Source organism: Mesorhizobium sp. M7A.F.Ca.ET.027.02.1.1 (assembly GCF_004022985.1).
Classification (GTDB): domain Bacteria; phylum Pseudomonadota; class Alphaproteobacteria; order Rhizobiales; family Rhizobiaceae; genus Mesorhizobium.
The window spans coordinates 1-41,025 of record NZ_RZOL01000011.1 but is presented as its reverse complement, the minus strand read 5'-3'; the positions used below and the strand labels follow the sequence as shown (position 1 = coordinate 41,025).

The following is a 41,025-nucleotide window of genomic DNA, read 5'->3' as shown; positions in this document are numbered from 1 at the left end:
CCGGTCATGGCGGCCTCGCTATCGCCGAAAAAGGCCATGCGCTTGGCCGTGGCGAGATGCCGTTCCACTATCGTGTCGAGGTGCGCAGCCGCGCCTTGCGCGGCAAGACGCGCTCCGGGCAGGATTTCGGGCAATCGGATGTGGACACCGGGCTGCTGGCCGCGCTGAAGACCTTGCGACTGCGGCTCGCCAAGGAGCGTCAGGTGCCGGCCTATGTGGTGTTTTCCGATCGCACCCTGATCGACATGGCCGAGCGCCGCCCGCACGACCTCGACGCCTTCGCTGAAGTGAATGGGGTTGGGGCGGCAAAGCTGAAGGAGTTCGGCCAGGTTTTTCTGAGTGCGATTGCCGAGCATCAATCCGATGGCTCGGCCTGAGGTCAGATCAGCGACTGGTCACGCGCTCTGAAGCATAGGGATCTTCGGAGAAGGCATCCGTTCCGAGAGCTTCTGTTCCGTCGCCGCCCATTCCTACATCGCCCATGCCGCCCTTGGAGTCCGATCAGTTCAATGTTCTCTGGCCGGCGAGTCGTCAGATCACCCCCAAACTGAGGGCCTTCGTCGACTTCATGGCTGAGCATCTGCAACCGCAATAGGTGCCGCCTACCCGAGTCGGATCCACCCGATTGACTGGCGAACCTCGGAAAGGCCCGGATCGCGGAAGGGGGCGGGCCGCGCTATCGACCCAGGTCCGACGCCGGGATGTCCGCTTGCAGGCACCTGTCCACCGCAAGCGTGGCAGGCGACCCGCCCGGGCGTCAGTCGCGCGATATGGACAGTCCCGTGAGAAGCGGAGCGTAGGCGGCGAGGCTGCGGGATATGAACTCCGTGAAGAGCCGCACGCGCTTCGTCTTGCGTGTCTCCCCCTGGGTGAGAAGCCAGAGCGTTCCGTACATGTGCAGGTCGGTGCCTGGCACCCTCACCAGCAGGGGGTCGGCATCTCCGACGAAGCACGGCAGTGTCGTGATCCCGAGACCTTGCCGTACGGCAACGATCTGCGCCTCGGCGTCCGTGGTCCTGAACGGCACCCCCGTGGTGCGAACCTCACCCGCGCTGGCCCATTCCGGAATCCCATGAGCGCTTATGACGATCCACCGGATGGGATCAGCTGCGCCCGCACGCCACGCGGCGAGGCGATCGCGGGACATGTAGACGCCGCCGAACACCTCCGGTCCCTTCAGGCCGTGAAGATTGAGCGGCAGGGTTTTGCGGTCGTAGACGACGCGGATCGCGACATCGGCGTCTCGGTTGGTCAGATTTGCCAGCTCGCCGGACGACAGGATTTCCATCTCGATGTCGCGATGCAGGTGCGCGAAATCGGCGAAGTCCGGCATGAGCAGGTGTGTCGCGAGGGGCGGTGCCAGCGTCACCCGCAGAAGCCCGCGCACGCCCTGGTCGCGCCCGAAGACTCGCGTCTCCAGCTGGTGCGACGACGCTTCCATCTGGTTCGCAAGCTCGAGGACCTCCTCGCCCGCAGCCGTCAGACGGTAGCCCGAGGGCAGCTTTTCGAACATCTGCGCCCCGAGGCGTTCCTCGAGCTGGGCGATGCGTCGCAGTACGGTCGAGTGATTCACCCCGAGCTGCGCGCCGGCAGCCCGCACCGAGCCTCCGCGTGCGACGGCTAGAAAGTAGCGAACGTCATCCCAGTCGATCATGGTGCAATCCGGCACCGCGCGGTGCGCCTTCCAAAGCCTGTATCTAGCACATCCTACTGCAGTAGGGGGCGGGACATCACGGCTTATGTCGACAGGGGCGGCGCAATTCCGAATGGCGGACACGGATGGTCGCGGCTGGCGTCAGCCCTGAAAGCGGATCGATTTTGCACCACCGATGTGCGCGCTTCCGCACTCACCACCTGACCCCGACAGGCCCATCTAGAGGTTCTCGGGGCATCCCCGAACCACCAAAGACAGAACCTGGAAGGATAAATCATGGGCAAGCTAGACGGTAAGGTTGCGGTTATAACGGGCGGCGCCACCGGCATCGGCCGCGCCGCAGCGAAGCGCTTCATCGAGGAGGGCGCCTTCGTCTTCATCTTCGGCCGCCGGCAGGAAGCGCTAGACGCCGCGGTGGCCGAACTCGGGCCCAATGCCCGCGCGGTGAAGGGCTCGGTCTCGGATGAGGCCGACCTCGATCGGCTCTACGCGGCGGTGAAGGCCGAGCGCGGAACCCTCGACATCATCTTCGCCAACGCCGGGGTGGGAAGCCTGCTTCCGCTCGGCAAGCTCACCGCCGAGCACATTGACGAAACCTTCAACACCAATGTGAAGGGTACGATCTTCACGGTCCAGAAGGCGCTGCCGCTGATGGGCGAGGGCGGTTCGATTATCCTGACCGGATCGAGCGCCGGCACCACGGGCGCGCCCGCATTCAGCGCCTATAGCGCGAGCAAGGCGGCCGTGCGCAACCTCGCGCGGACCTGGGCGGAAGACTTGAAAGGCACCGGCATCCGGGTAAACGTGCTGTCGCCCGGGCCGACGGCGACCGAACTCGCGAAGGCAGCGATAGGCGAGGAGGGCTTGAAGATCTTCGCCTCGATGAATCCGCTTCAGCGGATGGCCGATCCAGCGGAGATCGGGGCGGCGGCTGCGTTTCTCGCGTCGCCCGACAGCAGCTTCATGACCGCCAGCGAGGTCGCCGTCGACGGGGGCTTGGCGCAAATCTGACCCGCTCGCCCCGCCGTTCATTCCATTCGATATCCCGAGCCCGCAGGGCCTGGTAAACTGAAGGAGAATATACATGAGCTATGCAATTATCGGCTTCGGCAAGATCGGCCAGGCTCTTGCCAAGGCGTTTGCCCGCACCGGCATCGAAGTGTCCGTGGCAACCACGCGCGACCCGGAAAGCTTTGCATCAGCCGCGGCCGCGATCGGACCCACGATCATCCCGAAAACGCTGGCGGACGCGGTCAAGGCGGACATCATCTTTTTGGCTGTCCGCTTTGAATCGCACCCAGATGTCGCGAAGGCGCTGTCAAGCTGGGAAGGCAAGACGATCATCGACGCGACGAACGTGTTTCCAGTCCCCGAAGAACTGGACGGTCTGCCGTCCTCCGCCTTCGTCGCAAAGGCGTTCACCGGCGCCAAGCTCGTCAAAGGCTTCAATCACCTGATTGCGGCCACCCTGGCTGCCGATCCGATCGTCGAGGGCGGCCACCGGGTCGTCTTTCTTTCGAGCGACGACGAGGACGCGATCGCTCCCGTGGCGGCCTTGGCCAAACAACTCGGGTTCGCACCGGTCAAGCTGGGGAAGCTCAACGAGGGCGGCGCACTGGTGCACGCACGCGGCCGCACTTGGGGCCAGCTGATCTTCCAGGATCTGTTCAAGAGGGAGCAATAACGGATTTACCGTGCGCCGTCAGAGTGGCCGGTGTTCGACGCCGGCCACATCGTCAGCATCGAGCCGAGCGCGCAAATCGACGCGCTTGAAAGCGGCTACATCTGCCTGGGATCCTTCGGCCGGCAGGTGCCTGCCGCCCATGAATCGTAGTTGCAATAGCTGATGTCCCAGCCGGCATCGCGTCTTTTGGAAGTTACCTCACGACCGCCCGCGCGGATGGGTCCGAAGCCACCCCAACTGCCATCCGAGCCCTTGTAATTTCCCATGACGCGATAATTGCAGTTGTTTACGACGAAGTTGCCGTCCATCGACACGCATGCCGATGCGGCAGTGGAAAGACCGAAGAAGGCCGTGCCGGCGACTGTGATGGCGAGAGAGGCTTTGCGCATAGTGGTCTCCTAACTGGCTGGGCGAACCAACCATTACGAGATCTCGGGCCGGGCCTCTTCCCCCATTTGGGCTAAACCGGCTGGCAAATTCACAGCGGCATGGCTGCGCTTGCGGACAGAAAGCCATGTGCGGAGATGCCGAATGGACCTGCCCATCGCCGAAGCTTTACGGCTCTCCGCGAAGGCCAGAGTGTCCCGGCTCGGGCGGCTCTGTCATGTTGGCTGGGCGATATGCGGCAGGCGGCTAGCGGCCCGGGAGATGTCAGGTTCTGGACTAAATGGCGGAGAGGGAGGGATTCGGTTTCACGCCTATCCTGCTGAAAATGCTAATCTTTTCGCGCTTTTTGTTACGCAGTTTGTTACACTGCTACAACTGCGATTTACAATCGCTCTTTTGAGCTCGCCTGCCCAATCCATCTTATCTGTCGAAACCGACGCAATGGCGCGGCGGTGGATTGGGTCACTCTGTCATAGTATCCGCGCTTCATTAAGTTGACGATGCCGTTTAGACTCGGAGCTGATCCTTTCCGGTCGATCACCAGGATTTGGCGCGCGACCCGGCACCGGCGGTTCGTCTTTGTACGTTTGTGTCATCCAGGCCGGATCAACTCGGCCATCAGGCTTCTCACGACTTATGCATGCGTTTCCCACTTTTATTAGCATTCGGTGCGAACCCGCACCCTGCACCAAACCTGCGACGCCTAAGCTATCGTCCTCGACTTGAGCGTTCCCTGCTTCTCGTGGAAGACGCTAAATTCGCTCGTGCGTTATTGCCGGCCAGCAAAGGCTGCGGGTCGGCGGTGAGGGTGTCGAGGAGCGGCGGCCGTTCCCTTTCACTCAATAGTGCCGCCGGCGCCTGGATGGTTTCCACGACGCCGCCCCCGCAATCGTAGCCGTTGTGATGATCATCGTGCATGCGCTGAGCTGTTGGGGACATGCTGATGGCGGTGCCGGAAGCACCGGAGACATGTGATATCTCGGCAGCGGGCAGAGCGGCTTCTCTGTCGCTGCACAGGAAAGCGTAGAGTTCCTTCACGCAAATGCGGGCGTCCTTCTTGTCTTTTTGAAAGGGCGGGACGAGGGGCAACCTGATATCGGCCTTTTGGTAGAACGGACTGCGCTCTTCGTACAGCTGGTCAACCTTCTGCTCGATGTCGGCGCCTTGCAGCAGCGGCCGGCTGGTGTCCCTCTCGAGGCGCCTGCGGAGCTCTTTCAGCTCGGGTGTCGAGCCAGATCGACCTCGCCTTATTAAGAATCAGGGCTTGATTGGACTCCTTGCCAAAGCAGCCGCCGCCGGTTGCGATGACGATGGGGCCTCTCTCCAGCTGCTTGGCGAGCTCTTTGGTCTCCAGGTCCCTGAAGTGCGCCTCGCCACGGCCAGGGTCGGCGAACATCTCCATCAGATTGCCGTGATCGGCGACGATATGCTTATCGATGTCGACAAACTCCACCCCCAACTCCTTGGCAAGCTGGGCGCCGATGGTCGACTTGCCGCTCGCCGGCATGCCGACGAGCACGACCGGCCGCGTACCGAGGGCCGCGAGGATCTCGCCGGCTTGCGGCGAGCGAGCGACCGCAATCTGTTGTCTTGCGACGATGGGCGACCTGGAGGTCCCTGCCGCCCTCGACCTGCTTTCTCCTGACGAGTCCCAGTGTAATATCTCCCAGGCACCACGGGGAATGGGGACTAGCTGTGAGCTCTGCGCGCGGTGCGCGAGCTCGGCCCGATAACTGGCCGGCGTAGGGAACTCGACCTCGAAGCGATAGTTCTGCGCGGTTCTGAACGCCGTGTGAACGCCGCGTAACCGCGGCCTGTCCATCCTGATGACCCAGTTGGTGGTCTCGACCTCGCTGCAGTCCCGCTCCTCGAAGGCCAGTGCCGCCTTCCTGAAGGCGCGCGTAAAAGCCTCGTCCGGGATCTCGAAGACATGGCGCACGGCATTGGTGACCAGTTGGGCCTCCGGCGCCGTGCTCACGCTCTGGCCGGTCAACTCGTCGGCTATCCAGACCTGCCCGCCCGACCGTTGGTCAAGATGCGGCACCTTCACCTCGATGCCGTCCTGCCGCAAAAGCTCGGCAACCGCATGCACAATTTTTGGTAATCGCGCTTTCTTGCGCTTCGGCGGGGGCGGCTTCGAGCCTGGCCCGCTCAAGGGCCTGTTCGCTGCTCAGCGTTATCGTGCTGGCGCGGTCGTCTTCGGCCGAGATTGCTAAGGCGCTGAGCAGAATGCGCTTTTCGACGGCGAGTCTGATCGAGGCCTCCATGACCGATGCCGCCAGCGTGGGGTTGTCCTTCAGATCCGCCAGGCTGCCATCGACGTCGAACCGGCCCTGGTGGAGCTTTGCCGCCTGCGCCTTGACATATGGCGCCGACTTGAAGCCCGGCCTCTGCTCCAAGAGCCGCTGCAATTCGGTGGTTTTTTGCATGAACACCCGCGCACCGGTATCGGACTTGTAGGCGTCAGTGCCGACCTTGATGCCGACGCTCAACAGATTGATGGCGCTTTCATGCAGCTTGACTTCCGACTGCTCATGAGCCGGCTCGCTATTGAGCTGCAGGTTCCAGTCCTGGAGCTCGGCCACTAACAACGCGGCCAGTTCGCAGGCCACCGGATGCCTGGCGGCCTTGCTGTCTTCCCTCGCCCTGGCGATGAGCTCATGGAGGGCCTGGCCATCCGGCCGATCTTCCTGCAACAGTGCGCGGATGTCGGCCTTGAGCTCATTATGAATGCCCTCGTAGGTGCCGAAGATGGCACGCTCGGCAAACCAGCGTTGCGCCTCCAGCGGCTGCGCCAGCACGTTGCGCTGCAGGCAGCTGTAGGTCTCCAGCACCAGCCCGGTGGCCGACAGGATCTGCTTGGACCGGGTGAACTGGTAGCCGCTTTTCTCAATGGCCGGCGTGTGCGACTTCGGCGGCTTCATCGAGGCGATGCCGCGCGCCTGCAGCTGCGCGTCGAACTGGCGCACATGCTCGTAAAGGCGAGGCTGGTCGCCAATGATGACGACGGTGTCGCCATCAAAATCGCCGTCGAGCATTTTTTGTTCGACGCTTGGAACCGCAACCAAAGAGCCGGGCGCGAACACCTCCGTCGCCTGCAGGATGCCGACGCACTCGAGCGCGGTGTCGGCCTTGACCCGGTCCTTTTCCTCCAGCCAGTACGAATGGCACTTTACGTCCTCGGCAGACATCACGACCCCGCGCTCGGCGAAGTCCGCCGGCCACATTTCGTCGGGCACAACGATCAAGATGCCTTTGGCAAAGAAGGTCGGATCGTCGGCGGCAAGCCCAGCCCCCGACCTGTGCGCGAAGTTGAAGCTATATTGGAAGGCCACGCACCGATCCAGGAACGCCGCGGTCCGGTCGCCATCGCGCGCCGACCTGACCCGGTCGGCGGCGAACGGGCGCAGGTTGGGCTTGTCATAGGGGGAGCGTCCGACAAGCACGCCAGCGTCACGGGTCAAGGTCTTGCTCTTGCCCGTCGGCACATGCAGGCATTCGTCGCTGGACGGCACGGCGATAGCGCTCGAACCCTCGATATGCCCGCCCGTGACCGTCCGGAACAGCTCCTCGGCGGTGAGGCTTTGATGGGTTTCGAGCCAAGCCTGAGCCTTCTCGCGGGTCTCCTGTGCTACCTCGACGCTACGCGGATAATGTTGCAGCGCCGAGGGCGGTACCGCCGATTGCCTTTTATCGGCATAGGCAGGCATCCGCTCGGGAGCGTCGTGGCGAGCCCGGGCAATGGACGGCATGCGCTCGGCCAGTGAGGCCCTAATGAAGCCGCAGCCGTCATGCGGCCGCAAGGCGATCTCGCCGTCTCGCCCCTCGAACCGGAAGGGATGCACTGCGCCTGCGGGATGGTCGGGCAGAAGGGACAGCTTGAAGCACCCTTCCAGCGCATAATCATGGGGGCCAATGTCGGGGATGCCCGGCGGCGCGGCAAATCCGCGGCGCTGGGTATAGTAATAGGCTTCCTTGAACGGCGCCCAGGCCCGCGACAGCTGCTCAAAGGCCGTACCCGGAGCCGTCTCGGCATAGGGGATCGCCAAAAGCTTGCCGCTTGGGGCCTCTGCGGCCGTGAAAGGCAGGTGAGAGGCAAGCTGGTTCAGGCTCTTTTGCGGCGGCTTCAGTTTGCTGCCGCCGAACAGGTCCATGCGGTAGGGCACGCCCTCCACGGTGAACGTGCGTGTCAGCATGGCTCCAGTCGGAGTTCCCTTTAGCTGCACCGCCACCACCTTCACCGCGCCCGAGGTCAAGCGGTGGAAAATGGAATAGCGCAACTCGGCTTCGCTGGCCAGCGGCCGGCCTTGCATGTCGACCACCGGCAGCCGCATCAGTCCGGCATCGCCTTGCGGCGGTCTCGGCTCGTGGTCCATGGCCTGAAGGACCCGATGGACATCGAAGCTGGAGGCTGCATGCTGGGCCTGGATCATCGATGCGTTCTGCGCCATGAAGGTGTCGAGCGCTTCGAGCGGCTCCTTCGCCTCGATCTCGGCGATCACGCTCGAGTTCGCGCACCGCCTCGGCGCGCGCCGCGGCGCTCCTTCCTCGGCTGATGAACACTGCCGATCATAGATTCGACTGCCAGCCTCAAAGCCCCATCGTCGTGCATAATATGGGCTGGCCTCGCTACATTCGAAGGGGATCGAAGGCCGATCCCACGGTGCGGTGAAAGAAGCTGCAAGCGGCTTCCAAGACTAGGTGCGAGCACCTCGATCTCATTGTAGGCCCGTCATCGGATCATATGGAAATCGGTGAGCTTCATCCGCCGGCCTTTTACAACGTGGTTTGGTCGATCCTCTAGGGGATTACGCAGTCTTAAGCCAGCATTAATACCTTAGACGCGACACTAGGAATACTTTTACTATTCGCTAAAGCTCGATGCTATTTGACGAGGACTGGTCTTGCGTTTGCAGTTTTCTAGATGAGAGGGCTAAAGGACATTAGCGTCGGGACCAAGCTCTCGTTGGGCTTTGGGCTGGCGCTGCTGTGCGTCGTGGCCGTGGGAGTATTTGGGGTCGCGCAACTGCGATCACTCAACAAGGTCACGAGCGAGATCACCAGCGTTTGGTTGCCCCAGGTCCAGATCGTCGGCGAGATGAAGCGCAACCTCGCGGAACACCAGCTCTATGCGACGTTGCGCGTGCGCACTGCCGAGGCTGCGCAGATAGCCGGCATTGAGAAGGAGATGGCGAGGGAAAGCGACGAAATACTGCAAGGTCGGCGCGCCTATCGCCGGAGTGCCGGATCGCTGGCCGAGCAGCAGCTGTTCGACCAGTTCGTCAACCTATGGACGGCCTACGAAGATTCCCTGACATCGATTTTCCCGCTCCTCGAAACAGGAGGGCGAACAATGGCTGTCAAGGAGTTCGAGACGGTATCGCTCCCGACCGTTGCCGCCGCCACGCAGCGATTGGACGACCTGCTGGCCCTCACCAACGAGCGCAGCACGGCCGCGGCGGTGATGGCGGACAGGACCTACACCGTTGCGCAAAGATTGACTTGGCTGGCAGTTCTTTTTGCCGCCGGGTGTCTTGGTGGGCTTGTCGCCTGGATACGCCACAATGTCAGCAAGCCGATCCTCGCCGTGACCGAGGCGATGCGTTGCTTGGCGCAGGGCGAGCGCCGTTCGAGTCTCATTGCGCTGAAAAGGGATCGGCAGGACGAGGTTGGAGTGCTGTTCTCGGCCTTTGCCGGCTACCGGGCCAGCCTGGAGCGCAGCGATGCCTTGGCCCGAGAAGCCGAGCTGGAGCGGCAGCAATTGGCCGCGGCCGCCGCCAATATGCCCGTAGGGCTTTGCATGTTCGATGCGGAGAGGCGGCTGGTTCTGTGCAACCAAAGCTACGCCGATCTCTACCATGTGCCGGAGCCCCTGACTCGTCCCGGCACGCCGTGGATCGATTTGATGCGGTTCCGGATCGCGGCGGGCCTCTATGCCGGCCATGACCCGGAAAAGTATGTGCAGCAGCTGACGGAGACCATCGATCGCGCAGAGCGGACGGTGAGCCTGGTGGAACTCAGGGACGGACGCACCATCGACCTCATCCATCAGCCACTGCCGGGCGGCGGGTGGCTTGCCACTCACCATGACGTGACCGACTTGCGGCGGAGCGAAGCCAAGATTTCATACATGGCGCGCCACGACGGACTTACCGAGCTTCCAAATCGCATATTGTTCCGCGAACGCGCCGAGGAGGCTTTGGTCGAGATGCGGCGTGATGGTAGCAAGATTGCTTTCCACTGCCTCGATCTCGATCATTTCAAGATGGTCAACGACACGCTGGGGCACCCGGTTGGCGACGCCTTGCTGAAGGAGGTCGCCGCCAGACTGAAACAGGTGGCCCGTGAAGGCGACACCGTGGCAAGGCTCGGCGGCGATGAGTTCGTGATCATTCAAACCGCGGTTGATCAGCCGGTCGAGGCGACAGCTCTTGCCCAACGGGTCATTGATGGGCTGAGCGCACCTTATGTCGTCGATGGCCACGGGGTTATGATCAGCGCCAGCATCGGCATCTCGATCGCGCCGGACGATGGCATTGACGCCGACCAACTTCTCAAGACCGGCGACATGGCGCTCTACCGGGCGAAGGCGGAAGGCCGCGGAACCTACAGGTTCTTCGAACCGGAAATGGATGCGCGCATGCAGGCGCGGCGGTTTCTCGAACTCGACCTGCGCGAAGCGGTGGTGCGGCAGCAGTTCGAAATCTACTACCAACCGCTCCTCAATCTCGACCGCGGCGAGGTCAGCTGCTTCGAGGCGCTGCTGCGCTGGCATCACCCGACGCGCGGCATCGTATCCCCGGGAGAATTCATCCCGCTGGCCGAGGACATCGGCCTCATCGTCCCGATCGGTGAATGGGTTATCAAGCAAGCCTGTCTCGACGCGGCAAGCTGGCCCGGTAGCATCAAGGTCGCCGTCAATCTGTGCCCGGCGCAATTTCGCAACGCGCGCTTGCTCTCCACCATCGTCGAGGCATTGGATATCTCGGGACTGCCCCAGCCGGCTTGAGCTTGAGATCACCGAGACAGTGCTGCTGGCCAACAGCCAGGCGACTCTCTCGATGCTGCAACATATCCACATGCTCGGCGTTCATATCGCGATGGACGACTTCGGAACCGGATATTCGAGCTTGAGCTATCTGCGCTCGTTCCCATTCGACAAGATCAAGATCGATCAATCCTTCATCACGGACGCCGGAGATATCGACAGTTCCGTCGCCATCATTCGAGCGGTCACGAGCCTCGGCAACAGCCTCGGGATGCAGACCACCGCCGAGGGCGTCGAGACCGTGGAGCAGCTGGAACGGGTCCGAAGAGAAGGCTGCACCGAGGCGCAGGGCTTCCTGCTCAGCCGCCCGCTGCCCGCGCGGGACATCCCCGCGATGCTGGAGCGGACCCGCGCCGTGGTGGCGGGCGAGATCATTGAGACCGAACCCGAAACGTCAGGCGAGCGAGACACGGACAAGCCGGGCAGGCGTCGCAGTAGGGCGTCTGTCCCCGCCTAACCGGGATGCAAGCGAAAAACAGTGCCAACGAACATGAGTTTGCCGGCCTAGTTCAGGCCGCCACTCGGATCATGTCGATAGCGGGTGTGTAGGTCGGCGCGGCTCGAAATTAGGTGTGCTGAGCGCCGGTCAAAGTGGGATTAGCTTGTCATATCGATTATGGGATCCAGGTTGAACCCGACTTGCAGGACTCTGCTCGTAACCGAGCAGATCAACCTCACATTCGGTCGCTGCTCTTCACGGCTGCACCAACATCCCGCCTACGGCCGCTGGGCTCGGGCGACGAGACCATTCTGAGTGAGCGGCGTTTTATATACCCGTTCGGTCGTCAGTACCTTGCGTTCACGACAGATACGCCGGCGATCCTCCTGCTCCGGTGTTGGCTCTTTGACCATTGCACATATGCGCGGTTCGCCTCGCTTGAAGGCAAGGAGAGACGAGCGTTTCACCATCGATCTTATCGGTTTTGGCTCGGCGACTGCGACGAGACACTGCGATAGAAGCGGGATCAACGACGTAGCTCTCGATCCCCGCCTTGCTCAGAACCCGATGGATCCAGGAGCCATCGAGCCCGGCTTCCTGGATAGCGACGACGGGGAAGTCTGGCCCCATGCGTGCTCTTGCCTTCTCTCGCACGCTATCGAAGCGACGGAACAAGGCGGATAAATCACCACTGGGGACACTGTGTTTCGACAACTTCTCGCCGCCACCTGGCGACAACGACGAGATCAGCCAGGTTGAACGGCTGAGCTCCAGCGATACGAAGATTGCGCCCAGACCAGTCCGGATAGCAGTCAGAGTTTCGGATCGGTCGGCCACTACATGCATGGTGTTCCTCCGCGGGGTGTTTGTTAGCAGCGTCACTCTGCCAGAGCACGCGCCGCTATCCATCCGTCGCCATGGGATCTGGTGATTGTTCATGTCGCCGATTCCCGCGAAGGAACGCCACCATGACCAAGATTGAAAGTAAGACCGCCAGCGCTGCCGTCAAAGACATTCTGCTTTCAGACCCGGACGGACTTCACGAAATGATCCGTGCGGTGATGCAGGAGGTGCTCGAGGCCGAGATGGACGACGGTGGAGGAGACCATCGAGCGCACGCTGACCTTCTTTTGCCTGCCGCGCCAGCATCACAAGCATCTCAAGAGCACCAACATGCTTGAACGGCTCAATGAGGAAATCCGCCGGCGCACCTATGTCGTGCGCATCTTCCCCAACGCCGAAAGCTGCCTGCGCCTCGTCAGGGCGCCGGCTGTCGAAACCAACGAAAACTGGATGGAGGCCCTACATCAACATTGACGACCTGCGCGAGCACAAGAAGCTCGCTCTACGCCAAGCCGCATGACCAGCATCGTGGCCGCCCCATTTTGCAGAACTTGACGCACACAACCGCCACTTCGAGTTTACCGACCGCACCGAGTCATCCACGCAAAGACCTGCGCAGCGTCAGCTTCAGAGCTTGGTCCCACCGGCTGAACGCCAAAAAAGCGGATCTTGGCCATCGGAAGCGCCCTCAACCGACTGAGAGGTTTCGGCTTATGCGATGCGACTGGCAGTCCTGCGCTCCGGGGACAAGGCCGTGGCGGCAGAAGATCCCCTGGACATCAGGCGATGTCCGGAAGGCAGCATCGTAGTAACGGTTTTTACGCCGCTCGCGGCACGCGCGAGGTGAACGTCGCCCGGGTGACCGACACGCTGGTGCCGTCAATATCGCTGATAATCTCCACCCTGGCCTCCAGTTGTTTCACCAGTGCTTCGACGATGGCTGTTCCAAGTCCGGTAGCCGGTACGTCGTTGGCGATCTTGCCGACGCCATTGTCCGAAACCGTCAGTTTCCAGTCACTGCCCGCGGTCTCGTAGCTCACCTGGATGCGAGCGCCGGTTCTCTTCTTGGGGAAAGCATATTTGATGGCGTTGAGCACGAGTTCGGTGACAATTAGTCCCAGACTGACTGCCCTTTGCGAATCTATCCTGCCGCCTTCGGCCATTACGGTGACCGTGATCGGCTGGGCTTCGCCGACCATCGACGAGGCGAGGCTGCTGCACAATTTCGGTAGGTAAGAGCCGACATCGATCTCGTCGACGCCGGCGGAGGTGTGGAGATGGCGTTGCACCTCGGCCACGGACAGAACGCGCTGATGGGCGTCCTTGAGATGCTGGCGCGTCTCTTCCGACGTCACCGAGCGTGCCTTCAGCAACAGGATCGAGGCAATGATCTGCAGGCTGTTGGCAACCCGATGCTCCATCTCGCGCAGCAGGACGTCTTTCTGCCGAAGCAGGTCTTCGGTGCGACCGAGCAGTTCTTCCTTCTCCCGCTCGATGATACGACGGGCCGTTATGTCATTGAAGGCGAGAAGGATGGTGATGGCCGAACTATGGTCGTAAAGCACCTTGCGGGCATTGAGCAGCATGGTGCGACGGCCGATCCGCGTTCCTGAGCCATGCTTGCCTCCCTCTATCCCTTGATCTGGATCTTCTTCGGCCGATCCGCCTCCGGCCGGTGCAACTCGACTTCGAGCAGCCCGTTGGCGAAACGCGCCTCGACCCGTTCCGGGTCGACGCGGAATGGCAATTGCACTGTCCGGGAGAAGGTCCCATAGGCGCGCTCACGGCGGTGCCAGACGGATTTCTCGTCCTCCGTTCGAGGCTCGCGCGTTCCCTTCAATGTCAGAATGTTCTCGCGCACCGTGAGGCCGATTTCGTCAGGTGATATCCCCGGCAGTTCCGCGGCCACCGCCACGCTGTCCTCGCCAGTCCAAAGATTGATCGGCGGAAACTCCTGAGCGGCGCTGGCGGTCAGCCCGGCCAAACGCTGGTTTACTTCCTGTTGCATGCGCCGCATTTCCACAAACGGATCGAACCCGATGCGGCCGAAATCCGACAAAAGCATGTACATCCTCCTATGATTCACGACCTTGCATGATTGCCACGCGCGACACGTGCGTGCGCACCGGAAGCGGAATCGATCGATGGCAACAGGAGGGGCGATCAGCACAGAGACCGAGCGGCCCGATCGCGCAACCTCGCAGAATGCGAGAAAGAGGGGTTCGGGCAGACGCCGGAACACATCCTCCTTGCGAAGCGACATGAACCGAACTCGATCCACCGTAGGGCCGGACCGTCATTCCCGTGCCAGGACCCGATAGCGGCATCCGGCTTTATCATTAGGTGGCCCCAAATGGCCTTTCACGAGGTGATCTTTGACATTCCACCAGTCACCTCTTCGGCAACAGCGGGGTCCCTTCGAATCCGTAGCCACGTTGCCTCTAGTCGCTGATTTGGCTTCCCTTTGCGCAACTGTCGGGATCGACGAAGCGTCCCGAATTGCACCGCGGTTCGATCAACTGATCGCAGGCGACGCGCCGCATCGTCATGGTAGCTGACGAATGAATCGGCATGACACGTCGCAGTGACCGAGACATCAAGCCAGCACCTATGTCGGCTTGCCGCAAGTCAAAAGAATCCAGCCCTGCGTGCCGCGTTCGCTGACCTTCGCCAGTGACGCCATTTGCATTTCGGCCGGACAGATGGGCACAGACATGTGCAATTCCCGCATCGCCCATTATTGGAACTCACAAGGCGGCGTTCTTTCCGTCTTGGCGAGCAGCGGGCCAACGCGTTACCGGCGGTGATCTTCCTGCAGCTTTAAATCAGTCGCCACCAACGACGAAATCAGATTTGGCCAGCACGCCGGCAATCCTGGCAAATCCCACAATGCTTGCCGCGCCTGCTCGGGTGTCATCTGTCCGGCGATCGCTGCGTTGCTGCTTCTCACCGCGCAACTGAATACCGGTCCCCGACGCGCTTTTGGCCACTGATTCAGGAATACGAGCGCTTCGCGCACTGTGTTGATGTCGTGACGACGTCGTTGGTCTTAACCTGGACCGGCGATAGGAAAGCCAGACCGGTTATTCTTACCTCCCTGCGATCGCACGCTGGATCTTTCATTCGGTGGTTGGTTGCGTGACAGGTTTCGAACGTTAGGTCTTGTTTTCTCTGGAAGATCGGGCTGTACGACATAATCCAAATGTTGCGACGCAGCGAAGGCTTCTGCTGGTTCCCGAGTTGAAAAAGCCAGTTGCACCTGGATGAGTGTGTCGCCGCCACCCAATAGCCCATCAGATGTTCAATGGCAGGCGGCGTCCGACGCTCGAACAGCAAGCGCCACGGCCGGCGGGTAGCCGATGCCACAGCTTTGGAGCTGCCCCGGATACTATTATAAGACCGATTGACGCGGGGCTCGACGCGTTTGCGGCAAATAAGCTCGAGTGTGGACAGAGATGTGACGTTCTATTGAGTCGCTGACCCAATCGGTAGCGACCTGGTGATCCACGCAACCAATTCCGGTCGTTTCTGTCACTAAGAACTCGATATTCGCTATTTGCACCTCGAAAGTCGCATAATTGGCAGTGAGAAACTCAACGCGTTGTGAGGATGGCATAGAGAAGCAGTAGCCCCTTCTCTAGTCTCGCTACGGGAAAAATTCTGGAAAATGGGTCTGCTTGGCTGGACGCAGAACGCTGTGGTTATTCAGCCGGCATTTCTGAAGCCTCTCCAAGACAAACAGCTTGCCTTCGCGCACGCTGTCTTCGAGCGGCTTCGGCTTCGCCAGATGCGCCGCAATCGCGCTGGCCAGCATGCAACCTGTCCCGCGCATCGATGTGGCAAGGCGCGGTGCATCGAAGCGGATGGGTTCGTGCCCGGAGCGTAACAGAATATCGGTCGACCGGGTTCCCGACGCATGCCCACCCTTGATCAGCAGGGCTTGAGGGCCGGCGGCCAGCAGTCTTTTTCCTTGTTGGAGCGCTCCGTCCTCATCCACTGCCAGTTCGGAGCCACTAAGGAGCGCCAGTTCAGGGAGGTTGGGCGTGACAATGCAGCAAAGCGGCATAAGATCGCGCTTCATGGCAGCGATAGCGCCTGCTTGCAGAAGTGCGCGGCCTGAGGTGGAGGCCAGCACAGGGTCGAGTACTGCGGGGACATGCGGAAATTTGCGCAGCACTGCGGCAACGGCAACAATGATCTTGGCAGTCGCCAGCATGCCGATCTTGATTGTGGCCACGTCGTTGGCCTGCAGCGCGGCGCACATCTGATTGGCCACCAGGCTAGGTGGCGAATAATAGATTTCGATCACGGCGTCATGCGTTTGCACCGTTAGCGCTGTGACGGCGAGACAGGTGCGCACGCCAATGGCAGAGATCGTCTCGATATCGCGTGCAATTCCAGCACCGCCACTGGAGTCCGATCCACCGACGACAAGCACATGTGGTTCTCGCCTCAGCGCCATTGGTCCGTCTTTTCGATCCATTCTCGCGTGCGCGCCTCGGGGTCGTCGTTGAGCGTGATGTCGGTCACCACCGCCGCGCTGTCCGCGCCAGCCGCAAAGACACCGTCGAGCCGCTCAGGGTTGAGGCCACCAATGGCGACCAATTGAAACGGCGCGACCTGGCGCTTCCATTCGCTGATCCGTTCGACCCCTTGCGGCGCCCATTTCATCTTCTTCAGGATGGTCGGATAGATGGGTCCAAGCGCTATGTAGTCAGGCTCGGCGGCCATCGCCGTTTCCAGCTCCTGATGATCATGTGTGCTCAGTCCGAGCCTTACGCCGGCTGCCCGTATCGCCAAGAGGTCAGCGGTCTGCAAATCCTCCTGGCCGAGATGTATGAAGTCGCAGCCTTCCTCGATTGCCAGGCGCCAGTGGTCGTTGACGATGAGTTGGCACTGGTATCGAGCACACAAGGCCTTCGCGGTGCGGATCTCCGCGCGCAACCCAGCCTCATCCACGGTCTTGATGCGCAGTTGCAGAAGCCGGACTCCGAGTGGGACCAGCCGTTCGATCCAGGCAGCGCTGTCGACGATCAGATAAAAGGGATCGAGCTTCATGAAAAAACGGCCCTGCCGACCATCGGTGTCGATGGCACGGCGACGTCGCGCGGTTCGAGCATTCCCGAACTGAACGCCTCACGACCGGCGTCGACCGCCTTACCGAAAGCACGCGCCATGCCGACCGGATATGCCGCCTTGGCGACCGCTGTGTTCAGGAGCACGGCGTCAAAGCCGAGTTCCATGACGGTGGCCGCGTGCGACGGCCGTCCGAGCCCCGCATCCACAATCAGCGGGACGCCAGGGAAATATCCGCGCATCGAGCGCAGCGCCGTCATGTTGACCGGTCCCAAGGCGGAACCGATCGGTGCGCACCACGGCATCAGGACCTTGCAGCCCGTTTCCAGCAGCCGCTCGGCGACAACGAGATCGTCGGTGGTATAGGGGAATACCGCAAAGCCGTCCTCGCACAGGATGCGGGCGGCTTCAACCAGACCGAACACATCCGGCTGTAGCGTGTCGTGATTGCCGATCACTTCGAGCTTGATCCAGTTGGTGCCGAAGACCTCGCGCGCCATTTTCGCGGTGGTGACGGCTTCCTTGACGGAGAGGCAGCCGGCGGTATTGGGCAGGATTCTGGCGCCCAGCGAGCGGATCAACGACCAGAATTGTTCGCCGGCTCTACCGCCCGCCATCTCACGCCGCAACGAGACGGTCACCACCGACGTGCCCGACGCCTTGACTGCATCGGCAAGGATGGCCGGCGAAGGATATTGAGCGGTGCCGAGAAGCAGGCGCGACGAAAGCTCGGTTCCATAAAGCTCCAACATGCTAGCCGCCCTGCATGGGCGAGAGGATTTCGATCCGGTCGCCGTCGCTCAACTGGAACTCCGTGCGGTTGGCTTTGTGCACGAGGTCGCCGTTGACGGCGGTGGCGAGCCAATCGCCCTCATAGTCGAGCGCGGCAAGCAACTCGGCCAGCGTGGTGGCGGCAATCTCACGCGCCTCGCCGTTGACCATCAGTTTCATGAGCATGCTCCTTGGTTCTGTCTTGACTGAAAACCAGGCCGGCAGCCTGGCGCGCCATGGCGGGGGCGAGGAGAAAACCGTGACGATAAAGACCGTTGATCGCGATGATCTCACCGTCTGTTTCGACGCGTGGCAAATTGTCGGGAAATGCCGGACGGACACCCACACCGGTTTCAACGATCTCGGCCTCACCAAAGGCCGGATGGAGGGCATGGGCGGCGCCCAGCAGCTCCATCATGGAACGCGCCGTCACCGGTCCGGCGCTCTGGCTTTCAATCATCGTCGCTCCGATCATGAAACGGTGATCGGTGCGCGGCACGGCATAAAGCGGAAAGCGTGGATGAAGCAAACGGACCGGCCGCGACAGCGAGACATCAGGCGTGCGAAGGATCAGCATTTCGCCGCGAACACCGCGCAGCCTGTCATCGGCCGCTGCCATTCCCATGCAGTCTATCTGACGGGCGAAACCCGAAACAGGCCGGGCGTCGCAGCCGAAGTGGAATTTGACACCCATGGTCGCAAGGTTGTCATGAAGTGCCGCCATCGCCTGGCGTGGGTCGAGGTGAGCCTCGTTGGGGAAGAGCAATCCACGCCGGAAGCGGCCGGCGAGGTCGGGTTCCAGGAGCGCAATTTCGTTTTCATCGACGCGCCTATGCCCTGACGTGCGACTGGCGAACCGGTCAAGCTCACCGGCATCACGCGGCGCGGCCACGACCAATGTCCCGGCCCGTGTCACCTGACCCGACAGCACCGCATCCCACCAGTCGGCAGCGTCGCGTCCGAGATCCAGCACCGGCTGCTCCGCGCTTTCGCGCTCGCACCATGGCGCCAGCATGCCGCCGGCGAACCACGACGCGTTGCCGCCAAGGCCATGCCGCATCTCGGCGACTGTGACCGTCGCGCCGCGGGCGGCGAGTTCGAAAGCGACGGTGAGGCCGGCAACGCCGGCCCCTTTGACGAGCACCCTCATGATGGTTTGGGAGCCTCCGGCACGACCGGTACGCCAGTCTCGTCCGCCGGCATGTAGAGATCGCCGCCCTCCCGGTATTTTGCCGCCATTGCCGCCATGCCTTCCTTCTGAGCCTCGGCACGGATGTCGTGGGAAATGCGCATGGAGCAGAATTTCGGCCCGCACATCGAACAGAAATGTGCCAGCTTGTGCGCCTCCTTGGGCAAGGTCTGGTCGTGGAAGGACCGTGCGGTTTCGGGGTCGAGCGACAGGTTGAACTGGTCCTCCCAGCGGAACTCGAAGCGCGCGCGCGAAAGGGCATCATCCCTGGTTTTCGCTGCCGGATGGCCCTTCGCCAGATCGGCTGCATGGGCGGCTATCTTGTAAGTGATCACCCCAATCTTGACGTCGTTGCGGTCGGGAAGGCCGAGATGCTCTTTCGGCGTGACGTAGCAAAGCATTGCGGTGCCGAACCAGCCTATCATGGCGGCACCTATCCCTGAGGTGATGTGGTCATAGCCCGGCGCGATGTCGGTCGTCAGCGGCCCCAACGTGTAGAACGGCGCCTCACCGCACACTGCGAGCTGCTTGTCCATGTTCTGCCTGATCTTGTGCATGGGGACATGGCCCGGGCCTTCGATCATCACCTGGCAGTCCTTTGCCCAGGCAATCTTGGTGAGTTCTCCAAGTGTTTCCAGTTCGGCGAATTGCGCCGCGTCGTTCGCATCGGCGATTGAACCGGGACGAAGGCCGTCGCCGAGCGAGAAGGAAACGTCATAGGCTCTGGCGATGTCGCAGATCTCCTCGAAATGCTCGTAGAGGAAGCTCTCCCGGTGATGGTGCAGGCACCATTTGGCCATGATCGAGCCGCCGCGCGAGACGATGCCCGTGACCCGGTCGACGGTCAGCGGTATGTAGTGCAGCCGCACGCCGGCGTGGATGGTGAAATAGTCGACGCCTTGCTCGGCCTGCTCGATCAGCGTGTCGCGATAGACCTCCCAGTTGAGGTCCTCGGCGATGCCGCCGACCTTTTCGAGCGCCTGATAGAGCGGCACCGTGCCGATCGGCACCGGTGCATTGCGCACGATCCAGTCGCGGATGTTGTGGATGTTGCGGCCGGTCGACAGGTCCATCACCGTATCGGCGCCCCAGCGGATCGCCCACACCATCTTTTCGACCTCTTCGGCCATCGACGATGTGACAGCCGAGTTACCGATGTTGGCGTTGATCTTCACCAGGAAATTTCGCCCGATGATCATCGGTTCGCTCTCGGGATGATTGATGTTGGCGGGAATGATTGCGCGTCCGCGCGCCACCTCGTCGCGCACGAATTCGGGTGTGACGAAATCTGGGATCGCCGCGCCGAAGGCTTCGCCGTCGCGTTGCAGCTTGCCGCGCATCACCTCGCGGCCGAGATTCTCGCGGATGGCTACGAACTCCATTTCTGGCGTGATGATGCCGGCGCGCGCATAGGCAAGTTGGGTCACCGCCTTGCCCTGCTTGGCCTTGAGCGGCCGATTGCGTATCGGAAATTCCGGTGTCAGGCGCTCGCCGGTGGCGAATCCATTGTCTTCCGGCCGGACGTGGCGGCCGTCATAGGCTTCGACATCGCAACGCGCCGTGACCCATTCGTGGCGAAGCCGGGCAAGGCCTTTTTCGATGCTGGTTTGGACTGATGGATCGGTGTAGGGGCCGGACGGATCGTAGACGGTGACGGGCGGTTCGCCGGCCGTCGGATGGACGGAAATCTCGCGCATCGGCACCCTGATCTGCGGGTAGAGGACGCCGGGCTTGTGGATTTTCCGCGAGGCGGGCAGTGGTCCCGTCGACACGGCGGGGGTGAGGGCATTCATCGTGAGGCTCCTTTGCTCATGCATTGGAGACCCAGTTCTGTGCCGGAAGGATGAAAAGACGCTTCTGTAGACCTGCTGCAGCAGGACCTCGGGCGTAAACTCCCGCAAAGCGCTTGCACCGTCCCTACGCCAGTATGAACTGGATCAGGTTCAACGGGTCACTGCGCCGCGAAAGCCAGCAGTATCTCAGCCCCTTACCGGGACTCCCCTGGTGAATGCCTCAAGTTGAATGGGCCGGTGCTGCTTTGTCAAGCGCCTTCGGGCGCCTTCGGGCGCCTTCGGCCGGTGGCGACGTCCGGCGGCCGGCCGAGCGGAGAGCTCGCGCATGCATCGGGGACAAGTCACGCCCCGTAGACCAGGGCTGGAATGGCCAAAGTCTCATTCGCTTCGTGAAGGATGGAAAAACTGTATCGGCCATGTGCGTCGAGATCGACCGAGTAGCTCAGGCGGTCACGGATGTGGTTATCCTGGTCGAAGGCGACGATTTGCGGCTTCAGCGAGGTGATTTGCACCACGTCCAGGTAGATGGAGTTGCAGATATGATCTGGTCGTCGGGCTGGCAGGTGCAAGCGGCCGCTCTATTCAGGATGCGGCATCGGCGGCGTTCCCGATACCAATGATATCTTGCGGGCAACTTATGCAATCACCGGCTTCGTAAAACCCGACGGCGGCGGCCGTGTCCTGGCGCTGAGGATGTGCCGCTGTTCCAGCAGAGAAATCGCGTGGGCGCGGAGTTTTCGCTCTGCGAGGAAGAGTTGACGCAATCGTTTAGCTTGCTTGCAGTTCGTAGAGACCCGCCTTTGAAAGCAACTAAGCTATTGCATTGATATGTTGGTGCGCGATCGATCGCTACATAGCCGGCCGCCATTATCCGAGTATTGATCCGCCGGTGTTCGTGTTGCCGTATATGGCAATCCCTGCGAGATCGTCGCGGCCGGATCGGCCGCACCCTCTAGTCATAAAAGGGGAAGCGACCGAGAATTCCGCTGCCGAAAACTTCTCTGGCTTGGCTATGCATGCGGTAGATGAGATCGCCGCCTACCGCGACCTGGTCGAGGAAGGCATCGACGCCCAGTTCGGACAGCCTGGTTATCGCAATGCGTTAGCGGCTCAGACTTGCGGTCTCGAGAGCGGCCTTTGGGGGTCACCTCTTTTTTGTTTCAGAGGTTGGAAGACGGCTGCTCGTTACCCAATAGAAATGGCGACTACGGAACGCGATCGATCGCGGCCATCAGGAAACACCTGTCTTCGGCTCAACCTCGACATGGCGTCCGATCGACCGCAGATATACAGCTATCTCGTCCATGAGATGATCGCGTTCGCCGTAGATCTCAGCAATCCTGCGCAGCTGTGGCTCGACGGACCTCCGTTGCGCCGGCGTCAAATCAGCATCGCCAAAGACATATCCCAAGTTGCCAATCGCGCAAATGTTGCAGCCGGCCTCCACAACTGCTTGCACGAATGCCGGAATGTCTTTTTCTTGCATAGTCTTCATGTCGAACCTCTCGTGAATGGCGTGCTTGCGCGCCCATGCTGCCTTTTCAGCGTGTCCTCTGGGCGGCGCAAGCCTTGAGCGTAATTGTGCCGGGCAACCTCGACTATCCCGTCTGCCACGCTCTTTAGAGTCGGTGGGGTCTGGTGATTGCAGGCTGGGCCACTCAAAAGCCTGCAAGAAGAAAGTCATGGCGACCATTGCTCAAGATCGCGAGGGTGCGTGCAAGACCTTCCGTTGGCAGTCATGCACGCTCACCCAGCAACTGGGTATTGAGCAACTGGGTCTCACGTCGCGGGTCTCGTGTGCTTCACAGCCGAAAATAAGGTACCACCGTGGCTATTCTCAAGTGCAGGCTACCTCTTCAGGACACGGCGGAGTGCCTTCCGACGCACCCCTGGTGCAACGTGCGACCTAACGAGACACATCTCGTTCGCGTTCCCTCGACCTTTCTTCGTATTGCTGCTTGCCCTGCGATTTCAGGCCCTCTGCTAGCTTCTCGGCCGCTCTTTGGCCTGCAATGTCACTATTCAAGATCATATCCGACATCCCTGGATGGTCATAACCGTAATGCGCATGCAGTTTCCCTCACGAGCAGCGCCTATCCGTCGATTAGTTCGTCTTCCGGAACCCGAAGCCCTTTTTATCCGGCGTACCTATCCACCATTCAACCGGTATACCTTTCCCAACTTTGGCGGACCATTTACCTCAGGCATGATCATCTCGCGTGACATTTTTTTTTGGCGCCATCATCGCACGTGGCATTTTCTAAAAACCAAGACGTGTCAATTTGTAAAATCAAGGATGCGGCCGCGCCCGTTGCGAGGATTTGCAGGTAGCTCTTCAGCCCCAACACGATGTGTGAGGCGGCGGTGGAAAAGGCAACCGACGGCGTCGACGCGTCCTTTGATGATCGCAAGCGATATGCTTCGTCGCGAGCCCAGATTGCGGTCTCGGGCACAAGGCGAGATCACAGTTCTGCGATCTGTGGTAACGCGAGCCCGCAAAGCGCCGCTGCGGCCACCGCTTTTGGAATCTGGACGAGATTCGTCGTCGTCTGAGATCAGTTGATCGAGCAGTTCGCGCGCGCGGGACGCGCTTGCGGTGCAGTCTCTCCCGCGAGCTCGCCCGTGACCTTCTCATCGACGACATCCGAGAGCTGCGCGGACGGCCCTATGACCTCGTCGCTGTCGCCGGCGGCTGGAAGCACCTGACACGGCCGGCCTATGCCGATGCCATCCGCGCCTGCGGAAGCAGCGGGCGTGCCGTGGACCTGACGTGGTCGGACGTGCTGATGCTGATGTGCATCGGCACTTCCAGCCGATTACCCGCGCCGAATTGTCGTCGGTTTTCGGGAAGTAATCAGTCGCGACCTGATCGGCCATCTGCGGCACCGGCCTGATCGCGTCGAACCCGCGCAGTCCGACGCCCGGCGCTCCCTACACCTATGTGACGACAAAAGCGTCCTGCTCGAGTTCGGCCTCGACACGCTTCGCGATCTCCCGGACTGCGAGGCGCTCGAGGATGCCGGGCTGCTGAGCAGAGATGAGCTGCTTGCTGGTGAAATTATGCCAGAGTTGGCTAGTGGCCATGAGGATGCGGGTTTGGATACGGAGGAATAGCTTGGCGCTGCAGACGCTGTGGCCACCGGGCTTGCGAGTGCTTCCAGCTTTCCATAGCGAATCTAGCGCGCCCAAGGGCGTCCGAAATTTGTAGGCAAATTTCGGACATGGACACGGTCAGCGACGTCAAGCAGGCAGCGGTATGCGGCCTCTGCACCGCTGTCGCCCAAAAATTCGTGGCCATGGGCAAGCCCCACTTGAGACCCCCAGAGAGAACGCTCGTGAGCGATGGAAACGGTTTTGGTCCAAAGCTTGATACAGATGGCCTGCAGATGGGTGTAGGGTTTCAAAGCGCTCGAAGACGCGCCTTCGCAGAGTTAAAAGTCCGCGACGAACTCGTGTGTCGTTTGTCGCCAACTGCAAATTCGATAGTTAGCGCAATTATACTGCGCCGAGTCTGCCATCTCGAGCCCCAAGGGTTTGTGAGGCCTCTCGGCTCACCACCGCCTTTGCTAACCGCCGTGATTCCAAAGACGCGTGCCTTTACGGAGGGGGTCAAACGGCCTATATTATTCTTTATAAGGAGAAGAATAATGGGCACACTTGCTCGCATCTACACCCCCGCAGAGGCAGCCGCCGTCAGCGGGATAGGAATCAAGGCCGTGCACAATGCGATCGACAAACGCATTGTCGATACTGTGCCAAGCACTGCTCGGCGCATCGGTGGGGTCGTCCGACGGGCATTGACCGGCGAGGATTTGCTGCGGCTCAAGCTTTGGTATGGCGTGGGTGCGACATTGCCCGCTGATCGTCGCTACCGCCTGTTCGAGGAAATCAAAGCTGCCCCAAGGGCCAAGACCGTAAGGGCCGACGACCTGCTGATCGTCGACGTCGCCGAGGCACGTAAACAGCTCAAAGCGCGCATCGTGGATCTTGATGAAGCGGAGGCCGCCATCGGCCGCGTTAAAGGGGTGATGGGCGGAGAGCCTGTCTTCAAAGGAACCCGCATCCCTGTTCGTATGATCACGACGATGCTAGCGCAGGGCGCAGATGAAGCGGAGGTTCTGGAGGGATATCCGAAGCTAACGCCGCGCGTGATTGAGCTCGCCAGAATGTGGGTCGCCGCGCACCCGGTTCGTGGGCGGCCTAAGAAGCTGGTCGAGCAGGGCGTGAAAATAAAGTCGTCGAAGCGCGTGGTTTTGAAGGGCGACCCAGGTCCGTCGGCCAGGTCGAGACGCGTGTGACCTCGTGAGGTTTCTGATCGATGAGTGCCTGCACACGTCTCTGGTTGCGGTAGCCCAAGAACGCGGACATGAAGCAAACCACGTCAACTGGCTTGGGCTAAGCGGCGAAACCGACTGGGACCTCATGCCGCTCATTATCGATGAGGATTTCACCTTCGTCACCAACAATGCTAAGGACTTCAGGAAGCTCTATGCCAAAGAACCGGTTCACGCCGGCCTGATTATCGTCGTCCCTCAGGTCGGGCCTGAAAAACAGAGAGAGCTCTTCGATGCTCTCCTCGAGGATCTTGGCCCAGAGGAATTCCTGATTAATGAAGTTATCGAAATCGAGATCGAAAACGGCATTGCAATCGTAACACGATACGATCTGCCGTCGCCCTAGCTGAGGCTGCGCGATCTCCGCTTATGACCGACCCGGTTGCCAGTCGCTCATCTGCAAAATGTTACCGCCGAGTTTTGCAAACGCGCGTTGGCGGCAGGAGAAAACGAGAATCTGCTGATCGTGTGATTGACGATGCAAAGCGTCGAACATGCGCTCGATGCGGTCGTCATCGGAATAAACCAAAGCGTCATCCAGGATAACCGGTGTGGGTCGGCCGTCGCGGGCAAGCAAACGGGCGAAGGCCAGACGTGTCAGAACCGAAAGCTGTTCTCGCATGCCGCCACTCAACCTATCGACATCCTCATCCTGACCATTGCGGCGAACGGTCTGTGGCAACAGTGTGTTCTCGTCGAACACTATGGAGATGTCATCGAATAGCAATCCAAGCAGCGGTCGCAGCTCGGACATGACCGGCTTCAGATAAAGATCGCGTGCCGTCGAGCGCGCAGCGACCAGCGTCGTGCGCAGCCGGTCGAGGACGGCTTTTTCGAATTCGAAGCGTCTCGCTCGCTCTCCAGCGATTTCCAATTTTTCTGTGGCCTCGCGCAAAGCTTCTTCCACCGCGTCGTCGGACCGAGTGCGAATATGGCCATTGAGATCGGCCAGGGTTACACGCAACTGACTTGCTTCCTGTGTGGCGGCATCCTGAACCGAACGGGCGCGGCGCAGAACGGCTTCAGCGCTGGTGAGATCGCGAGCGCCGTCGCGCAGGGGAGCAGCGCGCATTTCGGCCGCTTCGCGCAGCTTTTGTCGTGCGGTGGCCTCGGTGAGCAGCAAGCGCCCCTTTTCCTCGCGCGCTGCATCGGGTCCCAATATGACCTCGAGGCTGGTCAGTTCCGCCTGGATGGTGACATAAGCCGTCTCCGCAGCCATGACAGCCTCGTCGGCATGGCTGCGCAAAGGCAAGGCCTCGCGCACGCTGTTGCGTGTTGTCGCCACACGCTGCTCGGCTGCGGCATGATGTTGCCGGATCTGTTCTGGATCGACTTTGAGTTCGAGGTCCCCGGCCCCGAGGGCACTCAGACGAGCAAGCTCCTCGTGTAATTGCTGTATCCCCTTGGGCGCGAGATCGGCAAGTCGCTGACGCGCCAAGCCCAGTTCGGTAGCTTTGTCGCGCGCTTCCACTAGGCGCTGGCGTGCCGTCCTGAGGCTATCGACACCGAGGGACGCAAGCAGGCTGCGGTGCTTCGCTTCGGCGTCTTCGATGGTCCGGTCGGCCTGCTGCGGCCGATTCGATCGCAGGGTCAAGGCTCCGATGCCGGCAATATCCAGGCGTACGGTGCCAGCAAAGCTTTGGTCTTCTGCATGGGGCAAGGGCTTGGCATCGATGGTCACCAAATCGGCGGCGCCGTCCCGGTATTCCATGCATAGCGTCGGCAGGGTTGCCAGGTGAGCTGCACGAAGGCTGGCGATCTCGATTTCGAGCGCCTGGAGTTGCTCGACAGCTTGTTCCGGCACCGCCAGCATCGCCAGTGCTGCCTCTCCATCTTCGATCTGGGTTCTGGCGACTTCGGCTTGTTTCAACCGGTTGTCCGAGCCGGCCAGTTGTTCGGCAGCGTCACGCGCCAAAAGAGTCGCATCCAGCCGCGCGAGCAATTCGCGTGCTTCGCGCTCTTCCAGTTCGGCTGCTTGAACTTCGCCCATCGCTTGTTCGTTTTCGGCAATGGCAGAAGCGCGCCGATCGAGAACCTCACTGCGGCGAAGCTGCGCAATCGTCGACTGCTGGCGCAAATCCGTGGCTCGTTTGAGCGCGGTCCGAAAACTATCGAGGGCCTGCTGCGCCGCGTCGTGGTGAATTGCGGCAAGGGCAGCTTCCGCCTCGGCGGCTTTCAAGGCTTCGCTGTGCGATTTGGCGGCCTCGACTGCGGCTTCCGCGGCCGAGATGGCTTCCCGCCGAGTGGCGCCTTCTTCGGGGTTTTCAAGCTCAGACAGACGCGCCAACGCCATGCGCCGCTTGTCGAGCGAATCGCGCAGACCGGTGACTTCGGCGCTGAGACGCTGCTCGTCTTTCACCAGCTTGTCACGCTCGTCGAGCGCTGCCGCATAGAGACCGCCGCTCTTGGGACGCAGCGTTGACGTAACCAGGCTATAGAGTTCTTCTTCACATGCCGCGGCGATTTCGGCCATGCGTCGCCCGCCGGTCAGGGCTTCAACTTCCCCCTGAACCGAGGACAGTAGGCTTTCGCGCACGCGTTTTTCGCCGTCCTCCTCGCTTTTGCTGCGCCTTTCGATGCCGGTGACCCCTTGGCGAACCCAGAGCAATCCTGCCGGTCCTGCGCTTCCGCCATGGATTAGTTTGCCGATAAAGGCTTCGGCCTCATCGGCTTGAGCCAACAGTCGCCCGCCGTCGAGGTCAATAACGCTGGCCAGCCTGCCGCCATAAAACTGCTTGGCAAGTCGATAGCGTCCTTCTGAAGTGGTGATGTCGGCCTCCACCACCGGATTGCCCCCACTGTAAGGCCGCAACAGTCGCACGCCTTCGGGTGTGCCCGTGTGAGGCTGGAAAAAGAGTGCGTGCAGCGCTTCGAAGAAGGTTGATTTGCCGAACTCATTGACCGCGCAAAGCACGTTGACGCCGTCGCCGATGTTTTCGATGGCGACGCCTTGCCCGGCGAACCGTTTGACGTTGTGGAGCCGAAGGGCCGTAAGTTTCATGATCCCATCGCCTCGCAATAGCTGAACAACCGAACCAGTGCTTCTCGCGATATGTCGCGTTCGACAGCCGACCGGGTTTCGTCGCTGCTTTCATCCAACAGTGCCTGCGCTGCCTCGCGAAGGGCACCAGAGCGGTCGATCCGATCCAAATCGCCACTTTCGCAGTCGGTCGCGAGCCCGTCCCCGTCCAGTTCCAGATAGGCGAAGTCGGGCGCGGCTACCGCGATCGCCGCTTGAAGGATCGTTCGCCCACTTAACCGCACCCGGCCAGACGCGGCAATTCGCAGCAAAGTCTGACGCCGCAGATGAGCCGGTGGAAGCAACGCTTCAAATGCCGCGGCGCTGTCGTCGCCAGACAGCAGATGCAGGGGAGCGGTTTTCCAGGAAAAGCTAGCTGTTTCAACGGCCACGATCTCGGGCACGGCGCCAGGCCCGGCAATGGAAACGACAAGGGCCTGACCGGGTGTATCATGCTTGAAACGGTCAGGTTCGGGCGCACCGCTATAACGGCTGCGCTCATTGATGGTGACGGGTCCGTGCCAGTCGCCAAGTGCCAGATAATCGAGGCCGGCCTTAGTCGCGCGATCTGGTGCAATGACATCGGACGCTGCTGAATCTTCGGAAAAGTTCTGAATAGCGCCATGAGCAAGGCCGAGCCGGATGGCGCCTTGCGGCGTCGCGGCGCTGTTCATCCACTCGGTAAGGTCGCGACCGGGTCTGCGGGTGGTGCAAGGTGCAGGCAGCAGCGCCACGTCCGCGCCAATGGTCAGGGTTTCGGGCCGCGTCGCCAGCAGGACATTGTCCGGCACAACGCTGTCCGCTGCACTCCACAATTGATCAGCCAACAGGGAATCATGGTTGCCAGGCAGCAATATCCAGCGCAGAGGCGCGCTCTGGCTCATCTCGGCCATGGCCTGCCGCAACATCGCTGGAGTGGGCGTTTCGGTATCGAACGTATCGCCGGCCAGAAGTATGGTGGATGCACCATGGACGCGTGCCTGCTCTGCCAGCCGGCTGATCGCGCCATGGCGCGCTTCACGGAGCCGCCCGCGCAGATCCTCTGGCATGTTGCCGAACCGCTTGCCGATATGAAGATCGGAGCTGTGGATGAATCGAAACATGGAGTCTCCGAGACTATGTCGATGCCAGGTTGCGCTGGGCGCGATCGATGGCTTCATCCAGCCGGGAGCGTGAAATCGCCGCAAGTCGCTCGACACCGAGCAGACGTGCAAGGTCGAGAGCGGGGTCGGACTGTTCCAGAATGTCCTCGTTCGCAACGACGACAGCGGCCAGCTCGGCGATTGGAATGTCGGCAATGGACCGGCGGGCATCGGCATCGAACGGCATGCGATAATCAAGCAGGTCGACCACCGTCCCTCTCTTCCATAGGAAGCTGCCGCTGGATTCTTCAGTTCTATCGAACTCGCGCAGATGCAGGTCGATCCGCTCCCGAATCTTGTTGCCCGTTCTGAGCCAGCCATGCGCCCGTGCGATGCGCTGCGCAAGGACGTCATCTCGCAGAGGTCCTTCCTGCTCGATCACCGCGTCGACCATGGACCGCAGCGTGCCTCGGTAGACGAAGTCATAAAACTGATCCGGGCTGGTGGAAAATCCGGTTAGATCAGTCAGGCGATAACGGCCGCCCGTCGGTACGGTATCATGCGTCGAATGCGCGGCCGCAGGCAAAATTCCTGCAGATGCCGATGGGCGCTCTCCCGTCGCGAGGGGAGCGGCGACAAGTTCTGGCTCTGATTTTATCGACGGATGTTCCGGTTCGCCGGCCGATGCTAGGTCTTCGGCTGGCAATGGGTCCATGGGGTCGACCTTATGTCCCATGTCCCAATGGATCGCGGCTTCACTTTCCTGTTGTTCAGCCTGTTTGCGACGGCTTTCCTCGAGCAGCGCGGCCAGGCTGGCATGAAGCCTCTCGGTGCAACCTTCGAGATCAAACCACCAATCGGTTGACCATACCCGGACAATGTTCCACCCGAGGCCGCGCAGGACCTGCTCGCGGACCTTGTCTCGATCTCGCGCCGTGGCAGAACTGTGATAGGTCGCGCCGTCGCATTCGACCCCAGCCAGATAGGCGCCGGCGAGATCGGGATGCCGGATCCCTATATCCACTCGAAAGCCCGAAATGCCGACTTGAGGAACGATGGTCCATCCGCGCTTCTCAAGCTCGGCAGCGACGGCCTCCTCGAAAGGGGATTCCAGGGCTCCGACCGATCCGCGTTCCTGCGCTGGCAATGCCACAGCGCCGCGTTCGGCAAAATCGAGAAAGGCTTTGAGATGCTGTACGCCGATCGCTTTGGTTCGGTTGGGGTCGATCTGGTCGGCGGCAAAACCTGAAAATACGATCAGTTCCTGCCGCGCACGCGTCACCGCGACATTCAGCCGGCGTTCGCCGCCGTCCCGATTCAGCGCGCCGAAATCCATGCTGCGCTTGCCGGCATTATCTTGCGAAAAGGTGATCGAAAACAGGATTATGTCACGCTCGTCCCCTTGGACATTTTCCAGATTCTTGACGATGGCGGGCTCAATACGCTCGTCGGCAAAGAACCATTCAAGCTCCGGCTCTGTCTGGCGTGCCTTGTCGAAAAGGTCGAGGATGAGCGACTGCTGTTGCGCGTTGAAAGTGATGACTCCGAGCGTGGGTCGGTCCTTTTCCGGTAGGGCCAGCCAACGCCGCATCCTGCTGACCGCCTCGTCGGTTACCGCTTGGGCTTCGATTCGATTGGTGCGGCTTTTGCCACGGTCATAGATGCCGGTCGTGATTTTTCGCAGCTGAACTGCCCGATCTTCCACCGTTGGCGAAGGGAATGTGATGAGCCGGTTCTGATAGTAGTGATGGTTGGAAAAGGCGATCAGCGACTCATTGCGGCTACGATAATGCCAGCGCAGGTCACGTACCGGGATGCCGGCCGCTTTGGCTTCGTCGAGAATGCTCTCAAGATCCTTTTCGTGTTCGACGACTTCCTCGTCCTCCTCGTTGCGGCCAAAGAAATTGGTGGGCGGCAACTGCTTGGGATCGCCTACGATTATGGTTTGATGGGCTCGCGCGATGGCACCGACGGCGTCCCAGGTGGTGATCTGCGATGCTTCGTCGAAAATCACCACGTCGAACAGGGCTTGGTCGGGCGGTAGATATTGAGCGATTGAAAGAGGGGACATCAGCATGCACGGCGCGAGCTTGGCAAAGCTCGTCGGCATCGCGCCAATCATCTCGCGGATTGACCGGCTGGGCCGCTGCAATTCCATCTGATGGCGCAACAGGCCCAACTCGGAATTGCGCGGGACGCCTTGCACAGCCGGCAAACCATGAGCGATGGCACTGATGACGCGAAGGCTTGCTTGAGCGCGGACAAGATCGTCGATTTCCCGGAAATCTTCGATGGCGTGCTCGTGCTGGAAGCGACGGAAATTCCGCAGCACCGGATCGGCATCCAGCGTGGCCGGCAGCCACCAGCGTACATAGGCCAGGCGGAACGCGGATTGAGCTTCAGCTGGTCGCACTAGACCCGCCTCGATATCGTCGACCAACGCTCCCAGATTGTGACTGACAGCCCTGCGACGAATGCCGCACCACGAAGTCCAGTCCCGGAGAAGATGACGGGCGTCGAGCAAGTCTCCCATCGCAGTCGTCAATTCGGTCAGCGGGTTATCATGTTCTGCCCAAGAAGGCGTCTTTCCAGCAGGGATCGCAAATTGGGTCTTGGCAGCCTCGAATGCTGCAGAAGCCGCAAGGAAGCGGGCTGCCCCATAGCGCATCGTGCTATCTGCTGCACCGCTTCGCAGGCTCGGGGCGGTTGCTTGCAGGAGCGCTTTGAAATCCTCCGTGCCGAGGCCGGGCAGGCGTAGCGTCTGTCGAAGCCTTTCGGCCATCGAGAGTATCTGATCGATACGGTGGGTGTCGGTATCAAGTGCGGCAAATCCGATCGGCTTCCCAGATAGGATGTTGGCTTCGACAGTGGCCCGGCGGTCCTGCATCAGGCGCAACAGCAGCAAGTCGTGCTGAGGATCGGCTACCCCCTCTGTGACATAGCCTTGAAGCAGCTTCTGGACTTTGCGTTTGCCCAACTGACTGTTTGGCCAGAATGCAGAAGCGGCCTGCTGCCATTGCTGCTCTATGTCCTCCACCCGTATGCGCGCAACGGCAGCCTCGTCATAGCGGGCCGACAGGTCCTTGCGAGACTTGCGATAGTCTCCGATTGCCTCATTGAGAGTGGCGAGGGCTCCCCGCAACTGGGCGAAATCTCGATCAAAGACAATGCTGACGTCATAGCCGGCACTGTCCTGGAGTGCCGCTGCTAGTTTTCGCAGCGCTTCGAGCTCCGCTTTTGACGCGTCGCCTTTGGCGCGCAGGCCGATGCTCACCAGGAAGGCGTCGAGTGCGGTCGCTAGAACCTCGGACGCATTCTTGAGGGTCTTTGCCCCTTCGAGCAAATTGTCCTGCCAGCCTGACGTCCACTCGGTGACATCTATAAGACGCAAGACCGACCGCATCTCCACCGACTGAAATGCGAGACCTGTTTCGGCGGCAATATGCTCCAGCGCCAGCCGGTTTGCCTCGTCATGGGAATCGCGCGATGGCCAGGACAATCTCGGAGCGTGCTGCCGCTTGTTCTTGAGAGCGATGCCGAGCGCCAGATAAGGCGTCAGACCATTGACATGGTGCCGATGCAGCGCTTCGACATAGGCATTCAGTTCGTCGCGACGGACGCGAAGCCGCTCGTTGATCGCAATCCACTCCGCTGCGTCCACGCGCACGCCGCTTTCCCAGCTGATCCTGAGCTGGGTGAGAAAGTTGCGTCGGTCCGCCTTGCTGGAATGGAGTTCGAGACAATGCGCGCCCAGGCCATGTTCGCGCAGGCGGCGATACACCACATCGAGCGCCGCCGTCTTCTCGGCCACAAACAGCACGGTTTTGCCAACTGAAAGACAGTTGGCAATCATGTTGGCAATGGTCTGGCTCTTGCCAGTGCCGGGAGGACCGATGATGACAAAATCGCGACCCTCAGCGGCGGCAAGACTTGCGGCGGTCTGTGAGGAGTCGGCCGGCAGCAGCAAAACCATGTCGGACGGGGCATAGTGCCGGTCGAGTTCGCGCTCGTCGCGGAATGATGCGCCATTGCCCTCGAAAGCTATCTCCGGCGTGTCGATCAGATGGCGCACGACACGGTTTTCGCGCAGCGCATCGGTACGCTCGACCAGATCCTTCCACATGAGAAACTTGGCGAAGGAAAAGGTCGACAGCGCCGTCTCGTCCACCACCTCCATGCCGGGGACGTCGCGCACTGCCTGGCGCATAAGACCGAGCAGCCTCGGCACATCAACGCCGCTTTCGTCCTCGGGCAGCTCACCGGAAAACTGTGGCAGTTTGAGCTCGAAGTCGCGTTCGAGAAACTGCAACAAGGTTGCGTTGAATCGCGGTTCATCTTCATGGAAGCGCAAGGTAAAATGCGATGTTGCGCTGCGGCGCTCGATTTTGACCGGTACGAGCAGCAATGGCGCGCGATAGCTGCGCTCGTCCTCGGCCTTCTTCTTCCAGCGCAGGAAGCCGACCGCCAGGAAGAGCGTATTCGCGCCGCCCTCGGCAAAATCGTTGCGCACTTGCCGGTAAAGATCGATCAGCCGGGATTCCAATTGACGCCCATCGAGCGTCGACGGGAGCTCGTCGCGCAGAAGCGCTTCCGCGGCAAAGCCACGCTGGAGGTCACGTCCGTGCACCTCGCGATAGAGGACAGCATCCCGCTCGCCCAGTGGATTCTGTTCGGGGAGCGAAATCAGCCGGATCGAAGCGCCTGCCATCAGACGGTCCTCGAGGTAGCCGACGTCAGTACAAAGAAACGGAATTGTCTTCTTGGAGTCCGGAAAATTGAGCAGGCGGTTCCGCAGTGTCAAATCGAGGAGCTTTTTCTGCCAGCGGTCGATCCGTCCGGCCGCTGTCGTCGGCTTTACCTCGACGATCTCGACCGGCAGGGCTACCACGGCCGGTGCGGCTGGCAACGGCAACGCGATTTCGGTTGCCGCCTCTGCATCCACGCTGCGGCGCGTCGGTTCGTGCGAAGCAAGCGGTGTGATGCCGCCGCTGCGCGAGCGGCGTATATCGATGGCTGCGACAAAGGTGGCTACCTGCGTTTCGTCGAGCCGCTGTTCGATTGCGTGTTGGGCAGCCTCCAACGTCATCGCCGGCCGATGCGTCACGCCTGTCGTCTCAAACACGATGAGTTCGCGCGATGCCAGCGCCTTGCGGACCTCCATGGCATCGGGTTCAATGGCGTTGGCGAGCGTCCTTTGTGTCATCCAGACGCCGACGGCCGCGTGTCCCTGAAACATCAAAACGACGGGATGCAAGCCCGTCGCCTCCAGGGCGGACGCGAATAACAGACTGGTATCGAGACAGGTTGCCAGCTTTTCTGCCGTAATAATTGAGGGACGTCGAATTTTTTGGCCGCGGCTTTCGAAGCTCGCAGGTGGCTCTGCATAATGCAGCGATAGGCCAGCAATGGCCGAATAAATTGCGGCCGCCAGCATGAATGCGCGTTGCGGATTGCCGCTTTGATAGCCATCGAGGCTGGAAGGATGACCATGCGCTGCGAGCAGCTCCGCTGCGGAACGCAGCAGTCCTGCGATCGCCGGGTCGTTCGGCATGACGAATGCGGCGAGCAATTGCGCCATATCGACGACGCCACCCCATTCGTCGCGGGCAAGCAGGCGCACCGCAACGCGCTGCTCGGCCAGCACTGCGCCTCCTGAGGTTAGGCGCAACGTTATCTCCCCGCGCTCAGCCTCGTTGAGACCGGCCAGATAGCCGGCGTCGAGATCGATTTTTCGATCGCTTAAGGGAAGCCGGTCGCCAGCAACGATCCGATCAATTGTCCAGCTTTTGGCGCGCAAAAAAGGGGGGTTCGATGTCAGCTCGAGAGTGCATTTTTCGAAACCCTGCTGGGTCGGGTTGTTGAGCGCGATAGACCGGATCACCGGAATAGCATTTTGGAAGGACGCATATGTAAAGCTGGCGGCGATGTCCGCCACGACTTCTATTACGGGCGCGGCTGATATACCGGCAGCATCGCCAGTCTCCGAACTCGTTTCCATACCCCATCCCCTATTTTCATTTACGATAGAACTTTGCCGCCAGAATTTGAAAGTAAATTCTCGGTATGGTCGCCGCTTATGTCCAGCAGCATAGATTTCTAAAAGTGTTACCGCCCAGATAACGGTCGAAATGGAGACAGGCGATAATCGGTCGTCACGATTGGAGGGGATCCAAAAGTCGCGGAAATCGGAGCGCCGGCGCACGCTGCTGAAACCCAAGACGGGCAGGACGTCATCCGCAAATGTGTGGCGGTCCGGGCGCCATGGACCAAGCGTTGCGCGCCTATCGCGAGCGCTGTCGTGGCGCCTATCGCGGACTCGGACCCAGCCCGACAGTGACGGCGAACCTCGATCGGCCTATCGGTGAGGCGGTCGAATTCCGCCCATAGACTATCGAAAGGCACGCACTTCCAGCTCTATCTCCTCGTACGCGTTGCCGGCTACCTAAATTCGTGCGCGCGGTCCAATGCCTTTGATTGCTGATGTCGTTGTGGAGACGTTTGATCGCTGAAGCATTTGTTTGCTGACCTAGCGGCGCGGGGGGAGGTCATTTATTGGGTACATCTCCAGCACTCTATGTGCGATCGCGAGGAAAATTTGTCCAGACAAGCGAATTCATCGAATCTGGACTAATCAATAAGTATAATGATGGTAAGATTCGGGGGGCAGGAATGGCCGAGGTTGGACTTTTGGAATGGGCGGATAAGCAGCCCGACTGGATTAGGGATGCCTTAAGAAGACACGCCGCGCGGCCGGGCTTCAACCTCGAGCAGGAGGATAAGGCCGGTGTAACAGCTCGGGTCCGCCACGTCGGTGGATTTACCGCTGATCTGCCCGAATGCTCTCCGCTCTCGGCGGAGCATTTGAGGGCCAACAGTTCGAACGAGCCGCGCGCGGTGCTTTGCTCACTCGGCCCCGTCAAGCATTTGAACCGCCTCGCCGAAGAGCAGCAACTGCGTTTCGCCACCGATGGCATCACCATTATCTACGGCGACAATGGAAGCGGAAAGAGCGGCTATTGCCGGATCGCGAAGAAGCTTTGCCGTAGTCTGACGGCGGATGATCTTCTTGGCAACGTGTTCGAGATCGGCACCAAACCGCCAGCCGAAGTGCTTGTCCGGTTTCTCGAAGAGGGTGCTACGGAACCGACCCCCATAACCTGGAAGGACGGAACGCTGCCCCCCGCGTCAATTGCACGGATCTCCGTTTTCGACTCCGCGAACGCTCGCCTCTACGTCGATAAGCAAAACCGTATCGGTTTTCTGCCCGCAGCCATCGCGCTTCTCGAAAGCCATGGACGTCACCGCACCGAGCTCGAAGCCGACTTCCGGGAAGAAATCAAAGCGATCGAAAAGAACCTAAAGACACCATTGCCGAGTGGGTACACAGCTGCCGGCGCGGTCGTAAAGCTGCTGGCTCGTCTCGAAATCAAGTCAAAGGACGTGATGCCTTCCGCAGCCGAAATCAAAAACCTCGCTGCCCTCTCAGAGCAGGACATGGCTGATCTCGCTGGCCTCGAACAGGCTCTGGCAAGCGACCCTTCAACGATGGCGACAAAGCGTCGGCGTGCCAAGGCGGCCTTGGAAAAACTGCTGACTGCATCTGAACAGATCGACGCGGCTCTCTCAGCGGCGGCCCTCGAGATTTATCGCAATCTATATGCAACAGCCGATTCTACAGCGCAGGCTGCACAACTTGCCGCCTCAGGAGCGTTCGCGACTATGCCGTTGAGCGGCGTTGGGCTTTCTCCCTGGCGGTATATGTTCGACCATGCACGAGCCTATTTAGCGAGCGTCACTGGCATCGATCATCAGCACTTGCCAGATCAGGAAGGCGATCGTTGCATGCTCTGCCAGGAGCCGATGACGGCGGACGCCGCGGGGCGGATCCAATCCTTCAATGACTTCGTAACGGGCGCCGCAAATAAGGCGGCGCAAGTCGCATCTATTGCCCATGAAGAGGCCCTGCGCCAAATCAAAGGACTCACCATTGCGACCGGGGAGGCGGTTGAGGCGGCTCTCGGAGAGTTTGGCGATCTGTCCGCCGCACGCAAGGCGATGGTGGCCCTGATCTCGGCATATTATGTCGAGGCAGGTAAAAGGCGTGATGCAATTGTCGTTGCGGCTGCGCTGTCCGAGTACGCTGCGTTCCCGCAACTTGCGGCGCCAGTTGCATCGAAACTCCGAACGGAGGCGGAGGCGCTAGAGGCCGAAGCGCTGACGGACGACAAGGCAGCGGCCGACGACGGGAACCGCGCTACCGATCGAGCTCGTCGCGATACACTCAAGGATCGGAAAAAACTGGGCGACGATCTCACCATCGTTCTCGCGCGCTTGGCGAATCTCGAAGAGCGGCGCAAGCTTCTCTCATGCTGCGATGCTGTCGAAACAGGCTCGGTGTCACGGCAGATGACGTCGCTTCGACGAAGCCTCGTCATGCAGGATCTCGAAAAGCGCGTCGTCGCCGAGATTGAGACTCTGGCGTTAACGCACATCCCGTTCGCAGTTAATGATCGTAGTCAAGATGGGCAGAGCTATTTCGAGGTCGGGCTCAACGCGGCAAAAGCGATCTCAAACAGCAAGGTCTTAAGCGAAGGAGAGCAGCGCGCGCTTGCCCTGGCCTGTTTCTTAGCCGAGGTCGGAGGAGACACATCGCGTCAAGGCATGATCATCGACGACCCCGTGTCATCTCTCGACCATGTTCGGATCAGGCGGGTCGCGGCAAGGCTCGTAAAAGAAGCGGCCACAGGACGTCAGATTATTATTTTCACCCATAATCTTCTGTTCTTCAACGAGGTGGTTGACGCAGCTGCGCAGGCCAATCCGCCGATTCCCCTTGTTCGAAACTACATCAACAAGTCCGAATCTGCCGGTTTTGGCTTGATTAGCGAAACTGACGAGCCGTGGATCGCACAGTCTGTCACGAAGCGCATCGAGACTCTCAAGACGCGCCTGAAGAGCTTCGACGGCGCCACTGATTTCACCACCGATGCTTGGCGAAGGTCAGCGAAGGATTTCTACAGCGATCTTCGGGAAACCTGGGAGAGGCTCGTTGAAGAAATCCTGCTCGGTAAAGTCGTCGAGCGATTTAACAGCGATGTCAAGACACAGAGCCTGAAGGGTGTGGTGGTCGAGGACGAAGACCACAAGCGAATCTATTGGGCCATGAAGCGAGTTTCGGAGCGTTCTGGACATGACATGGCGTCCGCCAAGGCCATTCCAGTTCCAACACCAAACGATATGAAGAGCGATCTTGATGGAATTGACCAATATCGTATCGACACCACCAAACGAAAAAAGGATGCCGAAAAGCGCCGGATTGAATTCGAACAGCCTCCCAAGGCGACTGTACTCTAGCCTAATGACTATTGTCGTGTATTACTGGCCCTCACTGGCTTCATCCTGCTGCGCATGCCGGTGTCCGCCTGCCGCGGGCGAAGCCGACGTGACGAGGAAGTATCGCGAGGGCGCCAAGCCATCAATGGCTGTGCGCTCGCTCTTCATCTTGGATTTCAGCGCCGAGAAGCCTGACCGCTGGTAGTGCTTCGCCTGCACAATGTCGCCGCCGGCAAGGGCATGTCGACCATCCATCGCGTCGTCCGGTCCCTCGGGAAAGGCCTCGAAACGCTTGTCGATCTCGCGACCTACGAGGTCGCGGGCCAAATCCTCAAACTCGTTATGGGACAAACTCGAGAAATCATAAGCCATGCGCCCAGATTGAGTGCCCATTTGGTGGGCAGACAAGCAACCGGGGGCACAATTGCGTCGTGCCTCTCCATTACCAACAAAAAGATAAACGCGCTTTCCAGGCGATGCGGTCGGATGATCGTTTCGCGCTTGGCAAAAGCGAACGGATTAGTCTATGGCTCTCGGCGGGGGGGCGAGTTATGCGACGGGTGCGAATCCTTCAAGTAGGCGATATTCACTATCCGGATTGGCATCCTTCCTCTAGCAACATCGATGCCAAGGATAGCAAGTTCGCTCCGAAAATAACGCAGAAGCTACGCGCGTCTTCGCTGCGTGCCGTCTTGACGAAGCTTCGGCGGCTGACGACTTCGAAGCCCTTGGATTCGATCGCCTTCATGGGGGATTTCACGAGCCGTGGCGACAAGACTTTCATTGCTTCGGCATTCCAGCATTTCACGTTGCTCTGCCGCGCACAGGGGCGCAGTTCAAAGGCGCTTCCGTTGATATTCGTACCGGGAAATCACGATGTGAACCGTGATGACGCGCGCGAACTTGGACCGACTGAGAAATTCAGCGAAATGGCGAGTTTAGCCGCCCGCTTGGGTTGGCAGACCGTTCCCGTGGACCAACCCGTGCACTTCAGACTTCCGACAGGATCCGCAGGCGCAAACTTCATCCTCGTCAACACAGCGATAGGCAGTTGGGAGCTTCAGAACCTTCCCGCGTTCCTTCGTGATCGTCTCGAGGCACTCGGTCCTTCTACAGAACCTGTAGATCTCGGCTCGCCGGACACCTCGGGACATTCGCCCGCGACACCTCCCAGCGATCCAGACAAGGAGGCGTCCGACGACGAGTATTACGGTCAGATGGACACGCCATACATCTCGCGTGAGATGCTTGCAGGCCTACAGGAATTGCTCCAGCAGCCCGACATGCGTTACGGCATCATGATCGGCCATCACAATCTGCTGCCACAAAAGACTCCGCGCATTACGCCATACGCGGAGATGCTCAACAGCGGATTTGTCAGAACTCAGCTGCTGCAGGGCAACAAGCCTATCGTCTACCTGCATGGACACATACATGCCGATCCGGTCGAGATCGTCAACGATCCAAGGTTTCCGGACGGCAAATTGATCTGCATCTCAGCACCAGAGATACAGTCAGGTTTCAATGAGCTCGTCTTCTTCACGACCGATCAGGGAGAGCTCGTCGGCATCCGACTTATACCCTACCGCACCAATGTCGCCGACGGGACGGTCATGGAAGGCGAACATTGCTTCATCTCGACTATGTCCAACGGCAAGGCCTTTCTGAACAACGACACGTTTGACCTGATGCGCCGACTGCGCGACCATGCCACCAGGCGCGGGAATGGGTTACTCTTCTGGGACGAGATCACTGAGATTGCCGCCTCCGCCGAGCTCGGGCTAGATTTGGAAGACTCTCTTCTGATGCTCCAAGCGGCGCGCTTCGTCGAGATAGACGGCCTCACGAAGGCAAACTCGGCTTGGCGCATTAAGGTAAGGGACGAATAGAGATGGAGAATCCGTTCGGCCCCAACAGGATCGAGTACGAAAGTCGCCCGATACTGTGGTTCAGTCAGAAGTCGGCCTTGATTTCTGCCGCCGCCAAGCCGGTCTTCGTCGCAGGGACGAGAGGCAGCGGCAAGACCAGTATTCTTCGCTCGCTTTCCACAGTTCATATCCTCGAAGACAAAAGTCTCGCGGACCAAGTCGGCAAGCTCGGCTGGTATGGCGTCTTCTTCCAGCTCAATGAGACATTTTCGCCCCTAATCGACAACGCGGTTCTGAACCTCATTCCGGAGCGGATACGCTTCGACACGGCCGCCGTGATCCCGCGGCAATTCGTAATCTTCTCTCACTATCTGGAGCTGAAGATAGTCGAACGCCTGCTCGAGAGCATCAGCCAGCTCAGACGCGACAGCCACTTGAAATACCGGGCCTCTGAAGATAGGGACGTCGCCTTGGCACTGCATCGCGAAGTGCTGCACTTCATACC

The 41,025-nt window shown here is 60.4% G+C and carries 28 protein-coding genes, 5 pseudogenes and 1 riboswitch; of the genes and pseudogenes, 12 read left to right on the top strand and 21 right to left on the bottom strand.

The window, feature by feature from the left end:
- The coding region (locus EN749_RS02925; protein ID WP_189367333.1) for an HRDC domain-containing protein at positions 1 to 377 on the top strand (377 nt) is incomplete at its 5' end.
- Positions 378 to 757: 380 nt separating this feature from the next.
- Here the strand turns inward: EN749_RS02925 and EN749_RS02915 are convergent.
- Positions 758 to 1,654: a LysR family transcriptional regulator gene (locus EN749_RS02915; protein WP_128362530.1), complete on the bottom strand. Its 897-nt coding sequence runs from the start codon at positions 1,652 to 1,654 to the stop codon at positions 758 to 760.
- A 276-nt stretch (positions 1,655 to 1,930) separates the two neighbouring features.
- On the opposite strand from EN749_RS02915, the gene EN749_RS02910 reads away from it, so the two are divergent.
- The gene (locus EN749_RS02910) at positions 1,931 to 2,665 is read left to right on the top strand and encodes an SDR family oxidoreductase (RefSeq protein ID WP_128362529.1); all 735 of its coding nucleotides are present in this window, start codon (positions 1,931 to 1,933) and stop codon (positions 2,663 to 2,665) included.
- A gap of 73 nt (positions 2,666 to 2,738) precedes the next feature.
- Positions 2,739 to 3,338, top strand: a complete 600-nt coding sequence (locus EN749_RS02905; RefSeq protein WP_128362528.1) for an NADPH-dependent F420 reductase — start codon at positions 2,739 to 2,741, stop codon at positions 3,336 to 3,338.
- Between the two features lie 95 nt (positions 3,339 to 3,433).
- On the opposite strand, the gene EN749_RS02900 is transcribed toward EN749_RS02905, so the two are convergent.
- From EN749_RS02900 to EN749_RS02895, 4 genes are all read right to left on the bottom strand, one after another.
- Positions 3,434 to 3,727, bottom strand: coding sequence for a hypothetical protein (locus EN749_RS02900; RefSeq protein WP_189367330.1), 294 nt, complete (start codon positions 3,725 to 3,727; stop codon positions 3,434 to 3,436).
- Positions 3,728 to 4,433: 706 nt separating this feature from the next.
- Entirely contained in the window at positions 4,434 to 4,895 is a 462-nt protein-coding gene (locus EN749_RS38585) for a hypothetical protein (protein ID WP_245454879.1), read from the bottom strand.
- Positions 4,864 to 5,817, bottom strand: a complete 954-nt coding sequence (locus tag EN749_RS39400; RefSeq protein ID WP_245467324.1) for a shikimate kinase — start codon at positions 5,815 to 5,817, stop codon at positions 4,864 to 4,866. Before EN749_RS39400 ends, EN749_RS38585 begins: the two co-directional genes overlap by 32 nt.
- Positions 5,756 to 8,227 carry a hypothetical protein gene (locus EN749_RS02895; protein ID WP_245455307.1) on the bottom strand — a complete coding sequence of 824 codons (2,472 nt, stop codon included), beginning with the start codon at positions 8,225 to 8,227 and terminating at the stop codon, positions 5,756 to 5,758. The genes EN749_RS39400 and EN749_RS02895 overlap by 62 nt, the downstream gene beginning before the upstream one ends.
- 422 nt (positions 8,228 to 8,649) lie before the next feature.
- On the opposite strand from EN749_RS02895, the pseudogene EN749_RS02890 reads away from it, so the two are divergent.
- Positions 8,650 to 11,151, top strand: a pseudogene (locus EN749_RS02890) (diguanylate cyclase).
- A 393-nt stretch (positions 11,152 to 11,544) separates the two neighbouring features.
- Here EN749_RS02890 and EN749_RS37580 read toward each other — a convergent pair.
- A pseudogene (locus EN749_RS37580) lies at positions 11,545 to 12,058 on the bottom strand (transposase); the annotation flags it as partial.
- Positions 12,059 to 12,180: 122 nt separating this feature from the next.
- On the opposite strand from EN749_RS37580, the gene EN749_RS02875 reads away from it, so the two are divergent.
- Positions 12,181 to 12,393 (top strand): hypothetical protein, encoded by a 213-nt coding sequence (locus tag EN749_RS02875; protein ID WP_126057615.1) that lies wholly within the window; start codon positions 12,181 to 12,183, stop codon positions 12,391 to 12,393.
- A pseudogene (locus EN749_RS02870) lies at positions 12,293 to 12,575 on the top strand (transposase); the annotation flags it as partial. The gene EN749_RS02875 and the pseudogene EN749_RS02870, both read left to right, overlap by 101 nt.
- Positions 12,576 to 12,873: 298 nt before the next feature.
- On the opposite strand, the pseudogene EN749_RS02865 reads toward EN749_RS02870, so the two are convergent.
- The 11 genes and pseudogenes from EN749_RS02865 to EN749_RS39540 form a co-directional block, all read right to left on the bottom strand.
- Positions 12,874 to 13,656: pseudogene (locus EN749_RS02865) on the bottom strand (sensor histidine kinase); the annotation flags it as partial.
- A 29-nt stretch (positions 13,657 to 13,685) separates the two neighbouring features.
- Positions 13,686 to 14,318 carry an Hsp20/alpha crystallin family protein gene (locus EN749_RS02860; RefSeq protein WP_126057616.1) on the bottom strand — a complete coding sequence of 211 codons (633 nt, stop codon included), beginning with the start codon at positions 14,316 to 14,318 and terminating at the stop codon, positions 13,686 to 13,688.
- Between the two features lie 531 nt (positions 14,319 to 14,849).
- The gene (locus EN749_RS02855) at positions 14,850 to 15,074 is read right to left on the bottom strand and encodes a DUF982 domain-containing protein (protein WP_245454712.1); all 225 of its coding nucleotides are present in this window, start codon (positions 15,072 to 15,074) and stop codon (positions 14,850 to 14,852) included.
- A gap of 627 nt (positions 15,075 to 15,701) precedes the next feature.
- Entirely contained in the window at positions 15,702 to 16,517 is an 816-nt protein-coding gene (locus EN749_RS02845) for a hydroxymethylpyrimidine/phosphomethylpyrimidine kinase (RefSeq protein ID WP_126057617.1), read from the bottom strand.
- Positions 16,508 to 17,113 carry a thiamine phosphate synthase gene (locus EN749_RS02840; RefSeq protein ID WP_126057618.1) on the bottom strand — a complete coding sequence of 202 codons (606 nt, stop codon included), beginning with the start codon at positions 17,111 to 17,113 and terminating at the stop codon, positions 16,508 to 16,510. Before EN749_RS02840 ends, EN749_RS02845 begins: the two co-directional genes overlap by 10 nt.
- The gene (locus EN749_RS02835) at positions 17,110 to 17,883 is read right to left on the bottom strand and encodes a thiazole synthase (RefSeq protein ID WP_126057619.1); all 774 of its coding nucleotides are present in this window, start codon (positions 17,881 to 17,883) and stop codon (positions 17,110 to 17,112) included. Before EN749_RS02835 ends, EN749_RS02840 begins: the two co-directional genes overlap by 4 nt.
- A 1-nt stretch (position 17,884) precedes the next feature.
- Entirely contained in the window at positions 17,885 to 18,082 is a 198-nt protein-coding gene (gene thiS, locus EN749_RS02830) for a sulfur carrier protein ThiS (protein WP_126057620.1), read from the bottom strand.
- Positions 18,051 to 19,052, bottom strand: a complete 1,002-nt coding sequence (thiO, locus tag EN749_RS02825) for a glycine oxidase ThiO (protein WP_126057621.1) — start codon at positions 19,050 to 19,052, stop codon at positions 18,051 to 18,053. The genes thiS and thiO overlap by 32 nt, the downstream gene beginning before the upstream one ends.
- Positions 19,049 to 20,884 carry a phosphomethylpyrimidine synthase ThiC gene (gene thiC, locus EN749_RS02820; protein ID WP_126063809.1) on the bottom strand — a complete coding sequence of 612 codons (1,836 nt, stop codon included), beginning with the start codon at positions 20,882 to 20,884 and terminating at the stop codon, positions 19,049 to 19,051. The genes thiO and thiC overlap by 4 nt, the downstream gene beginning before the upstream one ends.
- 103 nt (positions 20,885 to 20,987) lie before the next feature.
- Positions 20,988 to 21,104: riboswitch (TPP riboswitch) on the bottom strand.
- Between the two features lie 121 nt (positions 21,105 to 21,225).
- Positions 21,226 to 21,453 (bottom strand): hypothetical protein, encoded by a 228-nt coding sequence (locus tag EN749_RS02815; protein WP_245454713.1) that lies wholly within the window; start codon positions 21,451 to 21,453, stop codon positions 21,226 to 21,228.
- 662 nt (positions 21,454 to 22,115) lie between these two features.
- Positions 22,116 to 22,577, bottom strand: coding sequence for a hypothetical protein (locus tag EN749_RS39540; RefSeq protein ID WP_306283303.1), 462 nt, complete (start codon positions 22,575 to 22,577; stop codon positions 22,116 to 22,118).
- 898 nt (positions 22,578 to 23,475) lie between these two features.
- Here EN749_RS39540 and EN749_RS38575 point away from each other — a divergent pair.
- The 3 genes and pseudogenes from EN749_RS38575 (at position 23,476) to EN749_RS02795 (ending at position 25,564) form a co-directional block, all read left to right on the top strand.
- Positions 23,476 to 23,998 (top strand): annotated as a pseudogene (locus EN749_RS38575) (SMC-Scp complex subunit ScpB).
- Between the two features lie 533 nt (positions 23,999 to 24,531).
- On the top strand, positions 24,532 to 25,182 hold the full coding sequence (locus tag EN749_RS02800) for a DUF433 domain-containing protein (RefSeq protein WP_126057624.1): 651 nt from the start codon (positions 24,532 to 24,534) through the stop codon (positions 25,180 to 25,182).
- Positions 25,183 to 25,186: 4 nt separating this feature from the next.
- On the top strand, positions 25,187 to 25,564 hold the full coding sequence (locus EN749_RS02795; protein ID WP_126057625.1) for a DUF5615 family PIN-like protein: 378 nt from the start codon (positions 25,187 to 25,189) through the stop codon (positions 25,562 to 25,564).
- 21 nt (positions 25,565 to 25,585) lie between these two features.
- On the opposite strand, the gene EN749_RS02790 is transcribed toward EN749_RS02795, so the two are convergent.
- From EN749_RS02790 to EN749_RS02780, 3 genes are read right to left on the bottom strand one after another with little or no spacing between them, the layout of a single operon-like run.
- Positions 25,586 to 28,219 (bottom strand): ATP-binding protein, encoded by a 2,634-nt coding sequence (locus EN749_RS02790; RefSeq protein ID WP_126063810.1) that lies wholly within the window; start codon positions 28,217 to 28,219, stop codon positions 25,586 to 25,588.
- The gene (locus EN749_RS02785; RefSeq protein WP_126057626.1) at positions 28,216 to 29,340 is read right to left on the bottom strand and encodes a DNA repair exonuclease; all 1,125 of its coding nucleotides are present in this window, start codon (positions 29,338 to 29,340) and stop codon (positions 28,216 to 28,218) included. The genes EN749_RS02790 and EN749_RS02785 overlap by 4 nt, the downstream gene beginning before the upstream one ends.
- Positions 29,341 to 29,353: 13 nt before the next feature.
- Positions 29,354 to 35,317: a DUF3320 domain-containing protein gene (locus EN749_RS02780; protein ID WP_126057627.1), complete on the bottom strand. Its 5,964-nt coding sequence runs from the start codon at positions 35,315 to 35,317 to the stop codon at positions 29,354 to 29,356.
- Between the two features lie 671 nt (positions 35,318 to 35,988).
- Here EN749_RS02780 and EN749_RS02775 point away from each other — a divergent pair.
- The gene (locus tag EN749_RS02775) at positions 35,989 to 38,673 is read left to right on the top strand and encodes an AAA family ATPase (RefSeq protein ID WP_126063811.1); all 2,685 of its coding nucleotides are present in this window, start codon (positions 35,989 to 35,991) and stop codon (positions 38,671 to 38,673) included.
- Positions 38,674 to 38,694: 21 nt separating this feature from the next.
- Here EN749_RS02775 and EN749_RS02770 read toward each other — a convergent pair whose 3' ends face one another.
- Positions 38,695 to 38,979, bottom strand: a complete 285-nt coding sequence (locus EN749_RS02770) for a hypothetical protein (RefSeq protein ID WP_185928960.1) — start codon at positions 38,977 to 38,979, stop codon at positions 38,695 to 38,697.
- Positions 38,980 to 39,083: 104 nt separating this feature from the next.
- Here EN749_RS02770 and EN749_RS02765 point away from each other — a divergent pair, with 104 nt between their 5' ends.
- Positions 39,084 to 40,541 (top strand): metallophosphoesterase, encoded by a 1,458-nt coding sequence (locus tag EN749_RS02765; RefSeq protein WP_126057628.1) that lies wholly within the window; start codon positions 39,084 to 39,086, stop codon positions 40,539 to 40,541.
- 2 nt (positions 40,542 to 40,543) lie between these two features.
- The coding region (locus EN749_RS02760) for a hypothetical protein (RefSeq protein ID WP_145990871.1) at positions 40,544 to 41,025 on the top strand (482 nt) is incomplete at its 3' end.

What these genes read in the sequence shown, in the direction of transcription:
- EN749_RS02845 (WP_126057617.1), bottom strand. Translation starts at nt 16,517, where the DNA reads ATGGCGCTGAGGCGAGAACCACATGTGCTTGTCGTCGGTGGATCGGAC.
- EN749_RS02910 (WP_128362529.1), top strand. Translation starts at nt 1,931, where the DNA reads ATGGGCAAGCTAGACGGTAAGGTTGCGGTTATAACGGGCGGCGCCACC.
- EN749_RS02905 (WP_128362528.1), top strand. Translation starts at nt 2,739, where the DNA reads ATGAGCTATGCAATTATCGGCTTCGGCAAGATCGGCCAGGCTCTTGCC.
- EN749_RS02875 (WP_126057615.1), top strand. Translation starts at nt 12,181, where the DNA reads ATGACCAAGATTGAAAGTAAGACCGCCAGCGCTGCCGTCAAAGACATT.
- EN749_RS39540 (WP_306283303.1), bottom strand. Translation starts at nt 22,577, where the DNA reads ATGGTCGCCATGACTTTCTTCTTGCAGGCTTTTGAGTGGCCCAGCCTG.
- EN749_RS02915 (WP_128362530.1), bottom strand. Translation starts at nt 1,654, where the DNA reads ATGATCGACTGGGATGACGTTCGCTACTTTCTAGCCGTCGCACGCGGA.
- EN749_RS02840 (WP_126057618.1), bottom strand. Translation starts at nt 17,113, where the DNA reads ATGAAGCTCGATCCCTTTTATCTGATCGTCGACAGCGCTGCCTGGATC.
- EN749_RS02780 (WP_126057627.1), bottom strand. Translation starts at nt 35,317, where the DNA reads ATGGAAACGAGTTCGGAGACTGGCGATGCTGCCGGTATATCAGCCGCG.
- thiC (WP_126063809.1), bottom strand. Translation starts at nt 20,884, where the DNA reads ATGAATGCCCTCACCCCCGCCGTGTCGACGGGACCACTGCCCGCCTCG.
- EN749_RS02790 (WP_126063810.1), bottom strand. Translation starts at nt 28,219, where the DNA reads ATGAAACTTACGGCCCTTCGGCTCCACAACGTCAAACGGTTCGCCGGG.
- thiS (WP_126057620.1), bottom strand. Translation starts at nt 18,082, where the DNA reads ATGAAACTGATGGTCAACGGCGAGGCGCGTGAGATTGCCGCCACCACG.
- thiO (WP_126057621.1), bottom strand. Translation starts at nt 19,052, where the DNA reads ATGAGGGTGCTCGTCAAAGGGGCCGGCGTTGCCGGCCTCACCGTCGCT.
- EN749_RS02775 (WP_126063811.1), top strand. Translation starts at nt 35,989, where the DNA reads ATGGCCGAGGTTGGACTTTTGGAATGGGCGGATAAGCAGCCCGACTGG.
- EN749_RS02900 (WP_189367330.1), bottom strand. Translation starts at nt 3,727, where the DNA reads ATGCGCAAAGCCTCTCTCGCCATCACAGTCGCCGGCACGGCCTTCTTC.
- EN749_RS02860 (WP_126057616.1), bottom strand. Translation starts at nt 14,318, where the DNA reads ATGTCGCTTCGCAAGGAGGATGTGTTCCGGCGTCTGCCCGAACCCCTC.
- EN749_RS02785 (WP_126057626.1), bottom strand. Translation starts at nt 29,340, where the DNA reads ATGTTTCGATTCATCCACAGCTCCGATCTTCATATCGGCAAGCGGTTC.
- EN749_RS02835 (WP_126057619.1), bottom strand. Translation starts at nt 17,883, where the DNA reads ATGTTGGAGCTTTATGGAACCGAGCTTTCGTCGCGCCTGCTTCTCGGC.
- EN749_RS02800 (WP_126057624.1), top strand. Translation starts at nt 24,532, where the DNA reads ATGGGCACACTTGCTCGCATCTACACCCCCGCAGAGGCAGCCGCCGTC.